Source organism: Bradyrhizobium centrosematis, from assembly GCF_045571495.1.
GTDB classification, from domain to species: Bacteria; Pseudomonadota; Alphaproteobacteria; order Rhizobiales; family Xanthobacteraceae; genus Bradyrhizobium; species Bradyrhizobium centrosematis.
Genome location: NZ_CP120703.1, coordinates 2,011,322 through 2,064,960, shown reverse-complemented (window position 1 = coordinate 2,064,960; position 53,639 = coordinate 2,011,322). Strand labels below are relative to the sequence as shown.

At 64.8% G+C, this 53,639-nt stretch carries 61 protein-coding genes, 1 pseudogene and 1 riboswitch (2 of these 63 running past the window's edge); of the genes and pseudogenes, 39 read left to right on the top strand and 23 right to left on the bottom strand.

Annotation, left to right across the window (positions count from 1 at the left end; genetic code table 11):
• Together P6U31_RS09915 and P6U31_RS09910 are read right to left on the bottom strand one after the other, a co-directional pair.
• Positions 1-924 carry the 5' portion of a DHA2 family efflux MFS transporter permease subunit gene (locus P6U31_RS09915; RefSeq protein WP_407188008.1) on the bottom strand. The gene continues 660 nt to the left of window position 1, outside the view, so 924 of the gene's 1,584 nt are visible here — the first part of the coding sequence; it begins with the start codon at positions 922-924; its stop codon lies beyond the left edge, outside the window.
• A gap of 206 nt (positions 925-1,130) precedes the next feature.
• A complete protein-coding gene (locus P6U31_RS09910; RefSeq protein WP_407188007.1) occupies positions 1,131-2,444 on the bottom strand; it encodes an efflux RND transporter periplasmic adaptor subunit in 1,314 nt (437 codons plus the stop codon).
• 195 nt (positions 2,445-2,639) lie between these two features.
• Here P6U31_RS09910 and P6U31_RS09905 point away from each other — a divergent pair, with 195 nt between their 5' ends.
• Entirely contained in the window at positions 2,640-3,275 is a 636-nt protein-coding gene (locus P6U31_RS09905; RefSeq protein ID WP_407188006.1) for a TetR/AcrR family transcriptional regulator, read from the top strand.
• Positions 3,276-3,318: 43 nt separating this feature from the next.
• Positions 3,319-3,648, top strand: a complete 330-nt coding sequence (locus tag P6U31_RS09900) for a DUF6665 family protein (RefSeq protein ID WP_407188005.1) — start codon at positions 3,319-3,321, stop codon at positions 3,646-3,648.
• Positions 3,649-3,671: 23 nt separating this feature from the next.
• Here the strand turns inward: P6U31_RS09900 and P6U31_RS09895 are convergent, their stop codons facing one another.
• Positions 3,672-4,877, bottom strand: coding sequence for an extensin family protein (locus P6U31_RS09895; RefSeq protein ID WP_407188004.1), 1,206 nt, complete (start codon positions 4,875-4,877; stop codon positions 3,672-3,674).
• An 861-nt stretch (positions 4,878-5,738) separates the two neighbouring features.
• On the opposite strand from P6U31_RS09895, the gene P6U31_RS09890 reads away from it, so the two are divergent.
• Positions 5,739-6,503, top strand: coding sequence for a DUF2147 domain-containing protein (locus tag P6U31_RS09890; RefSeq protein ID WP_407188003.1), 765 nt, complete (start codon positions 5,739-5,741; stop codon positions 6,501-6,503).
• A 277-nt stretch (positions 6,504-6,780) separates the two neighbouring features.
• A complete protein-coding gene (locus P6U31_RS09885; RefSeq protein ID WP_407189808.1) occupies positions 6,781-8,193 on the top strand; it encodes a FecR domain-containing protein in 1,413 nt (470 codons plus the stop codon).
• 98 nt (positions 8,194-8,291) lie between these two features.
• Here the strand turns inward: P6U31_RS09885 and P6U31_RS09880 are convergent, their stop codons facing one another.
• Both P6U31_RS09880 and asd read right to left on the bottom strand, forming a co-directional pair.
• A complete protein-coding gene (locus P6U31_RS09880) occupies positions 8,292-8,867 on the bottom strand; it encodes an NUDIX hydrolase (protein ID WP_407188002.1) in 576 nt (191 codons plus the stop codon).
• A 66-nt stretch (positions 8,868-8,933) separates the two neighbouring features.
• The gene (gene asd / locus P6U31_RS09875; protein ID WP_407188001.1) at positions 8,934-9,797 is read right to left on the bottom strand and encodes an archaetidylserine decarboxylase; all 864 of its coding nucleotides are present in this window, start codon (positions 9,795-9,797) and stop codon (positions 8,934-8,936) included.
• Positions 9,798-9,832: 35 nt separating this feature from the next.
• Between asd and P6U31_RS09870 the strand changes: the two genes are divergently transcribed.
• Positions 9,833-11,497, top strand: a complete 1,665-nt coding sequence (locus P6U31_RS09870) for an aminotransferase class III-fold pyridoxal phosphate-dependent enzyme (RefSeq protein WP_407188000.1) — start codon at positions 9,833-9,835, stop codon at positions 11,495-11,497.
• Positions 11,498-11,694: 197 nt separating this feature from the next.
• Here the strand turns inward: P6U31_RS09870 and P6U31_RS09865 are convergent, their stop codons facing one another.
• From P6U31_RS09865 to P6U31_RS09855, 3 genes are all read right to left on the bottom strand, one after another.
• Positions 11,695-12,354, bottom strand: a complete 660-nt coding sequence (locus P6U31_RS09865; RefSeq protein ID WP_407187999.1) for a hypothetical protein — start codon at positions 12,352-12,354, stop codon at positions 11,695-11,697.
• A 121-nt stretch (positions 12,355-12,475) separates the two neighbouring features.
• Positions 12,476-13,165 carry a methyltransferase domain-containing protein gene (locus tag P6U31_RS09860; protein ID WP_407187998.1) on the bottom strand — a complete coding sequence of 230 codons (690 nt, stop codon included), beginning with the start codon at positions 13,163-13,165 and terminating at the stop codon, positions 12,476-12,478.
• Between the two features lie 33 nt (positions 13,166-13,198).
• On the bottom strand, positions 13,199-14,251 hold the full coding sequence (locus P6U31_RS09855) for a glycosyltransferase family 4 protein (protein ID WP_407187997.1): 1,053 nt from the start codon (positions 14,249-14,251) through the stop codon (positions 13,199-13,201).
• Positions 14,252-14,526: 275 nt separating this feature from the next.
• Here P6U31_RS09855 and P6U31_RS09850 point away from each other — a divergent pair, with 275 nt between their 5' ends.
• The 3 genes from P6U31_RS09850 (at position 14,527) to P6U31_RS09840 (ending at position 16,319) form a co-directional block, all read left to right on the top strand.
• Entirely contained in the window at positions 14,527-15,243 is a 717-nt protein-coding gene (locus tag P6U31_RS09850) for a L,D-transpeptidase (RefSeq protein ID WP_407187996.1), read from the top strand.
• Between the two features lie 114 nt (positions 15,244-15,357).
• Positions 15,358-15,777, top strand: coding sequence for a c-type cytochrome (locus P6U31_RS09845; RefSeq protein WP_407187995.1), 420 nt, complete (start codon positions 15,358-15,360; stop codon positions 15,775-15,777).
• 203 nt (positions 15,778-15,980) lie between these two features.
• Positions 15,981-16,319, top strand: a complete 339-nt coding sequence (locus tag P6U31_RS09840; protein WP_407187994.1) for a GIY-YIG nuclease family protein — start codon at positions 15,981-15,983, stop codon at positions 16,317-16,319.
• A gap of 88 nt (positions 16,320-16,407) precedes the next feature.
• Here the strand turns inward: P6U31_RS09840 and P6U31_RS09835 are convergent, their stop codons facing one another.
• Both P6U31_RS09835 and P6U31_RS09830 read right to left on the bottom strand, forming a co-directional pair.
• Positions 16,408-16,692, bottom strand: coding sequence for a hypothetical protein (locus P6U31_RS09835; protein WP_407187993.1), 285 nt, complete (start codon positions 16,690-16,692; stop codon positions 16,408-16,410).
• Positions 16,685-17,476, bottom strand: coding sequence for a DUF899 domain-containing protein (locus P6U31_RS09830; RefSeq protein WP_407189807.1), 792 nt, complete (start codon positions 17,474-17,476; stop codon positions 16,685-16,687). The genes P6U31_RS09835 and P6U31_RS09830 overlap by 8 nt, the downstream gene beginning before the upstream one ends.
• A 142-nt stretch (positions 17,477-17,618) precedes the next feature.
• On the opposite strand from P6U31_RS09830, the gene P6U31_RS09825 reads away from it, so the two are divergent.
• The 8 genes from P6U31_RS09825 to P6U31_RS09790 all read left to right on the top strand — a co-directional run bounded on the left by P6U31_RS09825 (position 17,619) and on the right by P6U31_RS09790 (position 27,401).
• A complete protein-coding gene (locus tag P6U31_RS09825) occupies positions 17,619-18,839 on the top strand; it encodes a helix-turn-helix domain-containing protein (RefSeq protein WP_407187992.1) in 1,221 nt (406 codons plus the stop codon).
• 27 nt (positions 18,840-18,866) lie between these two features.
• Positions 18,867-19,505, top strand: a complete 639-nt coding sequence (locus tag P6U31_RS09820) for a PQQ-binding-like beta-propeller repeat protein (RefSeq protein ID WP_407187991.1) — start codon at positions 18,867-18,869, stop codon at positions 19,503-19,505.
• A gap of 124 nt (positions 19,506-19,629) precedes the next feature.
• Positions 19,630-21,198: a DUF4403 family protein gene (locus P6U31_RS09815; RefSeq protein WP_407187990.1), complete on the top strand. Its 1,569-nt coding sequence runs from the start codon at positions 19,630-19,632 to the stop codon at positions 21,196-21,198.
• Between the two features lie 322 nt (positions 21,199-21,520).
• Positions 21,521-22,630 carry an ABC transporter ATP-binding protein gene (locus P6U31_RS09810; protein ID WP_407187989.1) on the top strand — a complete coding sequence of 370 codons (1,110 nt, stop codon included), beginning with the start codon at positions 21,521-21,523 and terminating at the stop codon, positions 22,628-22,630.
• A gap of 55 nt (positions 22,631-22,685) precedes the next feature.
• Positions 22,686-23,744, top strand: a complete 1,059-nt coding sequence (locus tag P6U31_RS09805) for an ABC transporter substrate-binding protein (RefSeq protein WP_407187988.1) — start codon at positions 22,686-22,688, stop codon at positions 23,742-23,744.
• 211 nt (positions 23,745-23,955) lie between these two features.
• Positions 23,956-25,218, top strand: a complete 1,263-nt coding sequence (locus P6U31_RS09800; RefSeq protein WP_407187987.1) for an ABC transporter permease — start codon at positions 23,956-23,958, stop codon at positions 25,216-25,218.
• Entirely contained in the window at positions 25,215-26,045 is an 831-nt protein-coding gene (locus tag P6U31_RS09795) for an ABC transporter permease (RefSeq protein WP_407187986.1), read from the top strand. Before P6U31_RS09800 ends, P6U31_RS09795 begins: the two co-directional genes overlap by 4 nt.
• A 144-nt stretch (positions 26,046-26,189) precedes the next feature.
• Positions 26,190-27,401 carry an ABC transporter substrate-binding protein gene (locus P6U31_RS09790; RefSeq protein WP_407187985.1) on the top strand — a complete coding sequence of 404 codons (1,212 nt, stop codon included), beginning with the start codon at positions 26,190-26,192 and terminating at the stop codon, positions 27,399-27,401.
• 164 nt (positions 27,402-27,565) lie between these two features.
• Here the strand turns inward: P6U31_RS09790 and P6U31_RS09785 are convergent, their stop codons facing one another.
• Together P6U31_RS09785 and P6U31_RS09780 are read right to left on the bottom strand one after the other, a co-directional pair.
• Positions 27,566-28,090, bottom strand: coding sequence for a PRC-barrel domain-containing protein (locus P6U31_RS09785; RefSeq protein ID WP_407187984.1), 525 nt, complete (start codon positions 28,088-28,090; stop codon positions 27,566-27,568).
• Between the two features lie 226 nt (positions 28,091-28,316).
• Complete coding sequence (locus tag P6U31_RS09780) at positions 28,317-28,856, bottom strand: hypothetical protein (RefSeq protein WP_407187983.1); 540 nt, start codon at positions 28,854-28,856, stop codon at positions 28,317-28,319.
• A gap of 179 nt (positions 28,857-29,035) precedes the next feature.
• On the opposite strand from P6U31_RS09780, the gene P6U31_RS09775 reads away from it, so the two are divergent.
• Both P6U31_RS09775 and P6U31_RS09770 read left to right on the top strand, forming a co-directional pair.
• On the top strand, positions 29,036-29,776 hold the full coding sequence (locus tag P6U31_RS09775; RefSeq protein WP_407187982.1) for a response regulator: 741 nt from the start codon (positions 29,036-29,038) through the stop codon (positions 29,774-29,776).
• 13 nt (positions 29,777-29,789) lie between these two features.
• On the top strand, positions 29,790-31,118 hold the full coding sequence (locus P6U31_RS09770; protein ID WP_407187981.1) for an ATP-binding protein: 1,329 nt from the start codon (positions 29,790-29,792) through the stop codon (positions 31,116-31,118).
• Positions 31,119-31,138: 20 nt separating this feature from the next.
• Here the strand turns inward: P6U31_RS09770 and P6U31_RS09765 are convergent, their stop codons facing one another.
• Positions 31,139-31,354, bottom strand: coding sequence for a hypothetical protein (locus P6U31_RS09765; RefSeq protein WP_407187980.1), 216 nt, complete (start codon positions 31,352-31,354; stop codon positions 31,139-31,141).
• 231 nt (positions 31,355-31,585) lie between these two features.
• On the opposite strand from P6U31_RS09765, the gene P6U31_RS09760 reads away from it, so the two are divergent.
• The 11 genes and pseudogenes from P6U31_RS09760 to P6U31_RS09710 all read left to right on the top strand — a co-directional run bounded on the left by P6U31_RS09760 (position 31,586) and on the right by P6U31_RS09710 (position 40,592).
• Positions 31,586-32,167 (top strand): transglycosylase SLT domain-containing protein, encoded by a 582-nt coding sequence (locus P6U31_RS09760; RefSeq protein ID WP_407187979.1) that lies wholly within the window; start codon positions 31,586-31,588, stop codon positions 32,165-32,167.
• 101 nt (positions 32,168-32,268) lie between these two features.
• Positions 32,269-32,409, top strand: a riboswitch (TPP riboswitch).
• A complete protein-coding gene (locus tag P6U31_RS09755; RefSeq protein ID WP_407187978.1) occupies positions 32,397-33,407 on the top strand; it encodes an FAD-dependent oxidoreductase in 1,011 nt (336 codons plus the stop codon). It overlaps the preceding riboswitch by 13 nt.
• Positions 33,398-33,595, top strand: a complete 198-nt coding sequence (gene thiS / locus P6U31_RS09750; protein WP_407187977.1) for a sulfur carrier protein ThiS — start codon at positions 33,398-33,400, stop codon at positions 33,593-33,595. Before P6U31_RS09755 ends, thiS begins: the two co-directional genes overlap by 10 nt.
• A gap of 154 nt (positions 33,596-33,749) precedes the next feature.
• Complete coding sequence (locus P6U31_RS09745) at positions 33,750-34,532, top strand: thiazole synthase (protein ID WP_407187976.1); 783 nt, start codon at positions 33,750-33,752, stop codon at positions 34,530-34,532.
• Complete coding sequence (locus P6U31_RS09740; protein ID WP_407187975.1) at positions 34,519-35,127, top strand: thiamine phosphate synthase; 609 nt, start codon at positions 34,519-34,521, stop codon at positions 35,125-35,127. Before P6U31_RS09745 ends, P6U31_RS09740 begins: the two co-directional genes overlap by 14 nt.
• A 275-nt stretch (positions 35,128-35,402) precedes the next feature.
• The gene (gene thiC, locus P6U31_RS09735) at positions 35,403-37,301 is read left to right on the top strand and encodes a phosphomethylpyrimidine synthase ThiC (RefSeq protein ID WP_407187974.1); all 1,899 of its coding nucleotides are present in this window, start codon (positions 35,403-35,405) and stop codon (positions 37,299-37,301) included.
• Positions 37,302-37,530: 229 nt separating this feature from the next.
• The gene (locus tag P6U31_RS09730; protein WP_407187973.1) at positions 37,531-38,508 is read left to right on the top strand and encodes a hypothetical protein; all 978 of its coding nucleotides are present in this window, start codon (positions 37,531-37,533) and stop codon (positions 38,506-38,508) included.
• Between the two features lie 71 nt (positions 38,509-38,579).
• Positions 38,580-38,822: pseudogene (locus tag P6U31_RS09725) on the top strand (mismatch-specific DNA-glycosylase); the annotation flags it as partial.
• 35 nt (positions 38,823-38,857) lie between these two features.
• Entirely contained in the window at positions 38,858-39,109 is a 252-nt protein-coding gene (locus tag P6U31_RS09720) for a hypothetical protein (RefSeq protein ID WP_407187972.1), read from the top strand.
• Positions 39,110-39,184: 75 nt separating this feature from the next.
• Positions 39,185-39,721 (top strand): mismatch-specific DNA-glycosylase, encoded by a 537-nt coding sequence (locus tag P6U31_RS09715; protein ID WP_407187971.1) that lies wholly within the window; start codon positions 39,185-39,187, stop codon positions 39,719-39,721.
• A gap of 220 nt (positions 39,722-39,941) precedes the next feature.
• A complete protein-coding gene (locus P6U31_RS09710) occupies positions 39,942-40,592 on the top strand; it encodes a glutathione S-transferase family protein (RefSeq protein ID WP_407187970.1) in 651 nt (216 codons plus the stop codon).
• 60 nt (positions 40,593-40,652) lie between these two features.
• Here P6U31_RS09710 and P6U31_RS09705 read toward each other — a convergent pair whose 3' ends face one another.
• A complete protein-coding gene (locus P6U31_RS09705; protein WP_407187969.1) occupies positions 40,653-41,087 on the bottom strand; it encodes a hypothetical protein in 435 nt (144 codons plus the stop codon).
• Positions 41,088-41,538: 451 nt separating this feature from the next.
• On the opposite strand from P6U31_RS09705, the gene P6U31_RS09700 reads away from it, so the two are divergent.
• The gene (locus tag P6U31_RS09700) at positions 41,539-41,922 is read left to right on the top strand and encodes a RidA family protein (RefSeq protein WP_407187968.1); all 384 of its coding nucleotides are present in this window, start codon (positions 41,539-41,541) and stop codon (positions 41,920-41,922) included.
• Between the two features lie 147 nt (positions 41,923-42,069).
• Positions 42,070-42,330, top strand: a complete 261-nt coding sequence (locus P6U31_RS09695; RefSeq protein ID WP_407187967.1) for a hypothetical protein — start codon at positions 42,070-42,072, stop codon at positions 42,328-42,330.
• A 214-nt stretch (positions 42,331-42,544) separates the two neighbouring features.
• On the opposite strand, the gene P6U31_RS09690 is transcribed toward P6U31_RS09695, so the two are convergent.
• The gene (locus P6U31_RS09690) at positions 42,545-43,030 is read right to left on the bottom strand and encodes a J domain-containing protein (RefSeq protein WP_407187966.1); all 486 of its coding nucleotides are present in this window, start codon (positions 43,028-43,030) and stop codon (positions 42,545-42,547) included.
• Positions 43,031-43,141: 111 nt separating this feature from the next.
• Between P6U31_RS09690 and P6U31_RS09685 the strand changes: the two genes are divergently transcribed.
• Entirely contained in the window at positions 43,142-43,909 is a 768-nt protein-coding gene (locus tag P6U31_RS09685) for an SDR family NAD(P)-dependent oxidoreductase (RefSeq protein ID WP_407187965.1), read from the top strand.
• 201 nt (positions 43,910-44,110) lie between these two features.
• Positions 44,111-44,359 (top strand): helix-turn-helix domain-containing protein, encoded by a 249-nt coding sequence (locus P6U31_RS09680; RefSeq protein ID WP_407187964.1) that lies wholly within the window; start codon positions 44,111-44,113, stop codon positions 44,357-44,359.
• On the opposite strand, the gene P6U31_RS09675 is transcribed toward P6U31_RS09680, so the two are convergent.
• Positions 44,356-44,598, bottom strand: a complete 243-nt coding sequence (locus tag P6U31_RS09675) for a hypothetical protein (protein WP_407187963.1) — start codon at positions 44,596-44,598, stop codon at positions 44,356-44,358. The two genes, P6U31_RS09680 and P6U31_RS09675, sit on opposite strands and share 4 nt — an antisense overlap.
• A gap of 155 nt (positions 44,599-44,753) precedes the next feature.
• On the opposite strand from P6U31_RS09675, the gene P6U31_RS09670 reads away from it, so the two are divergent.
• The gene (locus P6U31_RS09670; protein WP_407187962.1) at positions 44,754-45,263 is read left to right on the top strand and encodes a collagen-like protein; all 510 of its coding nucleotides are present in this window, start codon (positions 44,754-44,756) and stop codon (positions 45,261-45,263) included.
• Between the two features lie 23 nt (positions 45,264-45,286).
• Here the strand turns inward: P6U31_RS09670 and P6U31_RS09665 are convergent, their stop codons facing one another.
• Together P6U31_RS09665 and P6U31_RS09660 are read right to left on the bottom strand one after the other, a co-directional pair.
• Entirely contained in the window at positions 45,287-45,505 is a 219-nt protein-coding gene (locus P6U31_RS09665; protein ID WP_407187961.1) for a hypothetical protein, read from the bottom strand.
• A gap of 97 nt (positions 45,506-45,602) precedes the next feature.
• Entirely contained in the window at positions 45,603-45,869 is a 267-nt protein-coding gene (locus P6U31_RS09660) for a DUF2277 domain-containing protein (protein WP_407187960.1), read from the bottom strand.
• 123 nt (positions 45,870-45,992) lie between these two features.
• On the opposite strand from P6U31_RS09660, the gene P6U31_RS09655 reads away from it, so the two are divergent.
• The 3 genes from P6U31_RS09655 (at position 45,993) to P6U31_RS09645 (ending at position 48,221) form a co-directional block, all read left to right on the top strand.
• Positions 45,993-47,048 (top strand): alpha/beta fold hydrolase, encoded by a 1,056-nt coding sequence (locus P6U31_RS09655; protein WP_407187959.1) that lies wholly within the window; start codon positions 45,993-45,995, stop codon positions 47,046-47,048.
• A 139-nt stretch (positions 47,049-47,187) separates the two neighbouring features.
• Positions 47,188-47,541 carry a hypothetical protein gene (locus P6U31_RS09650; protein ID WP_407187958.1) on the top strand — a complete coding sequence of 118 codons (354 nt, stop codon included), beginning with the start codon at positions 47,188-47,190 and terminating at the stop codon, positions 47,539-47,541.
• 77 nt (positions 47,542-47,618) lie between these two features.
• Positions 47,619-48,221, top strand: a complete 603-nt coding sequence (locus P6U31_RS09645) for an MSMEG_1061 family FMN-dependent PPOX-type flavoprotein (RefSeq protein WP_407187957.1) — start codon at positions 47,619-47,621, stop codon at positions 48,219-48,221.
• A gap of 190 nt (positions 48,222-48,411) precedes the next feature.
• On the opposite strand, the gene bfr is transcribed toward P6U31_RS09645, so the two are convergent.
• The 3 genes from bfr to P6U31_RS09630 all read right to left on the bottom strand — a co-directional run bounded on the left by bfr (position 48,412) and on the right by P6U31_RS09630 (position 49,757).
• Positions 48,412-48,900 (bottom strand): bacterioferritin, encoded by a 489-nt coding sequence (gene bfr / locus P6U31_RS09640; RefSeq protein ID WP_200453179.1) that lies wholly within the window; start codon positions 48,898-48,900, stop codon positions 48,412-48,414.
• Positions 48,901-49,032: 132 nt separating this feature from the next.
• A complete protein-coding gene (locus tag P6U31_RS09635) occupies positions 49,033-49,305 on the bottom strand; it encodes a bacterioferritin-associated ferredoxin (RefSeq protein WP_211416235.1) in 273 nt (90 codons plus the stop codon).
• A 161-nt stretch (positions 49,306-49,466) separates the two neighbouring features.
• A complete protein-coding gene (locus P6U31_RS09630) occupies positions 49,467-49,757 on the bottom strand; it encodes a hypothetical protein (RefSeq protein ID WP_407187956.1) in 291 nt (96 codons plus the stop codon).
• A 135-nt stretch (positions 49,758-49,892) separates the two neighbouring features.
• Between P6U31_RS09630 and P6U31_RS09625 the strand changes: the two genes are divergently transcribed.
• Together P6U31_RS09625 and P6U31_RS09620 are read left to right on the top strand one after the other, a co-directional pair.
• Complete coding sequence (locus tag P6U31_RS09625; protein ID WP_407189806.1) at positions 49,893-50,219, top strand: hypothetical protein; 327 nt, start codon at positions 49,893-49,895, stop codon at positions 50,217-50,219.
• A 239-nt stretch (positions 50,220-50,458) separates the two neighbouring features.
• Positions 50,459-50,740, top strand: coding sequence for a hypothetical protein (locus P6U31_RS09620; RefSeq protein ID WP_128927381.1), 282 nt, complete (start codon positions 50,459-50,461; stop codon positions 50,738-50,740).
• Positions 50,741-50,820: 80 nt separating this feature from the next.
• On the opposite strand, the gene P6U31_RS09615 is transcribed toward P6U31_RS09620, so the two are convergent.
• Positions 50,821-52,047 (bottom strand): lytic murein transglycosylase, encoded by a 1,227-nt coding sequence (locus tag P6U31_RS09615; RefSeq protein ID WP_407187955.1) that lies wholly within the window; start codon positions 52,045-52,047, stop codon positions 50,821-50,823.
• Between the two features lie 7 nt (positions 52,048-52,054).
• Positions 52,055-53,639, bottom strand: the 3' portion of a protein-coding gene (ettA, locus tag P6U31_RS09610) for an energy-dependent translational throttle protein EttA (protein ID WP_407187954.1). It continues 65 nt past the right edge of the window; only the last 1,585 of its 1,650 coding nucleotides appear in the window; its start codon lies off the right edge, out of view; its stop codon occupies positions 52,055-52,057.

The window sequence follows — 53,639 nt, the reverse complement described above, 5'->3', positions numbered from 1 at the left end:
GAGGTAGCGCGGATAGATGTAGGTCAGGCCATAGAGGCCGATGCCGATGCAGAACTGCAGCAGGCAGCCGATCGCGAAATTGCGGTTGGAGAAGGTGCGCAAATTGACGATCGGCTCGGCCGCCGTGAACACGCGCCAGAAGAAGGCGATCGCCGAGATGGCGCAGATCCACGCGCAGATCGCGACCGAGGTGTCCTGCAGCCATTCATATTGCGGGCCCTCCTCCAGCACATATTCCAGCGTGCCGAGGAAACCTGCCATGAAGAGGAGGCCCCACCAGTCGAAGCGGTCGAGCAGTTCGAAATGCGGCTCGTCGAAATCGACCAGCGCCATCACGCCGATTGTAATGCCGATGCCGGGCACGACGTTGATGAAGAACAGCCAGTTCCAGGACATCAGGTCGGTGATGTAGCCGCCGACCGTCGGTCCGATCGTGGGTGCGAGGGTCGCGACAAGCCCGATGATCGGGCCGACGATGTGGAATTTCGTGCGCGGGAAGACGGTATAAGCGGAAGCGAACACCGTCGGGATCATGCCGGCGCCGAGGAATCCCTGCAGCGCCCGCCAGAGGATCATCTCCTCGATGGTGGTGGCAAAGCCGCAGAGCAGGCTCGAGGCGGTGAAGCCGGCCGCCGAGATCGCGAACAACAGCCGCGTGCCGAGGGCGCGCGACAGGAATCCCGACAGCGGAATGGCGATGACCTCCGCGATCAGATAGGCGGTCTGAACCCAGGAGACCTCGCTGGAGCTTGCCGACAGCCCGGCCTGGATCTCGCTCAACGATGCCGAGACGATCTGGATGTCCAGGATTGACATGAACATCCCGAACACCATGATGATGAAGGCGAACAGCCGCTTCGGCGCGATGCGCTCCGAAGCGGGGTTCGCCATCATGGCAGGTGAGGCCGTGGTCGCGTTGGCCATTGTTTCACTCGGCTCGCGCGCGAGGGCACGGTCCACCTCTCCCCATCGGGGAGAGGTCGATTTGCGCAGCAAATCGGGTGAGGGGCCGCAGCTTCCACGAGAGAGCGTACCCCCTCACCCGGATCGCATCTTCCGATGCGATCCGACCTCTCCCTTCGGGAGAGGTGAAAGACGAAGCGGCGCTCGTCTCGAACATCATAGCGTCCCTACTGCGGGTGGATCGCGGTGGGATCGTCGAGATCGACCTCGCTGTCGGCGTCGGCGGCACCCTTGTTGGTGTCGACGGTCGCATAGACCGACATGCCGGCCCGGAGCAGGTTCTGCTTCGCCACCGATTTCGGCACGCGGATCCGCACCGGCACGCGCTGCACGATCTTGGTGAAGTTGCCGGTGGCATTGTCGGGCGGCAGCAGCGTGAACACCGAGCCCGCGCCCGCCGCGATGCTGTCGACGACGCCGGAGAACTTGCGCATGCCGTAGGCGTCGACCTTGATCGTCACCGGCTGCCCGGGACGGATGCGCTTGAGCTGCGTTTCCTTGAAATTGGCGTCGATATAGACGTCGTCCAGCGGCACGATGTTGCCGAGGCGCTGGCCGACCGCGACGAAGTCGCCGGCATTGACCAGGCGGTTGGAGAACGTGCCGTTGACAGGCGCGCGCACCGCGGTGAAGCCGAGGTCGCGCTCGGCCTTGGCGAGCGTGGTCTTGAGCTCGGCGAGCTGTGCCTGCGCCTCGGCCTGCTGGGCCTTGGCGACGTCGACATTGCTGACGGCAACATCATAGGCGGCCTGCGCGGCCTTGACCGCGGCGGCGCCCTGGTCGCGTCCCGCTTCCGAGCTTTCGAACACCGCGCGCGAGGCGAAGCCCTTGTTGCTCAGCGCCTGCTGGCGCTCATAGTCGAGATCGGCGCGCTTGAGGCCCGCCTCGGCCGAGACGAGCTGTGCCTTCGCCTGCGCGACCTGGCTGTCGAGCGCCGCGACCTGGCGGCCGATGCGATCGATGGTGGCCTGCTGGGTCGCGATTCTGGTGGCGGCGGCATCGACGGCGATCTTGTAATCGCCCTCGTCGATGCGGAAGAGAACGTCGCCGGCACGCACCGTCGTGTTGTCGCCGGCGAGAACCGAGGAGATGTGACCGGAAACGCGCGCACCCAGCATGGTGTTGTTGGCGCGCACATAGGCGTCATCGGTGGAGACGTAGAAGCGGCCGACCAGCGTGTAGTAGCCGGCATAGCTCGCGGCGGCGAGCGCCAGCACGAGACCGACGCCCATCAGGACGAATCTGCGCTTGCCGGATTTAGGGGCGCCGGCGCCAGGCGCGTCGGGCGCGGCTGCGGCCGGCTTGTCGGCCGCGGGCTTCTCCGGCGTCTCGCCAATGCGGCGCTTGGCTTCCTCGGCCACATGAGAACGCAGCTGCTCGCTAAGGGCGGTGGATGCCTCGGACGCAGCATCACCACCCGCCTGTTCCTCCACCGCTTCCGGGCGAAGGACGCGCGCAGCCTGGTCTCTCGATACGGCCATAACGGCCTCCTCAAAATAAGTGCGATCAAGGGCGGCCATCCGTGCGGACGGCCCCCCTCGCTGATCCCAAATTACCATTGACCGAACGGTTCGGTCAATATACCTAATATTCCAGCCGGATCCTACTGGCCCGAATCCTTTATTTGCGTTTCAAGGTTGGCACCTCGTCCAGAAACCTTCCGAGACCCTGAACCAATGGTTTTAGCTGCCGGCGAACATCTGCACGTCGTCCAGGAGGAGGACAGCTCCAAGCGCCGCCAGATCCTCGACGGCGCCCGCAAGGTGTTCATGGATCTCGGGTTTGACGGCGCCAGCATGGGCGAGATCGCGCGCGCGGCGCAGGTCTCCAAAGGCACGCTCTACGTCTATTTCGCCGACAAATGCGCGCTGTTCGAAGCCATCCTCGAGCAGGAGGCGCTCCAGCACGGCCAGGTCGTGTTCAACTTCGATCCCGCACGCGATGCCGAGACCACGCTGAAGGAGTTCGGCCTCGCCTACCTTCACCTGGTCTGCCGGCCCGGTGGCGGATCAGCGATCCGCACCGTGATGGCGATCGCCGAACGCATGCCGGATGTCGGCCGCCGCTACTATGCGCGCGTGCTCGACAAAAGCATCAACCGCCTCTCCGCCTATCTCCAAGCCCGCGTTGGTTCCGGCAATCTCGAGATCGATGATTGCGACCTTGCCGCCTCGCAGTTCATGGAGTTGTGCAAGGCATCGCTCTTCCTGCCCTTTGTCTTCCAGGCCGCGCCCGCGCCGTCGGAAGAGCGCATGACAGAGGTGGTCGACAGCGCAACGCGGATGTTCCTGGCGGCGTACCGGGCGAAGTAGCCGCGCGTTGCGCCGGCGGGTCGGGCGGCACTATATTGCGGTCATGCCCCGTGATCTTCGCCCGCCTGTCGATATCCTTCATTACGAGATCGTCCAGGAACAGGCTTCCGCACTTGGACGAATGGGCCGCACGCTCGAACAGAGCCTGGCACGGTTGCGCGAGTTCGACGCCGCCCATGCGGAAGTGCCGGCATCAAAGCAGTCGGCCAGGCGCAAGCTCGTGCTGGAAGCCGGCCAGGCGCTCTGGATGTTCGTGGTGCAACGCGAGGCGTCGGGCTTGCGCGACAGCCGCCATATCATGCGCACCTACAACGTCCCGGGCGAAGTGCAGCGCTGCATGGGGCTGGTCCCCGCCCCGTCGAAGCCGGCATAGATCGTAGCCGGCATGAGGCGGCACTACTCGTCGGCGTACTCGTCTTCCTCGCGCTTGCGCGCCATGCTCTTGCGTGAACCGAGCGAGCCGGTCACCGACGGATCACGCGCGCTGGCATAGGGGCTGCGCGACTGCGCACGCGCGGCGACCTCCTCGCCGGAGACGGCGGCCGGCTGGCAGATCAGGCGGCGGCTGGCGCGGCGCATCAGATCGACGTGGATGTGATCGTAATGATAGACGTTCGATCCCGGCGCGAGGACGGTCGTGAAATGCGCGCAGGCGCCCGACTGCACGTCGCGCAGGAATCCCTGCTCCTCCGGCATGCCGCGCCAGCCGTCCTTCACGGTGACGCGGCGGCCGTCGGCGAGCACGAAGGCGGCGATGTCGAGCGCATTGCCGAAGGCGTGTTCGGAGATGTGCGAGTGCGGATTGCCGTTCATGCCGCGGCAGGAATAGGCGGAGATCTGCTTGATCTCGGCGACGCGGACGCCGAACCAGCGCATCGCCGAGGGCTGCACGGTGTCGGCGAGCCAGCGGTCCAGCTCGGATACGATCGGACAGGCCAGCGTCGCGGTCGGCTTGATCGCGACCGGACCGACGGCCGTGACGGGGTTGCCCTGTGCTGGGCCGAGGCGCGGCAGCGGCTGCTGCGCAGGGGACTGCGAGTACGGCGCCGGCCGCGCGGGGTAGCTCGGCGCATTCATGTAGCGCGCCGCACCGGCGGCGTCCGTGCCGTCGGGCGGCAGGTCGATCTCGTCCTCCTGCGTCGCCACGCCGGGCGCGTTCAGCGACATCGGCCCGGACGATGCACCATAGCCGGCGGGCTGGCGCGCCGGGCTTTCGGGATAGTTCGACGGTTGCGGATAGGACGAAGCCGAATAATTCTGGCTCTGCGGATAATTCGATCGCGGCTGCGTTACAGGCCAGCGCGGCTGGCCGCCGATGCTGCCCGGCGGGCGCAGTTCCTCGTCGGCAAAGCCATAAGTGCCGGACGCCTCGCCGATCGCGGCGACCTTGAGTGGAAATTCTGCGCCGCACTGGCCGGGGCCGGAAATCGGGTCGATGCGGACGATGTCCGCACTCTCCTTGACCGCCCCCGATTTCAGGCATGCGGCTTCCGCCTCGGCCCGCCATGGCTCACGTTCGGCCTGGAAGAAGCCGCGTCCGCAACCCGCTAGCGAAACAAGGACGATGGAGCCGACGAGATACAAACGAACTCCGCGCGTCATGCACGCACGCTCGGTGAATTTACTTAAAGACTCTTCAACACGTTGATTTCACCGATCTTTAACCATGCCGGCGCGCGCCCGCCGAAAACCCGGCAGGAGCGAGTGACAGCAAGGCTGACTTTTTCGCAACGAGACTCTCTGTTAACCATGATGCCTGCGCGAAACGAACGCGCATGGAGGGACCCTCATGACGTTCGCCGGGAGACTGAGCGTTGTCACCGCGTACCTCGCCATGGCCTTTGTTGGCGCCATCGTGCTCGGCATGATCTAGAAGGCAGTAGTCGACCACACGGCCGTTCACTCAACCCTCCCTCTCCGGGGCAGGGCCATTGCATAGGCATTCTGCGAAAGCTGAACGCGCGCCTCGTCCTTCGAGACGACCGCTTCGCGGTTTCCTCAGGATGAGGCTAAGCGGCATCAAAGCCCTTTGAAACTAGCGCAACGCACTCGGTCTTCATCCTGAGGGCCCGCCGACGGCGGGCGTCTCGAAGGATGGCCACAAGCGATATCACTCCCATATGCGATGGCCCTGCCCTCAGAGGAGCGTTAAGCGAAATGCTACGAGCGCGCGCTCCACTGCCGCGATGTCGTGATCAGCTGCGCGCGCGGCGTCGCGGGCGCGACCACCATCAATGCGATCAATGGGCCTAGCCACGTTGCAAGCCGTTGCATCGCCGTCTCCTCAGCCTCGCGACGACTTTGCGCAGAGGAACTGCGGCCGGTGCGCTGCCGCACTCAAGGCCGTGCGCGATCGTTGTGAGGTTCATCACAGAACGCCCGGTCCGCCCGGCATAGGGTCGAACCAGGTTTCATCCACCAGCGACTTCAGTCCATCGGGACCAGGCCATTTCGGAGGCTGTCATGAACAAGCTCACCATCGCCGCCACCGCGCTCTTCCTGGCGTCAACCGCCGCAGCGCACGCCGGCGGCAATACGATCTCGTTTCAGATCGAGGGCCAGCACATCCGCATCGAGACGCCGCGCAACTGCGCCTCGCTCAACTGCGTGACCATCATCGCCCCTGGCCTGTCGGACAAGCCGATCAGGCTGAACAACATCAACCTCAAGGGCCTCGGCGGCTTCAACGACGACGACGTCGACACCACGCCGGGTCCGGCCGCGCCCGCACCGGCTCCGGTGCAGCAGCAGCCCGTGCAGCAGGTGCCGATCCAGGCAACCGCACCGGCGGCGCCCGTTGTTGCCCCCGCCGCGCCCGCGCCGACCGTTGCCGCCGCGCCGCCCGTCGACACGACGGCACAGCCCGCACCCGTTGCGGCTCCCGCTCCGGTCGCCGCGCCCGTCGCCGTTGCTCCTGCGCCCGCCCCGGCTGCGGTGGCCGCCCCGAACTCGCCGATCGGCGTGTGGGCGACCGAAGAGAACAAGGGCAATGTCCGCGTCGAGCAGTGCGGCGCCAATCTCTGCGGTTACGCCGAGAAGACCAACGAGCGCATCCTGATCAACATGAAGCCCGACGGCACCAAGTGGAGCGGCCGCATCCACGACCCCGACTCCGGCCGCAATTACGAATCGACCATCGCAATGAAGGGTCCGAATGCGATGCGCGTGCAGGGCTGCGCCTTCGGCGGCATGTTCTGCGGCGGCCAGACCTGGAAGCGCGTGAGCTGACAGCGAAGGTGTCATTGCCTACACACTCACAAATCTTCGTCATGCCCGGGCTTGCCCCGGGCATCCACGTTCTTAATGCAGCCAAGCAAGATGTGGATGGCCGGGACAAGCCCGGCCATGACGGTGTTGAGAGAGCGAGCCCCTCGTCAGCATCCGGCTCCATCTGAACGCCGGTTGCCCGACCCCTGCCACACACGTTCATCCACCATTCAGCCTCATACGGCTGATATCAACCAATCTCGCCTTACGTTCTCACCGGGACTCCCTCGTGGCATCAATGCTGGCTTGGCGCCGCTTCGTGTTCGCGCTTGCGCTGCTGGCCTTGCCGCTGGCGGGCGCGAGCACCGCATCTGCCTCCAACACAATCGAGCTTGCGCAGGCGCCGCCACAAGCCGGGCCGACGCCGGACCCCTCACCGACGCCCTCGGCCTCGCCGGCACCGGCCGCAGAGGCACAATCTGCCGCGGTCGAGCCGATCGGCAATGTCGCGATCGTCACGGGGATCGCGACCGTGATCCGCGACAAGAACTCCTATCCGCTGCGGGTGCGCGACGACATCTATCTCAATGACGTCGTGCAGACCTCGTCGAACTCCTCGCTCGGCATCACCTTCAACGACGCGACCACGTTCAATCTGTCCGCCAGCGCCAAGATCACCATCGACAATTACGTCTATGAGGACGGCGGCAAGCAGAACTCCGCGATCTTCGACGTCGGCAAGGGCACCGTCGCCTTCGTCGCGGCCGCGGTGGCAAAGACCGGCAACATGAAGATCACGACGCCGACGGCGACGCTCGGCATCCGCGGCACCACCGGCGTCGTCGACGTGCCTGAAGGCGCGGCAGCGAACGGCGCGCGCAACGTCAACATCAAGCTCTATCCCGACGCCGACGGCCGCGTCGGTCACATCGAGGTCGATGACCGCACCAGCGGCACGCGGCTCGGCGCGCTGACGCAAGCCGCCAGCGGCTTTGCCATTCGTCCAGGCGCGGCCGGCGGCGGCATGCGCTTTGCGGCCGTGCCGATCACGATCACCGCGCAGCAGATCGCCCGCGATCGCGGCTTCGTCAGCCAGGTGCATCTGGCCCAGACCACGGGCCGGCAGATCGTGACCGAGCAACGCGACTTCCGCCGCGCCAATCCGGCCGCGATCAGCCGCATTCCGCGACCCGCGCAACCGCCGCAGCAGCAACAATTGCGGCCGACCACGGCGCCGAGCCAACAGCCGCAGCGTCCGAACGATCAGCCCCGCCAGAACAACCGTCCGGGCCAGCAGCAGCCGGGCACGCCGGGCCGGCAAGGCGCGCAACCGCCGCAGCGGCAGGGACAACAAGGCGGCACCACGGTGCAGCCGGGTGGCCAGCGTGCGGGTCAGGGTCAGCAGCAGCAAGGACAACAGCAAGGCACGGGTCGTCCGACTGGCGCGCCGCGCACCGGGCAAGCCCCTCCACGGGGCACTCAGCCGGGCGGCGCGGCGCAATCGCAGCCGCCGCGCAGCGGACAAAATCCGGCGCAGCCCGGAGGCGCCGTTCCGCCGCAAACCCCGCGCACCGGATTGCAGCCGGGCCAACCGCCCGCGGCTCAACAGCCCGGTATGCAGCGCCACGGCGGATTCCAGCAGCGCCTCCCCGCCGCGCAGCGCCCTGCAGCGCCGCGCAAGCCGGCGCCAAAGGAGAAGGAGCGGAGGTGACTCTTCTCTCCTTCCGTCAATGACGATCTGGGGAGACGTTACGCGACCAGCCACGCTGGCTCGCTGATACTTCATCACCCGCAAGCGGGCACAACAATTCACGCCTCGCCGCGCAGCCAGGCCTTCACCTTCTGCAGCAGGCCGTGACGCAACTCGTCGACGGACTCGGCTTCCGCCGGTGTCAGCGTCTGCAAGGCGGCATCGATATCGTCGTTTGCCAATGCCGGCTCCGGCACGGGCGTCGGCGCAGCCGCAGGCACCAGCCTCGCCGCCGCAAGCGCGATCGGGCCAACCTGGTTGAGGAACGCGCGCTCATATTCGCGCGAGAGGCGGCTGAGCGCATCGTCCAGCGTGAGCCAGTCCACGGCTTTGATGTCGTTCATCAGCTTGCGGACGGGCCCGCCGTCGGCCTCCATCCGCCAGAAATGCACGACCTTGGAACGCCCGCCGGACTGATAGGCGAGCGTGCCCAGAAATTCGTGCACGGCGACGTCGTGGCCGGTCTCCTCCAGCACCTCGCGGTGCGCCGCCTCCTTCGGCGTCTCGCCGTCGTCGAGCTTGCCCTTGGGCAAGACCCATTCATTGCGCTTGCGCTGGCGCACGACGGCGATCAGCGGCTCAGATCCTCGCCGCAACACAATCCCACCCGCCGCCATGACCGGCGCCCGCGCCATCGCCACATCCGTGTCGTCAAATCGTCCCCGACGAACATATAGGCGGCGGGGGTGGCCGATTGAAGGCTACTTTCGCCTGAGCAGCGCTTCACCTGCGCGAACGCGCGTGCCCTCGGCAATGCCGTCGCAGAAGGCGAAATCGCTGGGCGCGAGGATGATGATGGTCGAGCCATGCTCGAACCAGCCGAGCTCCTCGCCTTTGCTCACCTTCACGTCGCAGGGGAAGTTGACCGGGCCGCGGGTCTGCGCATTCAGGACCATGTCGAGGAAGTGCAGGCGGATGCTGGCGACCAGGATCGCGGCGACCGGCACCAGTGTCACGGCCTCGCCGGTCGACAAATGCGTGCGGATCACCGCGCGCTCATTCTTGCAGAACAGCCGCTCGACCCGCTTCAAGGCGATCGGGTTGACGTTCCAGACGTCGCCATGGATCAGCGTCACCCGCTCGATATGCGCGTCGTATGGCGCATGAAAGCGGTGATACATGCTCGAGGTCAGCCGCAGCGTGACGAAGGAGCCGTTGCGGTGCTGCTCGACCAGCGCGGAATCGCCGACGAGATCGAGCAGCGAATAGGGCGCGCCCTTGACCTGAAACAGCTCCGTGTCGGCAATCCGCCCATGCGCACCGACGATGCCGTCCGAGGGACTGGCGAGGATGGATGGGTCCGGATCGAATGGCCGCAGGCCCGGCTTCAGCTCCCGGGTGAAGCAGTCGTGCAGGCTCTTGAAATGGGTCTTCTTCGCCTCGGACAGATCGAGGTCGGAGAACAGCTTCCACAGCGCGATCGAGAAGTCCCGCACCAGCGGATTCTCGATCTTGGAGAGCCAGCCCATGAAGCGGGTCAGCGCGGCGCGGGGGATGCGGTTGGTCAACAGGAAGTTGAGGTCTTCCTGCTGGGTGAAAGAGGCGATGAGGGCTTTGACTGTCATGAATCTGTCAGCTCACAGTATTAGCGCTTGTTGTCATGGAAACGACACTCCCGATTCTCTCGATGTCCGTGGCCGCCGCAGCGTCCGCTGCCGCCGTCCTCCCGAAGCTCAAGGCACGGGTCGAACTGTCCCGCGCCAAGCACCGTTCGCTCGCCGGGCACTCCAAGATGTCGCGGCGAGTGGCAAGGCTGCTGCCGTTCTACGAGTTCGAAGGCGACAGATATTTCGGCTGCGACGGCGCGCCTGCGAACGTTGTGAAGCAGCGCAAGGACGCCTTCTTCCGCCTCGCCAGGCTTTACGCCGAGCGCTACCCCAAGGGCCGCGCGATGACGAAGGAAGCGGCGGAAAAGATCTCCGACCTGAACTTCACCGAAAGCTACCGCGTTCCGTTCCAGTTCTCGCGTCTCGTCCGCGAGCATCTGGGCACCTCGACCTTCATGGAATCCTCGCGCGGCGTCACCGTCACGGATGTCGACGGCAACACCTCCTACGACCTCACCGGGTCCTACGGCGTCAACATCTTCGGCAACGACTTCTACAAGGAGTGCATCGAGGGCGCCGAGAAGCGCGCGCAGGCGCTCGGCCCGGTGCTCGGCCCCTACCACCCCGTGATCCTCGAGAACGTGAGCCGGCTCTGCCAGATCTCCGGCCTCGACGAGGTCTCCTTCCACATGTCCGGCACGGAAGCCGTGATGCAGGCGGTGCGGCTTGCTCGCTATCACACCAAGCGCACGCATCTGGTTCGTTTCGCCGGCGCCTATCACGGCTGGTGGGGCGACGTGCAGCCCGGCGTCGGCAATCCCATTCCCGCGCACGAGACCTACACGCTTGCCGAGATGTCGGAGAAGACGCTGCACGTGCTGAAGACGCGCAAGGACATCGCCTGCGTGCTGGTCAATCCGCTGCAGGGCCTGCATCCCAACGCCAACGCGCCCGGCGATTCCGCGCTGGTCGATTCCTCCCGCGGCGGCAATTTCGATCGCGTGGCCTACACCGAATGGCTCAAGAAGCTGCGCGAGATCTGCACCGAGCGCGGCATCGTCCTGATCTTCGACGAGGTCTTCGTCGGCTTCCGCCTCGCCGCCGGCGGCGCCCAGGAATATTTCGGCGTCAAGGCCGACATGGTAACCTACGGCAAGAGCCTCGCCGGCGGCCTGCCGGTCGGCGTGGTCTGCGGCAGACGCGAGCTGATGCGCCGCTTCCGCGACGACCGTCCGGCCGACATCTGCTTCGCCCGCGGCACCTTCAACTCGCATCCCTACGTCATGACGGCGATGGACGAGTTCTTGAGCCGGCTCGCCAGCCCGAATTTTCGCGCGGTCTATGAAGGGCTCGAGGCGACCTGGAATGGCCGCGTCCAGAAGCTCAACCAGATGATGGAGAGCACAGACCTGCCGGTGCGGTTCGCCAACTTCTCCTCGATCTGGACGGTGAAATACACCACGCCGTCCCGCTACAACTGGATGCTGCAATATTACCTGCGCGCCGAGGGCCTGGCCTTGAGCTGGGTCGGCACCGGCCGGCTGATCTTCAGCCTCAACTACACCGATGCCGACTTTGCCGAAGTCGCTGACCGCTTCGTCCGCGCCGCGCAAAAGATGAAGGCCGACGGCTTCTGGTGGCACGACGGCACGCTCACCAACAAGCAGATCAAGCGACAGATCTTGAAAGAGATGCTGGCCAAGCGTTTTGGGCGCTGAGGCTGCTCCTGCCACCCCCACCGTCATTCCGGGGTGGTCCGCAGGACCGAACCCGGAATCTCGAGATTCCGGGTTCGATGCTTTGCATCGCCCCGGAATGACGGTGCACATAAAAGCTCCACACACGTGGATGCCCGGCACGAGGCCGGGCATGACGTAACCATCAGACATCGGAGTGTGTTGTGTGCGCAGCGCGCTCAGGCGTGCTGCTCTTCGAGGGTGGGCTCGCCGATGAGGCCAAGCGTGTGCTCGGGGTTGAGGTGCAGGCCGGGGTCCATCAGCTCGCCGCGCATCAGGGCGAGCGGGGCCTTGTGGTAGAGCATCAGATCGTGGAAGGGATCGCTCAGGATCTTGGTCATCCAGACGAGGCCGGTCTCGACGTCGCGGATGAAGAACAGGTGCACGGTGCGGAACAACAGACCGCCGCCGCCGACCACGAGCCAGATCTTGGCGACCTGCCGCATGAAGTCGGTCGCGCCGGCCCAGGGCGTGAACAGGCCGAACAGCGTGGGATCGGCGACCAGCACCAGGGGCGAGAGCGCCCAGATCGCCATCAGCACGACCTTGCGCTGAAGATTGTAGCCGACCTTGATCTCTTCCTTGTGCTCGTGCGTCGCCTGGTTGATGTGATCGTAGGTGTGCGGCTCGAAGAAGAAGTGTCCGGCCTGGCGCGAGGTCATCGAGACCAGCCAGCCGACCAGCGCGGAGACCACGGGATCGATGAACAGCCAGACATAGGCGAAGAGGAAGCTCAGCGCGCTGACGAAGTGCAGGCTCTGATTGATGCGGCTGTGGTGGTAATAGCGATGGTCGTCCCAGCGCTGGATCCGCAGCTGCTCGAGATAATTCTTGATCATGCTCTTCCCCAAAATGCTTTCGGGTACGGGGTTAAAGGGATTCGATGTACGCCGTGTGACAACATCATCTTGTCATGTGGCGACACGCAGCGGCGCGATGACGCAGACACACGCGCCTGATTCACGCCGCTTTCGCGACGTCGACCTTGCGGAAGCGCACCAGCGAGAAGTGACCGAGCGGCGGAATCAGGCGGCGCTCGGCAAGCTCGATGCCGTGGGCACCGGCCAGCCATTTGGCATAACGCGACCAGCCGAACTCGGCGGTACGGAAGCCGAGCGGACGCACCACCGGCTGCAGCTTCTGCTCGATGAACCGGCGTACGCCGGCATCGGCGCTGACGCGGGTCAGGATGATCAGCTCGCCGCCGGGACGCAGCACGCGGGCGAATTCGTCGAGCGCCTTCTCCGGGTTGGGCACCGCGGTGACGACATATTGCGCCATCACCACGTCGAAGGAATTGTCGGAGAATTCGAGCTTCTCGGCGTCCATCACCGCAAGCCCCTCGACGTTCTTCAACTTGCCCTCGGCCACGCGCTGGCGCGCCTTGTCGAGCATGGCTTCCGAAATGTCGGTGCCGAAGATGCGCACATGCGGCGCGTACATCGGCAGCGAGATGCCGGTGCCGACGCCGACCTCGAGCACGCGGCCGCCGATCTTGTTGGTGGCCGCGATCGCCGCCTGCCGGCCCTTGGCGAACACGCCGCCGAACACGAGATCGTAAACGGGCGCCCAGCGGTCATAGGCCTGCTCGACCGTGCCGCGCGTGAGATCGAGCTGCTGGGTGCCGTCAAGGTTCATGATCTTAGCCATCGATGAGGTTCTCGCTGTGGGTCCAATGAAAGGTCAACCGCGCACTGGCCGCCGCGCCATGCGAGGCGAGGCGCGCAGCACGCGGCTGGGCTGAAGTGAGGTGAGATTGCCGACGAACTGACGCGCACTGTTCTCCCAGGAGCGCTCCAGCGCAAAATTGCGGCAGGTCTCGCGCGACATCGTGAGTGCGCGCAGGCACGCGGTGCGCAAATCGTGATCGATCGCGCCGATCGGATGATCGGCGATGACGTCCTTCGGACCCGTGACCGGAAAGGCTGCGACCGGCGTGCCGCAGGCGAGCGCCTCGAGCTGCACCACACCGAACGTGTCGGTCAGGCTCGGAAAGACGAAGACGTCGGCGGCGGCAAGATGCGCGGTGAGATCCGCGCCCTTCTTCTCCCCGAGCAACACGGCATCCGGGTATTTCTTTTCGAGCGCCGCCTTCTGCGGGCCGTCGCCGACGACGACCTTGGTGCCGGGCAGGTCTAGCGAGAGGAACGCTTCCAGATTCTTCTCGACCGCGACCCGGCCCATGGTCATGAAGATCGGACGCGGCAGATCGAGCCTTGCCGGGCTATCGGGATGAAACAGCTCGGTGTTGACGCCGCGCGTCCAGAAGCCGAGCCGCTTGAAGCCGCGCTCGGACAGCTCCTGCCGCAGCGACGGCGTCGCCACCATGGTCATCGCGGCGGCATCGTGGAAGTGGCGCAGCACGGCATAGCCGACGCTCGCGGGGATGCCGGTCCGCACCGAAACATATTCCGGAAAGCGCGTGGTGTAGGAGGTGGTGAAGGCCAGCCGGTTGCGGCGGCAATAGCCGCGTGCGGCCCATCCGATCGGGCCTTCTGTGGCGATATGCAGCGCATCCGGCGCGGCCTTCTCGATCCGTCGCGCGATCTCCTTTCCAGAGGGCAGCGCGAAGCGCAAGCCCGGATAGGTCGGCAGCGGCCAGGACGGAAAGCCCTCCGGGGTCAGGAAGTCGATCTCGACATCGAGCGCCTTGGCGGCGCTTGCCAGCGAGGTCAGCGTCCGGACCACGCCGTTGACCTGCGGATGCCAGGCGTCGGTCGCGATTAATACCCGCATGGGAAAATCCCGAGAGTTTGATGATTCTCGGCTTTCGACCATCAACCATGGATATTTCAGGCGTGTGACGTCACAGAAGTGTCGGCCGGTGGTTTTGTGCGGCGCCCGGCCGGGCCGAGCCACGAAACTGTCATGAAACAATCCTTGCCGCCGTGAAACCTTTTTCGGTTTTCCGCGCAAATGTCCCGAAACGTTTTGCCGCTAGTGATCCAGGCAACAGAGCACCGCAATGGTGCCGCGGTGGCCAAGACCACCGAGCAAACAGGGGCGATCACATGTTCAAGCTGGATACTTTCAAGACGATTTCGCGCGCCGTTGCACTCAGTGCCGTCGCGGTCTCCGCCATTGCATCCGCAGGTGCCGCCAAGGCCGCACCGGTGCAGATATTCCCCTTCTTCCAGCCGTTGCCGCCGATGGCCGCGCCGCAGCCGTTCCAGCCCTATCAACCCTATCAGCCGCCGACCTATCAGACCGAGCCGTCCGAGGATCAGGACGCCGTCGAGATGCCGGCCCGCTTCCGCCGCCAGACCGTTGCTTACGCGACGCGCGAAGCACCGGGCACGATCATCATCGATACGCCCAACACCTATCTCTATTATGTGCTCGGCAACGGCCAGGCCCTGCGCTACGGCATCGGCGTCGGCCGCGACGGTTTCACCTGGTCGGGCGTCCAGTCGGTGTCCCGAAAGGCCGAGTGGCCGGCCTGGACTCCGCCGGCGGAGATGATCGCCCGCCAGCCCTATCTGCCACGCCACATGGCCGGCGGCCCCGGCAACCCGCTAGGGGCGCGCGCCATGTATCTCGGCGGCACCATCTACCGCATCCACGGCACCAACGCTCCCGAGACCATCGGCAAGCGCGTCTCGTCAGGCTGCATCCGCATGACCAATGACGACGTCACCGACCTCTATTCGCGTGTCAACGTCGGCACCAAGGTGATCGTGCTGCCGATGACGGAGCGCCGCGCGGAGCTCGGAGCCACGGCGCGCTGAACCATCTGGACATTGTGACGCAAACGGCCCCGGAACCCCGCCGGGGCCGCTTTCGTTTGCCCTCGACATGCCGGCGCGCGCTCGCCGCCGCGCGAATCCCTGATGGAGGCGCAGATGCGATCACGGCTGCAATCCCCAGCGAGCCCGTGGCGGTATGCGATCGCCGGCGCGCTGATGCTGCTCGTGTCCGCCTCCTCCTCCTCGCTCGCGCAGCAGCCGACGAACGACGAGGCCGGCAGGCAAGCCTTCAACAATTCCTGCCGCACCTGCCACTCGGCAAAGGAAGGCGACAACCGCCTCGGCCCCAATCTCAACAAGATCGTCGGGCGCAAGGCCGGCTCGCTGCCGGACTACAACTACTCGTCGTCGATGAAGGAAGCCGGCTTCGTCTGGGATCAGGACAAGCTGACGCGCTTCATGATCAAGCCGGACGACGTGGTATCGGGCAACAAGATGCAGCCCTATGGCGGCGTCTCGGCGGAGGAAGCCGCGAAGATCGTTGCCTATCTGCAGGCGGCTTCGGGCTCGCAATAGCAGACGCTGCGCAGCATGTTTAGTCTTGCGTCGGAAATCGCGGCGCATCCTTCGAGACGCCCGCCAACGGCGGGCCCTCAGGATGAGGAGTGGAGTTCGTTGTGGCCTTTCCCAACGAAGCGCTTGCGTCAAGGCGAAGATGCCGGTTAGCCTCATCCTGAGGAGACCGCGAAGCGGTCGTCTCGAAGGACGAGGCGTTCACGATGACGGACGGAGCGTACCTCTATATCCTCAGATGCGCCGACGGCAGCTACTACATCGGCACGACGCGCACCGAACTCGAGGTCAGGATCGCCCAGCACAACGCCGGCTCGTTCGAGGGCTACACAAAGTCGCGTCGTCCCGTGACGCTGGTCTTCTCGCAATGGTTCGATCGCATCACCGACGCGATCGAGTGCGAGCGCAAGCTCAAGAAATGGAGCCGCGCGAAGAAAGAAGCCTTCATGCGCGGCGATTTTGCCGAGTTGCATGAGTTGGCAAAGCGCGGATCGCATCATCCTTCGAGACGCCCGCCTGCGGCGGGCCCTCAGGATGAGGTCTGAGTGTGCGGCGACATGTCGCCGCGGGACCGCCGGTAGCTAACCTCATCCTGAGGAGACCGCGAAGCGGTCGTCTCGAAGGACGAGGCGTTCACGCGGACGGACGACCTGACGCGCCCCGCCGCTCCGCAATCAACCTCAGCCACGCGGCCGAGTGAAACGCGCTCATCAAGAGATACATCGGTACCATTCCGCCGAGCAGAGAGCCCTGCCCGGCGGCACACAGCAGGTCTGCCGGCCCACCGGTCATGGCCGTCAGCACCGCCATGATCGCGAAGGTCGGCGTCGCCGCCAAAGCCAGCCATCTGGAGAGATGGCGCGCCGCCGCAACGCCGTCGCGGCCGGCGACGATGGTTGCGCTGGCGGGACTAGTCACGTCCTTCCGCAGCCTCTTTGCGAAAGGCCTTCTCGCCGGCGTCGGAGATCTCGACCCACTTCTTGTCGGGCTCGGCGCCTTCGGCGTAGCTGTCATGCCAGTTCCACCATTTGTAGGTCGGCGTCTGCGGATAGCCCTGCGGCGAATCCTCCCAGACCTCCTGACGGCCGAGCGGCGTGATGTCGAGGTAGTTCCAGGTGCCGCCCATCTGCTCGTCGCCGCGGCTCTTGACGAAATAGGTGCGGAAGACGCGCGTGCCGTCGCGGTAGAACACGTTCGTCCCGTGCCATTCGTCGACGCCGAAATCGGTATCGAAACTGTCGGTGACGGTGACCCACGGCATGGTCCAGCCCATCCGCCGCTTCAGCCTGGCGATATCGGCCTGCGGCGCGCGCGAGGCGAACACGAGCGTCGTATCGCGGGCATTCAGATGCGCGACATGAGCGACCTGGTCGGCCACCATGGAGCAGCCGCGGCAGGCGTGGTCGGGCCAGCCGAACACGCCGGGCTCGAAGAAGGCGCGATAGACGATCAGCTGCCGCCGCCCCTGGAATAGGTCGACGAGACTGAGCTTGCCGCCGGGCCCCTCGAACGCATAGGTTTTGGTCACTTCCATCCACGGCATGCGCCGGCGCTCGGCGGCCAGGGCGTCGCGGGCACGGGTATGCGCCTTTTCCTTCACGAGCAGTTGCTGACGGGCTGCCTCCCAGTCCTGCGGCGACACCACTGGGGGTGTTTGCATGACAGCCTGTCCGTTATTTCGTTCGTTCTGGGCTAGTGTCATCATGACTCTCCAAATCTCTGGCTTTTGCGATCAGCCTTGCGTGTCGCGGAACCGCTCGCCCCTCACCGCACATCGTCGGCCGTCAACGGTTTCTGGCACCGCGCGGTTGCGCAGTGGGAGTAACAAGTGTGGCGGGATTTGAATGGAGTCGCTGATCACGGCCGCCGCACGTGCGCTGGAAGCGGGCGACCCGCTCGGCGCCCTGAACCGAATCGCGCTGCGCAACGATGCGCCGTCGCTGGCGCTGCGCGGCATTGCGATGGCGCAGCTCGGCGATCTCGCCAAGGCCAAGGCGCTGCTGCGCAGCGCCGCGCGCGCATTCGGTCCGCGCGAAGCGGTGGCGCGCGCCAGATGCATGGTCGCCGAAGCCGAGATCGCATTGGTCTCGCGCGACCTGAGCTGGCCCGTGAAAACGCTCGCGGCGGCCCGTGCAACGCTCGAGAAGCACGGCGATCTCGTCAATGCCGCCCATGCGGGCCACATCGAGGCGCGCCGTCTTCTTCTCGTCGGGCGGCTCGACGAGGCCGAGCGCACGTTGGCCGCGCTCGATCACGCCCCGCTTCCGCCGGCATCGCAAGTCGTGCGCGAGCTTGTGGTTGCCGGCATAGCGATCAGGCGCCTGAAAACGAGGGAGGCCCGCGCGGCGCTTGATCGCGCAGGCAGTGCAGCGCGGCAGGCAAGAATCGCGGCGCTGATGGCCGAGGTCGACAGCGCAAACCTCATCCTCGATACGCCGGCAGCACGCCTGATTGCGGGCGGCGAGGAACACCCGTTGCTGCTCGGAGAGATCGAAAGGCTGGCAACCTCGACAGCGCTCGTCGTGGACACCTTCCATCATGTCGTGCGCAGGCGAGGCGTTGCCGTGTCGCTCGGAACGCGGCCGGTGCTGTTCGCGCTCGCCCGCCTTCTGGCGCAGGCGTGGCCCGAAGATGTCTCACGCGAGAGGCTGATATCAGGTGCATTTCAAGCACGACACGTCGATGAGTCGCACCGCGCGCGATTGCGGGTCGAGATCGGGCGGCTCCGCACCCAGCTCGAGCCGCTGGCCGACATCAACGCCACGAAGCAAGGTTTCGTGCTGACACCGCGAAAGACGCGCGATGTCCTCGTGCTGGCGCGGCCCAATGAGGAGAAGCACGCAGCCGTCCTCGCACTTCTTGCCGACGGCGAGCCGTGGTCGAGCTCGGCGCTCGCGCTGGCGCTTGGCACCAGCGCGCGCACGGTGCAGCGAGCGCTCGACGAGCTGGCGCGATCGGGCAAGGTGCAGTCCTTCGGACATGGCCGGGCGCGGCGCTGGATGACGCCGCCGGTCCCGGGTTTCCCGACAGGCTTGTTACTCCCCACGCCGCTCCTGAAGACGTAAATTGACCCCATCACAGGGAGCGAGCAGATGAAGCGTTCAGCCGCCGAGATCATCAGGGAATACGGACCTTTTGCCGGCGTCGACGCCGTGCATGGCGTCACCTATGACGGCAGCCATGTCTGGTTCGCCTCCGGCAACAAATTGAATGCGGTCGATCCCGATAGCGGCAAGGTCGCGCGCTCCCTTGACGTCGCCGCGCATGCCGGAACGGCGTTCGACGGCAGGCATCTGTTCCAGATCGCCGAAGACCGTATCCAGAAGATTGACGCCGCAACTGGCAAGGTGGTCTCCACCATCCCCGCGCCCGGCGGCGGTGGCGATTCCGGACTGGCCTGGGCGGAAGGCTCACTCTGGGTCGGTCAATACCGGGAGCGCAAGATCCATCAGATCGACCCGGCCACAGGGAAGGTGCTCCGCACCATCGAGAGCAAGCGCTTCGTCACCGGCGTGACCTGGGTCGACGGCGAGCTCTGGCACGGCACCTGGGAAGGCGAGGACAGCGACATCAGGCACATCGATCCTGACACCGGCAAGGTGCTGGAGCAGCTCGACCTGCCTGCAGGCACCATGGTCTCGGGCCTGGAATCCGACGGCGGTGACCGCTTCTACTGCGGCGGCGGAGATCGCGGCAATGTGAGAGCGGTCCGCCGCCCCCGGCGCGGCTAGAACGTTTTCGCAGCGACGTGATCGCTGCCGTTAACCCATTCGCCCCAATTCCACCCCATCGGTGCGCTCTAGCGCCCTGCTCGCCTGCCCTGTAGAATCCCGGCCGGGGCGGCTTGGGGGATTGATGCGACTGACGTTGAATCTGAAGACGATCCTGATCGGCCTCGCGGTGCTCGCGGCGTCGTTCTTCATCAGCCTGAAGGCGATGGACCTCCTGTCGCCGCGCGCGACGATTTCGGCGCCGCCGGTCGTGCAATTGCCGCCGCTGCCGCCGGTGTCGAAGAGCTCCATCGTGATCGCCCCGGTCGCCATCGCGATCTCGGCGATCCGCGAGCAGGCCGAGAAGGCCGCGCCGCGCAATTTCGCCGGCAAGGCCGACAACCCGATCTCGCAGATCCTGGAGAACGCCGACATCGGCTGGACCGCGGCGCGCGGGCCGATGGCGGCGAACGGCGACAAGGACGTGCTGACGATCTCGACCCCGCTCACCGGCAAGCTGAACGTGACGGGCTCGCTGTCCGCGAAGGCCACCGGCGCGCTTGGCGACGCGCTCGGCAGCGTGCTCGGCGGTGACGCCGCGAAACGGATCGGCGCGGTCAACATCAAGAATTTGAACGCCAGCGCCGAGATCAAGGGCAACGTGATCGTCACCTCCCGCCCGAAGCTCGCGGCCAACTGGCACCTGGAGCCCAATCTCGGCGCCCAGGTCAATCTCGGCGACACCAATCTCAATATCTCCGGCGCCAAGGTCAACGTGCCGGCGCAGGTGAAGCCGCTGATCGACAAGAATGTCGGCGAGCAGATCAACATCGTCTCCGAGCGCATCCGCAACGATCCTTCGCTGCGCGAGAATGCGAAGCTGCAATGGGCCAAGGCCTGCCGCTCGATCCCGCTGCAGGGCTCCGCTGCCTCGGCGGCACTTCCGCCGCTCTGGCTCGAGATGAAGCCGATCCGCGCCATCGCCGCGCAGCCGCGCGTCGACGCGCAGGCGGTGACTCTGCTGATGGGTCTGGAAGCGGAGACGCGCGTAACCTCGGCGCCGACAAAGCCGGACTGCCCGTTTCCCGACAAGATCTCGATCGTGCCGCCGACCGGCACCGGCGTGAACATTGGCGTGCCGATCGACGTGCCGTTCACCGAGATCAACAAGCTGATCGCCGCGCAGATGGTCGGCCGCACCTATCCCGAGGATGGCTCCGGCCCGGTCGACGTCACCGTGAAGAGCGCCAACGTGATCCCGTCGGGTGACCGGCTGCTAATCTCGCTGCTGGTGAACGCCAAGGAGAAGAAGAGCTGGTTCGGCCTCGGCGCCGAGGCAACCGTGCATATCTGGGGCCGGCCGGTGCTCGACCAGGCGCAACAGACGCTGCGGCTCACCGACATCCAGCTCGCGGTGGAATCCGAGGCGGCATTCGGCCTGTTGGGCGCGGCGGCGCGCGCCGTGGTGCCGCAGATGCAGCAGGCGCTGCTTCAGAAGGCGACGCTCGACCTCAAGCCGATCGCCGCCAATGCCCGCGAGAAGATCGCCGCCGCGATCGCCGATTACCAGAAGAGCGAGGACGGTCTCAAGGTCGACGCCAAGATCGGGAGCCTGACGCTCGCCGACATCGCGTTCGATTCCAAGACGTTGCGCGTGGTCGCGGAAGCCGGCGGCTCGCTGAACGTGCATGTGAGCAAGCTCTCGGGAATGTAGTGCGCGCTCGTTACCGGAAGGGCTATCGCATTCGAGAGCTTTGCCCTGCAGCCATCCTTCGAGACGCCCGCTCGAGGCGGGCTCCTCAGGATGAGGACGGAGTGTGCGGCAGCCGTTTCCACCGGCCCTCACATAGATTAGCCTCATTCTGAGGAGGCGCGTCAGCGCCGTCTCGAAGGACGAGGCGTGCGCGGGCTGCCACCGTGCGTCATATGCCGCTACAGTCACCGGGCACGCGACCACTCTTCATCACTGCGCCGCTGGCATTCTCGCCGCAGGATGCTAGTCTCACACGGCACGTAGGGGACAACGCGAGGACAACATGGAAGCCGGCATGGTCACGCCCGCGCCGGCATTGGTGCGCTTTTCCGGCATTCAGAAGACCTATGATGGCGAGCATCTCGTGGTGAAGAACCTCGATCTCGACATCAGGAAGGGCGAATTCATCACCCTGCTCGGCCCGTCGGGCTCGGGCAAGACCACCACGCTGATGATGCTGGCCGGCTTCGAGGCTCCGACCCATGGCGAGATCTACCTCGGCGAGCGGCCGATCAAGAACATGCCGCCGCACAAGCGCGACATCGGCATGGTGTTCCAGAACTATGCCCTGTTTCCGCACCTGACGATCGCCGAGAACATCGCCTTCCCGCTATCCGTTCGCAAGACCAGCAAGGCGGAAGTGCAGGAGCTCGTCGCGGCGGCGTTGCGCATGATCAAGATGGAAAATCTGGCGCACCGGCGGCCCGGCCAGCTGTCCGGCGGGCAGCAGCAGCGCGTGGCCCTGGCCCGCGCGCTGGTCTTCAATCCGCAGCTCGTGCTGATGGACGAGCCGCTCGGCGCCCTCGACAAGCGCCTGCGCGAGCAGATGCAGCTCGAGATCAAGCAGCTGCACGAGACGATGGGTATCACCATCGTCTACGTCACCCACGATCAGAGCGAAGCGCTCACCATGTCGGACCGCATCGCCGTGTTCAACGACGGCATCGTGCAGCAGATCGACCGGCCCGACGCGCTGTACGAGCATCCGGTGAACAGCTTCGTCGCGCATTTCATCGGCGAGAACAACGTGCTGGCCGGCACCGTCGAGACGGTCGACAAGGACTATTGCCGTGTCGCGCTGGCCGGCGGCGGCACTGTGAGCGCCCGGGCGGTCAACATATCGGGCGCCGGTGCATCGACCTCGCTGTCGGTGCGGCCGGAGCGGATCGCCATCGTCCCGGACGGCAGCTCCCGCGATGGGGCGAACCGCCTGCCTGCGAAGGTGCAGAACACGATCTATCTCGGCGACCATGCGCTGGCCGTGCTCGACGTCGCCGGCAACGGAGAGTTCATGGTCAAGCTTCAGCCGGGCACGCATGACAGCCTGAGCCATGGTGAAAACGTATTTGTCAGCTTTCGCCCAGAGGATTGCTTGGCTCTCGATCCCGTCTAGCCCGGATCTTCATCGATCAACTCAACGCAACTCATATGAAGAAGGAATCAAGATCATGCTGAAGCGCAAGATTGGCAAGATTGCTCTGGGTTTCGCCACGGCACTCGGGGCCAGCGCTGCGCTGGCGACGATGGCGCAGGCGCGAGACCTCACCGTCGTGTCGTGGGGCGGCGCGTACCAGGATGCCCAGAAGAAGGTCTATTTCGAACCGTTCAAGAAGGCATCCGGCATCGCCATGAACGACGAGTCCTGGGACGGCGGCGTCGGCGTGCTGCGGGCCAAGGTGCAGGGCGGCGCGGCCACTTGGGACGTCGTCCAGGTCGAGAGCGACGAGCTCGCGGTCGGCTGCGAGGAAGGCCTGTTCGAGAAGCTGGACTATACCAAGATCGGCGGCGAGGCCGCCTACATACCGCCATCGGTCAATCCATGCGGCGTCGGCGCGATCCTCTATGACTTCGTTCTCGGCTACGACAAGGACAAGCTGAAGGAAGCGCCCAAGGGCTGGGCCGACTTCTTCGACACCAAGAAGATTCCAGGCAAGCGCGCCCTGCGTCAGGGCCCGAAGACCACGCTGGAGATCGCGCTGATGGCGGACGGCGTCGCTCCGAAGGACGTCTACAAGGTGCTTGCGACCGACGAGGGCGTTGATCGCGCGTTCAAGAAGCTCGACACCATCAAGGGCGACATCGTCTGGTGGAAGGCCGGCGCCCAGCCGCCACAATTGCTCGCCTCCGGCGAGGTGGCGATGACGTCGGTGTACAATGGCCGCATCGACACCGCGAACAAGAACGAGAAGAAGAACTTCGGCATGGTGTGGGACGGTGCGCTCTTCACCCTCGACAGCTGGGTCATCCTGAAGGGCAGCCCCAACAAGGACGCGGCCTACAAATTCCTCGACTTCGTCGGCAAGGCCGAGAACCAGTCGAAACTCTCGGAGAACATCGCCTACGGCACCTCCAACAAGGACGCGGCCGGCAAGCTGCAGCCCGCCGTGCTGAAGGACCTGCCGACCGCTCCTGACAACATCAAGAATGCGGTCGAGATCAATGTCGGCTTCTGGCTCGAGAACATCGACCGCCTGACCGAGCGCTTCAACAAATGGGCGGCGAAATAGCGCCGGCTTACGGGAAGGAGGCATGGCGGACAACTCGTCCGCGGCGCATCCTTCGAGACGCCCGCCTACGGCGGGCCCTCAGGATGAGGTCTAAGTCCGTGGCAGCGACTTTACAGGCGACGATGTCGATAAGCCTCGTCCTGAGGAGACCGCGAAGCGGTCGTCTCGAAGGACGAGGCGCTTGCTCAGCCCGTTCCAACAGGCTTTCTCCATGACAGCAGCGCCCGCGATCGGCGGCGGTGCCCAAACCGAGGTGCCGCTCAAACGCCGTTTGCGGCGTGCAGAGCGGACGCGCCAGGTCAAGGCATTGGCGCTGGTTCTGCCGCTTCTCGTCTTCCTGCTCTTCACCTTTGCCGGACCGATCGCCGGCATGCTGTGGCGCGCGGTCGATGACAGGGAGGTGCGTCAGGTCCTGCCGCAAACCATCGCCGCTCTCGCCGGCTGGGACGGCAAGGACCTGCCGGACGAGAAAGCTTATGCGGCGCTGGCAAGCGACATCCAGACGGCACGTGCCGCCGGCACCCTTGCAATTGCGGCCAAGCGGCTGAACTACGCGCTGAACGGCTTTCGCACCATCCTGACCAGCACGGCCCGCAATCTGAAGGTGGCTCCGGAGCCCGGCACCGCCAAGGAGACGCTGGGCAAGATCAACCCGGCCTGGCGCGAACATGCCACCTGGAGCACGATCAAGAATGCCAGCGGCCCAGTGACCGGCTTCTACCTTCTTGCGGCACTCGACCTTGTCAGGAACGCGGACGGCGCGATCGTCGCGGCGCCGCCGGACCAGGCCATTTACCGCGAGGTTTTCGCCCGCACATTCATCATCAGCCTCAGCGTCACCGCACTCTGCCTGATCCTGGGTTTCCCGGTCGCTTACCTCCTGGCGACGCTGCCGCCGGGTAAGTCGAACCTGCTGATGATCTTCGTCCTGCTGCCGTTCTGGACGTCGCTCCTGGTCCGCACTTGCGCCTGGATCGTGCTGTTGCAGAGCAACGGCGTGGTCAATGACAGCCTGCACTGGCTCGGTATCATCGACGAGCCGCTGCGCCTAATCTACAACCGCTTCGGCGTTTGCGTGGCGATGACCCATGTTCTCCTGCCCTTCATGATCCTACCGCTGTACAGCAGCATGAGAGCGATCTCGCCCGCTTACATGCGCGCCGCCGCCTCGCTCGGCGCGCCACCCCTCACCGCCTTCCTGCGGATCTATCTGCCGCAGACCCTGCCCGGCGTCGGCGCGGGCAGTCTGCTCGTCTTCATCCTGGCGCTCGGCTACTACATCACGCCGGCCCTCGTCGGCGGCGCCGCCGATCAGATGATCAGCTATTTCATCGCGCTCTACACCACCGAGACCGCCAATTGGGGCCTTGCCTCGGCGCTTGGTGCAGTGCTGCTGCTCGCCACCATTCTCTTGGCGCTCGTCTACGGCAAGCTGGTGCAGGGCCAGCAGGTCACGGGAGGCATGAAGAATTGAGCGACAATTCCTCCCTGCGCACGCCCAGCCAGCGCATCGCCTGGACCGTGACCATCGTCATCTCGACGCTGGTGTTCGTCTTCCTGATCGCACCGATCCTGGCGATCATGCCGCTGTCCTTCAGCGCGGGCTCCTATTTGACCTATCCGCTGCCCGGCCTGTCGCTGCGCTGGTATGACGACTTCATCAATTCGCCGCGCTGGATGAATTCGCTGCGGAACAGCGTGATCATCGGCGTCGCCTCGACGGCGCTGTCCATGGTGCTCGGCACGCTGGCCGCGCTGGGCCTTGCGCAGTGGAAGAGCCGGTTCAAGCCGCTCGTTCTGGCTTTCGTCCTGTCGCCGGTCGTCGTGCCCGGCGTCATCACTGCGGTCGGCCTGTATTTCTTCTTCGCGCCGATTGGCCTCACCGGCAGCTATCTCGGCCTGATCCTGGCTCACACTGCGCTGGCGACGCCCTTCGTGGTGATCACGGTCGGCGCGACGCTGCAGAGCTTCGACACCAATCTGGCGCGCGCCGCCGCCTCGCTCGGCGCCTCGCCGCTTCAAGCGTTCCGCCGCGTGATCCTGCCGCTGATCCTGCCTGGTATCGCCTCAGGCGCGCTGTTCGCCTTCGCCACCAGCTTCGATGAGGTGGTGATCGTGCTGTTCATGGCAGGTCCCGAGCAGCGCACCTTGCCGCGCGAAATGTTCAGCGGCATCCGCGAGAACATCAGCCCGACCATCACGGCGGCAGCGGTGATCCTGACGACGGTGTCGGTCATCCTCCTCGCCACCATGGAAGGCCTGCGCAGGCGCAACGAGCGGCTCAAGGGCGGCGGGGCCTGAAAGCGGCGGGAGAGTTAGGAACACCGCCCGCCCCTTCTGTTTTTGCATTCTGCTACGGCGCGGATTGCTTAGCTGCAGCCGCCGATAACCGTTAGAACGTCCCGGCAACAAATCCCAAACAACAACGCACAGGGAGCAACAACCATGCAAAAACTCATCGCCGCCGTCGCGGCCGGCCTCGCTTTGGCGGCCACGTCAGGCGCGGCGCAGGCGCAGATCTCCGACGACATCGTCAAGATCGGCGTGCTCACGGACATGTCGAGCCTCTATGCGGACGCGACCGGCAAGGGCTCGCTCGCCGCAGTCGAGATGGCGGTCGCCGATTACGGCGGCAAGGTCGCCGGCAAGCCGGTCGCCGTGGTCGCCGCCGACCACCAGAACAAGCCTGACGTCGGCGTCAACATCGCGCGCAACTGGTACGACAACGACAAGGTCGACGCCATCTTCGACGTGCCGACCTCGTCGGTCGCCCTGCCGGTCTCGGCGCTGACGCGCGAGAAGAACAAGATCAACATCAATTCCGGCGGCGGCTCCTCCGACATCACCGGGGCGCAATGCTCGCCGAACACGGTGCACTGGACCTACGACACCTATGCGCTGTCGAACGTCGCCGGCAAGGCGATGGTGAAGCGCGGCGAGGATACCTGGTTCTTCGTCACCGCCGACTACGCCTTCGGCATGGCGCTGCAGCGCGACGCCGCCAACGTGGTCAAGGAGAGCGGCGGCAAGGTGCTCGGCGAGGTCCGCCATCCGCTCAACTCGTCGGACTTCTCCTCCTTCCTGTTGCAGGCCCAGGCCTCGAAGGCCAAGGTGGTCGCGCTGGCGAATGCCGGCGGCGACACCACCAACGCGCTGAAGCAGGCGGCCGAGTTCGGTCTGACCCAGGGCGGCCAGAAGATGATTGCGCTGCTGCAGGAGATCACCGACACCCACTCGCTCGGCATCAAGGCAACGCAGGGCCTGATCGTCACCGACGCCTTCTACTGGGACATGAACGAGGAGACGCGCGCCTTCTCCAAGCGTTTCAACGAGAAGGTCGGGCACATGCCGACCATGATCCAGGCCGGCCTCTATTCGGCGACCATGCACTATCTGAAGGCGATCGACGCCATCAAGACCGACGAGGCGCCGAAGGTGATGGCGCAGATGCGCGCGACGCCGGTCAACGACTTCTTCGCCAAGAACGGCAAGATCCGCATCGACGGCCGCATGGTCCACGACATGTATCTGTTCGAGGTCAAAAAGCCCGAGGAGTCCAAGGGCGAATGGGACCTCTACAAGCTGATCGCCACCGTGCCCGGCGACGAGGCCTTCCGTCCGCTCGACAAGGGCGGCTGCCCGCTGGTGACGCACTAGTTGCCGCAATTTCCGTCATTGCGAGCGCAGCGAAGCAATCCAGAGTCCCTCCGCGGCGACAGCCTGGATTGCTTCCCCGCAAGGGCTCCTCGCAATCACGAAGACACGACTGCGCGCCCGGTGAAAACCGTGCGCGCTTCGTTTACGCCATCAGTCGAGCCGCATTACTCCGAGTACTTGAACTCCGGCATGTTCTTCAGCTCGTCCTTGCTCGCATTGAACACGGCGTGGTCCGGATACCACTTCGACGAGGACGACGTCGTGGTCGTAGCGGGCTTGTTGTCGGTTCCGGTCGCAGCGCCGGTCGTGGTGGTCGCGGCGGGCCTGGCGCCCGGATTCGTGCCGGTGCCGGTGTAGGCCACTGCCTCATTGACGAACTTCAGCTTCTCGTAGGGCACGGCGACCAGATGCTCGCCCATGCCGAGGAAGCCGCCGACGCCGATCACGGCAATCTTGACGGCGCCGCTCTTGTCCATCAGGAGGTCGTTGATCGAGCCGATGTTCTCGTTGGCGTCGTTGTAGATCTTCAGGCCGGCCATCTTCGAGGCGCGCCATTGACCGGACGCGGTCGTGGTTGTCGCGGTGGCGGCAGCCGGGGCCTTGTCGGTGGTGGCGGTCGGCGATTGTGCGAACGCAACCGTGGTAAGCAGTGCTGTGCCGGCGAGGCCGGCGACGATCGATTTCAGCATTGTCCTCTCCTTCACAAGAAACTCGTGCTGAGAAAACAGCGCTGGTCACACGCAGTTCCGTGCGGGCCGCAATTTCGTCGCGCGATGCGCGAGTGGAAACGCTTCGTAAGGATTGTTCCTGCGTCACTCAGGAACATTTTGCGGCGCACTGTTCCCCGCCGGCGATCATGCGCCCTGGGTGACACATGACCGCGGCGGGGAACGCGCCAACCCGCGTCGCGCGAGGTCAGCTCTTGTAGTCGATCAGGAGCGCGGAGAAATTCGAGCTGCTCGATGAGCTGCCATTGGCGCCGTAGGACGAGCTCGACGATTGCGACTGCTGCAGCGCCTGCAGGAACTGCTGGAGGATCTCGGCCGTGGTCTGGTCGGTCGAGCTGCTGCTCGTCGAGTCCGTCGACGATGCATCCGAAGAGCTGTCGTCCGGCGGCGGGCCGGACGGCGGTCCACCGGCACCACCGGGACCGTTCGCCAAGGCGGACTGAAAGACGCTCTTCAGCTCATCGGCCTGGTCCGAGGTCAGCGTCCCGTTCGACACTTCGCTGGAAATGAGATCGTCGATTTTCGACTGCATGCCCTCTTTGGAGGGACGCGTGCCGCTCGACTGGCTCTGCTGGAGCGCGGTGTCGATATCGGTCAGCGCCGTCGACAGCGCGGACTGGTCGGATGACGAGATCGTGCCGGCGGACACCTCCGATTGCAATTCCTGCTGCAGCCGCTGCAGCGGCGACTGATAATTACCGGCGGACGCCGCCGAAATCGAGGTCATGATGGCTCCGTGGATGTTGCGGGTTTCGTCGCGGACCACGCCACGCTATGGTTAACGGCCTTAACGAGACCTTGCCGGTCCGCGACGGCGCGTTTGCCGCCTGTTGCCGGAAGCCGGATAGAAACAATCCGAAACAAAAATCTTCGCCATTTGGCCCGAATCCTGGACAAACAAAGCGCATGGCCATTCCCAATCCCAACATCCTGGTCGTCGAGGACGACCGCGAAACCCGGACGCTGATTGCGAAATACCTGCGCAACAACGCCTGCAACGTCACCGCCGTGAGCGACGGCCGCGAGATGTCGCGCGCCATGGCCGATCACCGCGTCGACCTCATCATCCTCGATGTCATGCTGCCCGGCGAAGACGGCCTCAGCCTGTGCCGCAAGGTGCGCGCCGAGACGCAGACGCCGATCATCATGTTGACCGCGCGCGGCGAGGACGTCGACCGCATCGTCGGCCTCGAGATGGGCGCGGACGACTATCTGCCGAAACCCTTCAACCCGCGCGAGCTGCTCGCCCGCATCAACGCGGTGCTGCGCCGCCAGGCGGCCGCGCAGGCGGCGAGCGCGATCCAGGGCGCGAGCACGCTCGACTTCGAGGGCTGGCGCATCGATCTGCGCCTGCGCGAATTGCGCAATCCCGAAGGCGCGCGCGTCGCGGTGACGAGCGCCGAGTTCGACCTGCTCAGGACGTTCTGCGAGCGCCCCGGCCGCGTGCTGTCGCGCGACAGCCTGCTCGACCTCACGCAGGGGCGCAACGCCGGCTCGTTCGAGCGCTCCATCGACGTGCTGGTCAGCCGCATCCGCCGCAAGATCGAGCCCAATCCGGCCGATCCCACCATCATCAAGACGGTGCGCTCCGGCGGCTATCTGTTCACGCCGAGAACCGAGGCCGTCGCGGCTCCCTTGAGCAGCTGAGAGAGCGGCCGTCATGACGCCGTTCCGCTTCTTCCACCTCAAAAGCATCGGCGGGCAGATCGCCGCACTGGTGGTGGCCTCGATCGTCGCGCTGCATCTGATCCTCACGGTGAGCTTCCTGGTGGGCCGGCCGGATCGCGCCGATGCGCCGACCGACAACGCGCATCAGCTCGCGGACGCAGCCCTGCTGCTCAATGGCGCGGAGACCAGCGAGCGGCCGCGAATTCTCGTCGACATCGCCCGCGCGTTTCCGAAGGCCGGCATCGAGCTGCTCGCGCCCGGCGCCGTTGCCGCCGGCGAAGACAGCGAGAGCCGGCAGCTGCACAATGTGCGCCGGCATCTCGGCCGTCAGTACAAGGTCTTCGCGCTGCCGCCGCAGGAGGGCTTGAACCGGATCGCCGTCGAGCTGCCCGACGGCAGCGCGGTCGTCGGGCGCGTCGAGCCGCCGCCGCACCCGCCGCGGTTCTGGGGCGGGCCGTGGATGATAACGCTGCTGTTCGTGCTCATCTGCGTCACCACGCTCGGTCTCTGGGCCGCCTACGCGCTGGCGGCGCCGCTGTCGTCCTTCGCCAAGGCCGCTGCGAATTTCAGCCTGGACGGCGGGTCGGCGCCCCTGCCGGAGCGCGGTCCGGAAGAGATCCGCTCAGTGGCGCGCGCGCTCAACCGCATGCAGGAGCGGATCGCGCGGCTGATGTCGGATCGCACGCGGATGCTGGCCGCGATCAGCCACGATCTGCGCACGCCGATCACACGGCTGCGCCTGCGCGCCGAGTTCGTCGAGGACGAAGGCAACCGCAAGCGCATGCTGATGGATCTCGACCAGATGCGCGCGATGCTGGAATCGGTGCTATCGCTCTTGCGCAACGACCGCAAGGTCGAGGCGGTGACGCTGGTCGACATCGCGAGCACGCTGCAGCTCGTAGCCGACCAGTTCGGCGACATGGGCCACGTCGTGCATTACGACGGGCCGCCCTCCGCGACCGCCGCCGCGCGGCCAGACGATCTGCATCGCGGCGTCACCAACCTAGTCGAGAATGCGGTGCGCTTCGGCGCCGAGGTGACGATCCGCCTCGACGTCTCCCGCGACAAGCTCATCATCGACGTCGAGGACGACGGCCCCGGCATCTCGGACGCGCGCAAGCAGGAGATGCTGGAGCCGTTCGTGCGCGGCGACGATGCGCGCACCATGGACGAGTCCACCGGCTTTGGGCTCGGCCTGTCGATCGCGCGCGCCATCGCACTCGCCCATGGCGGCGAGCTGTCGCTGCACGATCGCGCCCCGCATGGCCTGATCGTGCGGATGCAATTGCCGCTCTGGCAGCAGCCGCGGCTGGCGGCCTAGGTTTCTTTTGGCTCGGCGCTTCAGGCCGCGAGCGGCGGATGCTCGATCGCGTGCTCGTCGAAGATGGCCACCGCCTCGAAGCGGTAGTTGCAGGCGTGGCAGGTCCAGAGATAGGAGACGCGCCCCTCGCCCGGCTCGATCCAGTCGGGCTGCGGGATCGGCGTGCCGCATTGGGCGCACGGGTTATCTCTGGGAATGTCGCCGGTGTGTGCAGTGACCAGGCTGGCTTTTGTCATGGCACCTCTCCCGATTTGCAGCGCTTGCATACTCGCTTTCGCGCGCCCGCGCGAATAGACAGGCGTGCTGTCGCGAGCGGAGGTCATCCGCCTCGACAGCCCGATTACGCCAGCTTTGAGTCTTAACGGCGGCACGGCACCGCAAAAACGTTGACGGCGGCGTTTGGCCACATCATCGCCGTGTTCAGCCTGCTTAAGGCGGCTGGGCGCAGGCTACTGACGGGATATCTGATGAAGATTTTACGCATTGCCGCGTTGCTCGCGGCCGGATTGACATTGCCCCAGGCCGCCATGGCCGGCGAAGCCGAATATGCCGAGATGGTTGCCGCTCATGCCCGCGCCAATGGCGTGCCGGAAGCGCTGGTGCACCGCGTGATCATGCGCGAAAGCCGTTACCAGCCGCACCTCGTCGGCCGTGGCGGAACCATCGGGCTGATGCAGATCAAGCTCGCGACCGCCCGCGGGGTCGGCTACACCGGTGATGCCGCGGGATTACGCGATCCCAACACCAACCTCACCTATGCCGTGAAATACCTCGCCGGTGCCTATCGCGCCGCCAATGGCGACCACGCGAAAGCCGTGCGTTATTTCGCGGGCGGCTATTACTACGCCGCAAAGCGCCAGCGGCAGGAGGCCGTGCAGCTCGCCAGCATGGGCGAGACCAATATGGGTCAACCCTGGCTGGAGCCGAACGGCAATCCGCAGCCGATGTTCGGCGCCCCAACGCACAGGAAAATGGCCCAGCGCGTCCGCAATGCACGGGCGCAGGTTCCGCACTTATCGCTGTCATTCCGGGGCAGTCCGCAGGACTGAACCCGGAATCTCGAGATTCCGGGCTCGATGCTTCGCATCGCCCCGGAATGACTGCCCTGTGGCAGACGCGTTGACCATCCCGCCCCACTGGCATACATTGGAGACGTTCCGAGGGGTGCTCCGAGGAGGAGCTGAGATACCGCTAAATGGGCAATGCCGATTGACCGGCTTGCCAGGACCGCGGTGACCCTTTGAACCTGATCCGGGTCATGCCGGCGAAGGGACAGGGATGTTGCACACGACCAAGCGACCGGATTCACCGGTATCCATCATCGGCGCAGGCATTGCGGGCGCCTGGCAGGCCCTCCTATTCGCACAGGCCGGTCACGCCGTGACCTTGCACGAGCGCGGTGACGAGGCGATGACGGACGCCACCAGCCATTGGGCCGGCGGCATGCTCGCGCCCTATTGCGAGGCGGAGGTCGCCGAACCCATCATCAGCCGGCTCGGGCTGCGGTCCCTCGACATCTGGCGGCGTGAGCTGCCCGACACGCCGTTCAACGGCTCGCTCGTCGTCGCCCATCCGCGCGAGCGCAACGATTTCGAGCGCTTTGCCCGCATGACTGAGGACCACCGCCGGCTCGACGCAGCTAGCCTTGCCGCGCTCGAGCCGTCGCTGGAGGGCCGCTTCCGCGATGCGCTGTTCTTCCCGGCCGAGGGCCACGTCGAGCCGCGCCGCGTGCTGCCGCAGTTGCACGAGCGCATCCGCGCCGCCGGCGGCACCATCAAGTTCTGCAGCGACGTCACCGCAAACGATCTCGACGGCATCGTGATCGACTGCCGCGGCATCAGCGCCCGCGACGAGCAGCCCGAGCTTCGCGGCGTCAAGGGCGAGATGATCCTGATCGAAACGGACGAGGTGCAGCTGGCGCGCCCGGTGCGGCTGATGCATCCGCGCTGGCCGCTTTACGTGATCCCGCGCGAGAACAATCTGTTCATGCTGGGCGCGACCTCGATCGAAGCCGAGGACACTGGCGTCAGCGTCCGCTCGGCGCTGGAGCTCCTGGGCGCTGCCTACACGGTGCACCCGGCCTTCGGCGAAGCCCGCATCGTCGAATTCGGGTCGGGGCTTCGTCCCGCTTTTCCCGACAATCTGCCGCGCATCGGCATTCGCGGCCGCAGGATCACCGTCAACGGTCTCTACCGCCACGGCTTCCTGATCGCCCCCGCGCTCGCCGAGCTGACGCTCGCCTATGTCGAACGCGGCCAGATCGACAACGGGGTGATGCAATGCGTCTGATCGTGAACGGCGAGCAGCGCGAGGTGAACGCGGCCAGCGTCGACGCGCTGCTCACCGAGCTCGACTACGAAGGCACCCATTTCGCGATCGCTCTTAACTACGACGTCGTGCCGAAAAGCCGCTGGGCCGAGACGAGCCTGAAGGCCGGCGACGAGATCGAGATCATCACGCCGCGGCAGGGAGGGTGATGGAGATGACGGCGCGCTCTCTTCGCGACGACGGCTCTTTTTGGCTCGTCATTCCGGGGCACGCGAAGCGTGAACCCGGACTTTCGCGCCACAACTTCGAGATTCCGGATCGGACCGCGTACCGCGGCCCGTCCGGAATGACGGGAATCTCCACATGGTGACCTTCTACGGCAAATCCTTCGCCTCGCGCCTTTTGATCGGCAGCGCACTCTATCCTTCGCCGGCGATCATGCAGGACGCGATCCGCGCCTCTGGCTCCGACATCGTCACGGTGTCGCTGCGGCGCGAATCCGCTGGCGGCAAGACCGGGGATGCATTCTGGAAGCTGATCCGCGAGCTCGACGTCACCGTGCTGCCGAACACCGCCGGCTGCCGCACCGTGCGCGAGGCGGTCACCACCGCCAAGCTCGCGCGGGAATTGTTCGGCACGAGCTGGATCAAGCTCGAGGTCATCGCCGACAACGACACGCTGCAGCCCGACGTCGTCGGCCTGGTCGAAGCCGCCGCCATCCTGATCAAGGATGGCTTCGAAGTGTTCCCCTATTGCACCGAGGACCTCTCGGTCGCGAGCCGCCTGGTCGAAGCGGGGTGCAAGGTAGTGATGCCGTGGGCCGCTCCGATCGGCTCGGCCCGGGGCATCACCAATCGCGATGCGCTGAAGCTGCTGCGCGAGCGGCTGCCCGATATCACGCTGGTGGTCGACGCCGGCCTCGGCGCCCCCAGCCACGCGGCGCAGGCGCTCGAGCTCGGATTCGACGCCGTGCTGCTCAACACCGCGATCGCAAAAGCCGCCGACCCCGTCGCGATGGCCAAGGCTTTCCGCCTCGGCTGTGAGGCCGGCCGCACCGCCTATGAAGCCGGTCTGATGAACGCCCGCGACTTCGCCTCCCCCTCCACCCCTGTCGTTGGGACCCCGTTCTGGCATGCCGTATCCTGATCGCTTTTATCCCGTCGTCGACAGCCTCCAATGGGTCGAGCGCCTGACCAAGCTCGGCGTCGGCACCATTCAGCTGCGCGCCAAGGAGCTCAACGACGCCGACGCGCTGCAGATCGTCAGCGACGCACTGGCGATCACCAAGGACACGCAAACCAAGCTGGTCGTGAACGACTATTGGCGCGCCGCGATCGTCGCGGGCGCGAAATACCTGCATCTCGGCCAGGAGGATCTGGCCGAGGCCGACCTCAAGGCGATCCGCGAGGCCGGCCTCCTGCTCGGCATCTCCACCCATGACGACGCCGAGCTTGCAACCGCGCTCGACGCCAAGCCCGACTACGTCGCCCTCGGCCCGATCTTCTTCACCACGCTGAAATCGATGCGCTTCGAGCCGCAGGGCGTTCCGAAGATCACGGAATGGAAGCAGCGCATCGGCGCCATCCCGCTGGTCGCCATCGGTGGCATCAAGTTCGAGCACGCCGCGGAGATCTTTGCCGCGGGCGCGGATTCCATCGCGGTGGTATCCGACGTGACGCAAAACGCCGATCCCGACGCCCGCGTGCGGCAATGGCTCGGCGTGTCAAAGGAGGCAGCGTGATGCCCCCACTCTCTCCCCTCGTCATTGCGAGGAGCCCTTGCGACCAAGCAATCCAGACCGTCTCCGCAGACGCATTTCTGGATCGCTTCGCGGAGCCTGTCATCGGGCCGCGCTTCGCGCGAACCCGATGGCTCGCAATGACGGAAACTTTTCCACCCGGCGTCATTCCGGGGCACGCGAAGCGTGAACCCGGAATCTCGCTCAACAACCTCGAGGTTCCGGATCGGACCGCAATGCGGTCCGTCCGGAACGACGCCCAATAAAGGAGGATCCCCATGAACATCCGCTCCAACCCCGATAAGACCGTTCCCGCCGTCACCACCGGTCCGCTTCCCTCCTCGCGCAAGATCTTCGCGACCCCTGACGCTGCGCCCGATCTGCGCGTGCCCTTGCGCGAGATCATCCTGTCCGAAGGCGCGGGTGAGCCGAATCTGCCGATCTATGACACCTCGGGCCCCTACACCGATCCGTCCGTCACCATCGACGTCAATGCCGGCCTCGCCCGCAACCGCAAGCAATGGGTGCTGGAGCGCGGCGGCGTCGAGGAATATGAGGGCCGGCAGATCAAGCCGGAGGACAATGGCAGCGTCTCCACCGACAAGGCTGCGCGCGCCTTCTCGGCCTATCACAAGCCGCTGCGCGGCCTCGACGGCCACAAGATCACGCAGCTCGAATTCGCCCGCGCCGGCATCATCACCAAGGAGATGATCTACGTCGCCGCCCGCGAAAATCTTGGTCGCAAGCAGCAGCTCGAGCGCGCCGAAGCCGCCCTTGCCGACGGCGAGAGCTTCGGCGCCGCGGTGCCCGCCTTCATCACCCCGGAATTCGTGCGCGACGAGATCGCGCGCGGCCGCGCCATCATCCCCTCCAACATCAATCACTCCGAGCTCGAGCCGATGATCATCGGCCGCAACTTCCTGACCAAGATCAACGCCAATATCGGCAACTCGGCAGTGACCTCGTCGGTCGAGGAAGAGGTCGAGAAGATGGTGTGGGCGATCCGCTGGGGCGCCGACACCGTGATGGACCTCTCGACGGGGCGCAACATCCACACCACCCGTGAGTGGATTTTGCGCAACTCGCCGGTGCCGATCGGCACCGTGCCGATCTACCAGGCGCTGGAGAAGTGCAACGGCGATCCCGTCAAGCTCACCTGGGAGCTCTACAAGGACACGCTGATCGAGCAGTGCGAGCAGGGCGTCGACTACTTCACCATCCACGCCGGCGTGCGCCTGCAATACATCCACCTCACCGCCAACCGCGTCACCGGCATCGTCTCCCGCGGCGGCTCGATCATGGCGAAGTGGTGCCTGGCGCATCACAAGGAAAGCTTCCTCTATACGCATTTCGACGAGATCTGCGACCTCATGCGCAAGTACGACGTCTCTTTCTCGCTCGGCGACGGCCTGCGCCCGGGCTCGATCGCCGACGCCAACGACCGCGCGCAGTTCGCGGAGCTGGAGACCCTCGGCGAGCTGACAAAAATCGCGTGGGACAAGGGCTGCCAGGTCATGATCGAGGGCCCCGGCCACGTGCCGATGCACAAGATCAAGATCAACATGGACAAGCAGCTCAAGGAATGCGGCGAGGCGCCGTTCTACACGTTGGGACCGCTGACCACCGACATCGCCCCGGGCTATGACCACATCACGTCGGGCATCGGCGCGGCCATGATCGGCTGGTTCGGCTGCGCCATGCTCTGCTACGTCACGCCGAAGGAGCATCTCGGCCTGCCCGATCGCAACGACGTCAAGACCGGCGTCATCACCTACAAGATCGCCGCCCACGCCGCCGACCTCGCCAAGGGCCACCCCGCCGCGCAACTGCGCGACGACGCCCTCTCCCGCGCCCGGTTCGAATTCCGCTGGACCGACCAGTTCAACCTCGGCCTCGATCCGGACACCGCCAAAAACTTCCACGACGAGACCCTGCCGAAGGAAGCCCACAAGGTCGCCCATTTCTGCTCGATGTGCGGCCCAAAGTTCTGCTCGATGAAGATCACGCAGGACGTGCGCGACTACGCGGCAACGCTGAACGATCCGAACTCGGTGGGCATGTCGATGAGCGGCACTGCCGAAGACGGCATGGCCAGGATGAGCGCGAAGTTCAAGGAGATGGGGTCGAGCGTCTATCTGGATGCGGAGAAGGTGAAGGAGAGTAATCGGGTGTTGTAAGGGTTCGACCGCCAGCGACTAGAAACTGCAAATCCACTTCTGGAGGAGAAAAGCCGGGCAGCGCCCGGCTTTTTTCATTGTAAGCCCATTTTTGCCAGTGCTACCATAAGTCGATATTTTATCTTGCTGAACGTATCAGAAGCAATCGCTTAGCTCGATTTTTTTGAGGCAAACAGAAATGTCAGATGACATCGAGTATGAAGTTCGGCGCCGTTATCGCCAGCGATTCATGAAACTGATGTCCGATCCCGCTACAATGGGGGCCTTGTTCGGGCTGTATCTCTCGATGGGGCTCATTGTGTTACCTGAGAGATACTTTGAGCGTTTCCTCACACCAACTAGCATTGCAGTGGCTGTCGGGGGACTCTCAGTACTTCTCCTCCTTTCAAGGTATCTCGGAATATTTTCTGAGACCCCGGAGGTTATCGCTTCGTCTCGTCAATCGGCCCCGTCAATCGACCCAGCGCTTCTTAGAGAAATAAGGAATTATTTGGCCCACGCGCCATCACAGGGATCCAACTCAGCGACACAAGTCAATATTGATGACGCCTTCAAGGGGCAGTTGCTGGCAAAACTAACAACAGAGGCCCAAGCGGCACTATCATCGTTCATTGAAAGCGAAATATTCAGAACGACAGCAGAGTCCCGATTTAAGGATACCGAGAGAGCAGCAATAATCGAAGATGTCCATCAGATGGTTTCAACTTACCAAGTGGAGATGTCCTCCTGGAGGAAGAACGCTAACGTCAACTTACTTATCGGGCTCGCCTGCGCAGTCATTGGAATCGGCATCATGTGGCAAACCTTAGTCTCTCTGAACTTTGAGCTGGAGAGCAGTGGTTCTTGGAAAATTACCGACCTCTACCGATTTCTGGCGAGGTTCGGGCTTGTTATCCTAGTTGAGTCGGTCGCCTTCTTTTTCCTAAAGCTCTATCGCGAAGACCGCAGCATGATTCGATATCTACGAAACGAAATTACAAACTTAGAGTCGAAATGCCTTTCCTTGAAGACTGCCATTTCGTTCGGTTCACCGACAGATCTCGCGAAGGTTCTACAATCGCTGTCCGCCACAGAGCGAAACTTTCTCGTAAAAAAGGGGGAGAGAGTAATGTCCGATATCGCCTACGAGAACACTGAAGTCCTATTTGAGAAGCTGGCGATGCGTTACCCCGATCTACTCGGAAAAATCACTAAGACGGGATCGTAGCAAGCTAGCATTATTCGAACAATCGCGGCGAAGTCTGGAGAGTTATCGTTTCGCCTTTCAGTCGCAGATAGATGAGTGACGCGTTCTCCCACCGCCTCCCCGACCTCCTCCGTCCCAACCTCCGCCTCGTCTTCGTCGGCCCCGCCGCCTCGATGCGTTCGGCCGAGCTCGGGCACTATTACGCCCATCCCGGCAACCGCTTCTGGCGCGCGATTCATGAGGCCGGGATCACGCCGCGGCGCTATCAGCCAAGCGAGTTCGCATCGCTGATCGAGCTCGGGATCGGCTTCACCGATCTCTGCAAGTCGGGCGCCTCGACAAAATCCTCCCCTGCCCCTATCTTGATGGCATGAACATCATTCGCCGCACGCTGGACACCGACGAACGCGGGCAGGACGTCGCCGCCATGCTCGCGGAGGCCGTGACGCTGCTCGATTCCGTGGTCGAAATCGCCGGCCCCGATATTGGCGAGGATCGCCGGCGGCTGGATCATTTCCGCAAGAGCGACGCCGCGGTGCCGCTCAACGAGGTGAAGGACTGGGTCGCGAGCTGGGGGTCAGCGGAGGAGCTGCCGCGACCGGTGGCGCGCAGGATCGGATGATTCGTAGCCCGGATGGAGCGAAGCGCAATCCGGGACCTTCTCCGCCGAACTAGCTCCCGCATTGCGCTTCGCTCCATGCGGGCTACGACGCGACGGACGATTGACTTGCTCGAAACGCACCGCCTCCCCGACCAGCTCCGCGCGGGCCTCCGTCTCGTCTTCGTCGGCACCGCCGCCTCGACGCGTTCGGCCGCACTCGGGCACTATTACGCCCATCCCGGCAACCGCTTCTGGCGCGCGATCCATGAGGCCGGGATCACGCCGCGGCGCTATCAGCCGAGCGAGTTCGCTTCGCTGATCGCGCTCGGCATCGGCTTCACCGATCTCTGCAAGACCGGCGCCGGGATGGATCACCAGATCGCGGCGGAGACGATCGACGTGCCGGGCTTCAGGGCGAAGATGGACGAGGTCCGGCCGCGGACGATTGCCTTCACGAGCAAGAAGGCGGCGAGCTTGTTTTACGGCAGGCCGTCAGCGGCGATTGCGCTGGGGCGGCAGCCGCGCGATGAAAGCTGGCCGGAGACATTCGTGCTGCCGTCACCCTCCGGGGCTGCGTCGGGCAGTTGGACGCTGGAGCCCTGGCGCGAGCTTGCGGCGTGGATCGCTGCGTAGGGTGGGTTAGACGTGCGGATGCGCGAAGCGTAGTCGCACGTCGTAACCCACCGCTTCTGGTCGCCACGGACGCACAAGTGGTGGGTTACGCCTTGCGCCGCTCCGTGGTGATGGACTGCCTATTTGGGCGGCTAACCCACCCTACAAGACGAGACGGGATGTCGGAATCCGGCTCCGTCAATCGTCCTCCGGATCAAGCGCGCCCCATATGGAGCCCCAGATGCCTCCCACCATCACCGCCTTCGAAACCTCGCCCGACCGCGGCAAGGGCCACGCGCGCGACATGCGCGTGCGCTGGGCTCTGGAGGAGGTCGGGCTACCTTACGACGTTCGCCTCGTCTCGTTCGCGGCGATGAAAGAGCCGGCGCATCTTGCGCTGCACCCGTTCGGGCAGATCCCGACCTATGAGGATGGCGATCTCTCGCTGTTCGAGTCCGGGGCGACCGTGCTCCACATCGCCGATCGTAATGATGGTTTGCTGCCGAGCGATGCCAACGCCAGGAGCCGCGCGATAGCCTGGATGTTCGCCGCGCTGAGCACAATGGAGCCGCCGATCGTCGAGCTCACCATGGCGATGCTGTTCGAGCGCGACAAGAGCTGGTACGCGGAGCGGCTGCCCATGCTCAGGGATCGCGTCCGGACCAAGCTCGGCGAATTGTCCCGCCGCCTCGGCAAAGCCGACTGGCTCGATGGCCCGTTCAGCGCCGGCGATCTCATGATGGTGACGGTGCTGCGGCGGCTGAACAGCTCGGGCCTGCTCGCCGAATATCCTGATATCGCGGCCTATGTCGCCCGCGGCGAGGCGCGGCCGGCGTTCCGGCGCGCCTTCGAGGCGCAGCTTGCGGTGTTCAACGCGGCGTCGCGTCCTTAGCCCGGATGAGCGCAAGCGAGATCCGGGACCTACCAAGTGAGGCGCTGGGGTTGAGGCGCCCTACCGCATCGTAATCGCAAGCCCCGAGAGATCCGCGTTCGCCATCAGGCCTACCTGCGTGCCCGTCAGCTCCAGCACCGCGCCCTTCTGGTTGGTCAGCACGATGGCGCGGGCGCCGGCGCCGACGGCGAGGCCCGCACCTGCGGCGCCATAGACCCCGGCGACGTCGGAGGGACGGTTGATGTTGCTGACGCGGCCGCGCAGCACGGTCTTGGAGCCGCCGAACACGAGGCCATAGTCGAGGCCGCCGGTGGAGAGCCCGTAAGTGCGGCCGCGGAAGTTGAGCACGCCGCTTCCGCCGGAGCCGCCGATGATCCAGCCCGCCTTGTAGATCGTCAGCGTCACGAAGCCGCTGTCGGCCTGCGCCGCGGTCGAGAGTCCGGCCAGAGCGGCGATGGCGACCATCGCGGCGCGGAAGGTGGATGCGAGCTTCATGGGGATCTCCGAAGGGCTATTTTTCAAAGGTGGAATCGAATCAGGCGCTGCGAATCTACCTGATCGATCGGGGCGGCAACATGATGGGGCGCACGAGGGACGCGGTCTGCGGCCACGCACTCAACTGTCATCGCCCGGTTCAACCGGGTTGATCCAGTACGCCGAGACGTTTGTGATTGAGCCGCGAAGCCACGGTGTACTGGATGCCCCGGGCAAGCCGGGCATGACAGCGGGGTTTGGGCAGCAGGACCGACCAACTTCCATCATGCCATTCTGCCCCTGATTTGCCCGACGGCGCAAACCCTCATTTCGCCCTTCCCGAACTTCAGGAAAGCCCAACGATTTCCGCCTGATGCCTACGGTGCATGGGGTTGTTTTCGCATTTTTTGTTTTGAGCGGGCCGCGCCGGCCGCTACGCTTCTGCGTCAGCCACCGCCTTCGAGGTGATCCCATGCCGATCCAGCACTTCGCGCCCCCGCCGCACGTCAAGGCGCCGCCGCTGTCCTTCGCGACCCGCGTCGGTGATCTCCTGTTCGTCTCCGGCATTCCCGGCTTCGATGCCGATGGCGCGCTGCCCGACGGCTTCGAGGCGCAGTTCGCCAATGTTGTCGTCAACATCAAGCGCGTGCTGGGCGAGGCCGGCGCCGGCATCGGTGACCTCGCCAAGATCAACGTGCTGCTGACCCGCGCCTCGGACGTTGCCGCCATGAACGCGCTCTATGCCGGCGCCTTCGGCCCGCCGCCCTACCCGGCGCGCACCACCTGCGTGGTGCAGGCCCTGCCCGATCCGAAGATGCTGATCGAGATAGAGGCGGTGGCGTCGCTGGCGAGGTAAGCCCGCCTGTGGCTTGTCGGGCACGCGGCCAAACCAAATGCGTCGGGAACAGCTGACATGTCCGTGAAAAGCGGCTCTCCGGCTTGCCAAGAACCTGCTTTTCCAGCACGAATTTTTCCGTTCCTTCGTCCCATCAGGAGATATGACATGCGCCGCGTTCTCGCGCTTTGTGCCGTTGCCGGCATCGCCACCTCCGTCTTCGCCGTGCCGGCCTCGGCCAAGGCCGGCTACTACGTGATCCGCTGGGACAACACCGGCATCTGCCAGGTCTGGAACGAGGACCTGCAGGTCAAGCCGCTCCAGATCGGGGTGTCGACCTACAAGGTGGTCAGCAAGCCGCTCCCGACCTTCCAGCAGGCGTCCGACCTGCAGATCAAGATGCGCGCCGAGCGCCGCTGCACGCTGTAGGCTTTTCGCGACAGACGCGGATTTTGCGGGCGGATCGCGCGAGCGGTCCGCCTTTCTCTTTTTTCGGACCCCGCCTTTTCCGGCCGATATCCGGCATTGCCCGCACTCGCGATGAAGAACGGTCACTGCAGCTGGTAGGATTTCGATCGGCGGACGAACAACCGGGCAAGGATCTCGCATCCTTGCCCGATTGCTTTTCAGGAGCCAGAAGCTCTCACGCGTCCTTGTGCGCGCCGGGATGGATCAGGACGTCGCGCGCGGCGGCGAGGTCGATGAAGGCTTGCGCGCTGCCGCCCTGGTCGGGATGCATGCCCTTGGCCGCGCGGCGATAGGCCTGGTTGATGTCCTCGCAGGTGAGCTGCACCGCAAGCGGCAGGCCGAGCATCTTGCGGGCGCGATCCTCGCTGGACAGCTGTTTCGGCATGGCGTTGCGGCGACCGAAGCGCGGCGCGGTCAGATCGTGGATCACGTCGAGCACCACGCCGAGACGGCGCTGCGCCGCCAGCGTGACACCGCGATCGTCATTGTCGACCGCCTGGCGCAGTACGGGCAAAGCCTGCTCGGCGGCCTGGCGCAGCGTGACATCCGTGCTCATCCGCGCGATCTCGGCCACGAGCCGGCCTGCCTCGGCCCAGTCGGTCGATTGCGCCGACCGCAGGCGTTCAAGGGCTGGTTTCCAGGAGTCGAGCCGTTCCATCATGCGCGTAACGTTTAGCAATCAAGATCAGTATGCCAAGGCTGCCGTTTCCGACCCCTTAATTTCGAGTTAGCGTTTCGTGAAACTTCGAAAAGAAATCGGGAGGAAAATGTCATGGCATTGCTTGCAAACCACATCGCCGTCGTCACCGGGGCTGGTTCGGGCATCGGCCGCGCGATCGCCGCCGGCTATGCACGGGAAGGGGCCCAGGTCGTGCTGCTCGACGTCAACGCCGAGACCGTCGCGGAGGCCGCCCGCGAAATCCGGGCAGCTGGCGGCAAGGCCGAGAGCTTTGCGCTCGACGTAACCCGGCGCGAGGATTGCTTCACGCTCGCAAAGCAGGTCGAAGACAAGGTCGGACAGGTCTCGATCCTCGTCAACAATGCCGGCATCACCCGCCGCAACGCCTTCACCGCGGAGACCGAGACGGTGGCGAAGGATTGGAACGACATCATCTCGCTCAACCTCAACGGCGTCTTCAACATGACGCAGGCCTTCCTCGCTCCGTTGCGCGCGAGCAAGGGCCGCATCGTCAATATCGGCTCGATCCAGTCCTTCGTGCATCTGCGCACACCGAGTTCGGCGGCCTATACGACGTCGAAGCACGGCGTGCTCGGTTTCACCAAGGCGCTCGCGGTCGAGCTCGGCAAGGAAGGTGTGCGCGTCAATGCGATCGGGCCGGGCTTCATCGAGACCAACATCAACGCCAATGTACGCGCGACCAATCCGGCGCTGGTGCAGGCCTTCATCGACCACACGCCGCTGGCGCGCACTGGCAAGCCCGAGGACATCGTCGGGCCCGCGATCTTCCTCGCCTCGGATCTATCGGCCTATGTCACCGGAACGATCGTGATGGTGGACGGCGGCTATCGGACGGTGTGAGGGCGCGAGATAGTCCCGCATCACGATGCATCTCGCGCCAAACGCGGCGGCTTCGCGGCATTCCTGAGGTCATCTGGTGCGGCGTCCCGCAATTAACCCTTCATTAACCAAACCCGCCCACCGTAGATCTACGGCTTGGGGGTCGTTTGTTCTCGATCCGCTTCCAACGATGGAAGCGGGCGTTGATCGGGGAGTGTGTTGATGACCACTGTTCATGTCGCCGCGTCCGAGCCGGGCGCACAATTTCTTGCCCCTCACCAGATCGTTCCGCTTCTGATCGGTGCCACTGTGGACGAGGTCGAGCGCGAGCTCGTGCTCCAGACGCTCGCGCGCTGCGACGGCAACCGCACCCGCGCCTCGCGCGTGCTTGGCCTGTCCGTGCGCACGCTGCGCAACAAGATCAAGCTCTACGCCGCCTCCGGCATCGACGTGCCCGCCTATCAGGATTAGCGCGCCAGCACGCGCCGCCGGATCAGTCCGCCGGCGATGACTGCAAGCGCGATCATCGCGACCGAGCCGGCGATCAATTCGATCGCACGGAGGAAGAAGGCCGTCATGACAGCCCATGACGGTTGTGGCTCCTCGGCGAATGCGACCGGCACGATGTGCGGCACCAGCAGGTGAGCAAGGCCGATTGCTGCCAGCAGGACGGCGGTGAACAGGCAGAAGACTTTCCACGCTGCGCGCATCGGTCGCTCCTCGCAAGGGGTGCCGCGTGCGATCGATGACACGGCGCCTCGCACCGCGGATTGATGTTGATCAAGCCTGGCACGATGGGCGGGCGGAATTGCTGCTGTCGTCAAACGCCGCTAAGTAGCTTGCTTCGGGTCAAGGGAGCGGCGGCGTGGCAGACGATCAGGGACGACGGCAGGGACCTCAAGGACCGCGCGGACGGCAGGGTGAGCCCGGGAGACCGGGACCGCAGGGGCACCCGGGCCGCCGCGGCCCCGATGGCGCGCGCGGCAAGCCGGGCCCGCAGGGCAAGCCAGGGCCGATCGGAAAGGCGGGACCTCAAGGCAAGCCCGGTCCGCAAGGCAAACAGGGCGAGGCCGGCCCACGCGGGCCAGCCGGCGCGCAGGGTCCTGCCGGACCGCAGGGGCCCGCGGGGCCACAAGGCCCGCGCGGCGAGCCGGGACCCGCCGGCCAGTTGCCCTCGATCGAGCAGGTGCTGCCGTGGCTCGAGCAGCTGTTCGACGCCTGGGACGAGCGTCGCCGCCAACGCGAGCGCGAAGCCGCCGAGCGCGAAGCGCTGGAGGCCGCCGTGCAGGAGCCCGATCAGGCCGATGTCGACGACGACAGCGACGCCGGCGAAGGCGACGAGCACAGGAAAAAGAAGAAAAAGAAGAAGCGCTGACGCGCCCTGTCCGGGACGCCCCATCAAGACGAGCCGGAAACATCATCCTTCCGCGGCAGCATGCCCATCCGCTCGAACTGCCAGCGCATGGCGCGATACCAGAGATAGCCGACCACCGCGCCGCACAGGGCCAGGATGATCACGTTCGCGCTCGAGAACGAGCCGCTCCACCCCATCATCCACGCAGTCCATAGCAGCGTGAAGACGGCGGCGCCTGCTTTCAGAGGAAGAAGGTGGTTCATGATCGTGCTCCGGGCGTGAAACCCCCGACAGACATCATTGCAAGGTGAGCCGCCTGATACCGTGAGCCAAATCACGGAACGAGCTGCCGGAGCCCGCTTAACCGAAGCGCAGGCGCGAGCGCTCCCTGGCCCTTTCCGCCTCGACTTTGCGATCGCGGGCCGGCGCATGGGTGTGCAGCGAGGTCAGGAGTTTTCGGGCAGCGTCCGAGACTTCCGCGACCGCGCGATCGAAGGCGGCCTCATTGGCCTGCGACGGCTTGTTGAAGCCGGACAGCTTGCGCACGAACTGGAGAGCGCTGGCGTGAATCTCATCCTCTGTCGCCGGCGGCTCGAAGTTGAACAGCGTCTTGATGTTACGGCACATGCAATCTCTCCCGAGTTTCCATAAAGACGATCGGCCGAGGCGAAATCCTACAACCTTCCCCTTACTTCTGCTAAGTTCCGCCCCAACGCGGCCGCTGACGACGAGCCGCATGGGGAGGCAAACATGAAGCTGCTTTGCACGGCGCTGTCGGCCGTTCTGCTGTCGTTTTCGGTATCGGCGATGGCTGCCGACTACCCCACCCCCAAGCAAGGCGACTGGATCGCCAAAGACTTCAAGTTCCATACCGGCGAAACCATGCCGGAATTGAAATTGCATTACACCACACTCGGCGAGCCCTCAGGCCAACCGGTGCTTGTGCTGCATGGAACGGGCGGCTCGGGCGCCAGCATGCTGGTGCCGTCCTTTGCCGGCGAACTGTTCGGCGCGGGGCAGCCGCTCGATGCCTCCAAATATTACATCATCCTTCCCGACGGAATCGGTCATGGCAAATCGTCGAAGCCGTCCGACGGAATGAAGACAAGCTTCCCGAAATACAATTACGACGACATGGTCGAGGCGCAGTATCGCCTGGTGACGGAAGGCCTCGGTGTCAAGCATCTGCGCCTCGTCATCGGCAACTCGATGGGCGGCATGCATACCTGGCTGTGGGGCGAGAAATATCCGAAGGCGATGGACCTGCTGATCCCGATGGCCTCACAGCCGACCGAGATGGCCTCTCGCAACTGGATGATGCGGCGGATCATGCTCGACACCATCCGCAACGACCCAGACTACAACGGCGGCAACTACACCAGCCAGCCGCGCATGATGAAATACGCCGTCACGGCCTACGGCATCGCCAGCATCGGCGGAACGCTGGCCTATCAATCGCAGGCGCCGACCGCCGCCAAGGCCGACAAGATCGTCGACGACCGGCTGGCGACGCCGATCACGGCGGATGCCAACGACTTCGTCTATCAATGGGAGTCCTCGCACGACTACAATGCCGGCGACAGGCTGGAGGCAATCGAGGCGCCCTTGCTGCTGATCAATTCTGCCGACGACGAGCGCAACCCGCCCGAGACCGGCATCACGGACGCCGCGATGAAGCGGGTCAAGAACGGCAGGCTGTATTTGATCCCCGCGAGCACCGAGACGCGCGGCCACGGCACCACGGGCAACGCGAAGTTCTACAGCGAGCAAGTGCGGCAGTTGCTGGAGAGCATGCCCAGTCAATGATTGAATCGGCACGCCGCTGATTTTGCAATGCATCATATGCGGCGCCTCTCGCGTCGCATATTATTTGAGCATGCAATGCGCTGACAGCTCGGGCTTAATCGCATCAACGATACGAATCGAAAATGCGATGGAGGATCGCATGCGCAGGCTCGCACTATGCGTTTGGCTGTTCGCGATGACGATGCTGACGAGCGCCGCATTCGCGTTCGACAACGGGCAATATGATCACGTGCCGCCCGATATCCGCGCCTGGTTCAAGAGCGTGATCGCGCCGAACGGCGTACCCTGCTGCGATATCTCCGATGGCCATCGCACCGACTACGACGTGCGCGCGGGCGCCTATTGGGTGCCGATCGAAGGGCAATGGATGGAGGTGCCCGAGCGCGCCATCATCCGTGATCGCGGCAATCCGGTCGGCCAGGCCGTTGTGTGGTACGTCCATCACCGCGGCGCCATCATCATCAGCTGCTTCGTGCCGGCGGACGCCGTCTAGCGCGTCTTTACCGATTCCATTGGCTGGCGGCGGCCCGATCGGATAGGTTGCCGCAAATACGATGTGGAGGCACGCCGTTGACCGATCTTTGCGCCGAAGACCTCGCCACCATCTATGCCAAGCCGAGCCCGCGCGTGATCGCGAAAGCGCGTCCCGCAATCGATGCGCATGCGAGGAAGTTCATCGAGATGTCGCCGTTCTGCGTCCTCGCGACATCGGGCGCGGACGGCAGCGTCGACGCTTCGCCGCGCGGCGGCGGCATCGGCTTCGTCCGTGTCGCCGGTCCCAACCAGCTATTGATGCCCGACCGCTCCGGCAACAACCGGATCGACAGTTTCCGCAACGTCGTCGAAGGCTCCGGCTTCGTACATCTGCTGTTCTTCGTCCCCGGCATCGACGAGACGCTGCGCGTCGGCGGACGCGGCACGCTGTCGGCGGATCCGGATCTGCTCGCATCCATGGTGGAATTCGGCAAGCCGCCGCGCGCGGTGCTGAACGTCGCCGTCAGCGAAGTCTATTTTCACTGCGGCAAGGCGCTGATGCGATCGAAGCTGTGGTCGTCGGAGAAGGTGCAGCGCTCGGTGATGCCGAGCATCGTCACGGTCATCCACGACCAGACCGGCATCGGCGAGCCGGCCAGCCAGGAGAGCGTGGAAGCGCTCTACAAGACGCAATTGTAGGTCGTTCCGCAATCACAGTGTCGTCCCGGACAAGCGCAGCGCAGATCCGGGATCCACAACCACTGGAAGAAGTTTGTCGCACGCTCCTAGCCACGTCGTGCCCATGGATAGATTCCGGGGTATGGGTCCCTGCCGTGCGCAATTGCGCACTAGGCAGGGACGACAACGGATGTGTGGCTAACGCCGGAGCTTAGTGGCCCTCGCCCTCGAGCCCGCCGACATGTTTCTGGGTGTAGAGCTCGAGGCCGATGCGGCCGATCAGGTCGAGCTGGGTTTCGAGGAAGTCGATGTGGTGCTCCTCGTCGCTCATCAGCTTCTCGAACAGGTCACGCGTGACGTAGTCCTTGACGCCGTGGCAGTAGGTGGCCGCTTCCTGATAGAGCGCCCGCGCGCTCATCTCGGCAGCGAGGTCGCATTCGATGATTTCCTTGACGTTCTGGCCGATGCGCAGGGGATCGAGCACCTGCATGTTCGGAAAACCGTCGAGGAACAGGATGCGTGCGGTGAGCTTGTCGGCATGCTCCATCTCCTCGATGGACTCCTTGCGCCAGACCTTGGCCATGTCGAGGAGACCCCAATTGTCGAGGAAGCGGTAGTGCAGCCAGTATTGGTTGATCGCAGTCAGCTCGTGACGCAGTGCCTTGTTCAGATAATCGATGACTTTTGCGTCGCCCTGCATGATTCACTCCAGCTCTTGCAGTCCAAATCGGCCTCAACCGAATTTAGAATCTTTCTAAGTCAGTTTACGAATGGGGGCAACTGGCTGCGGAGACGCAGCCAGGGAAAAGCTCAGGCGATTCAGCGGAAGATTTCAGCAGGCTGCGAGCGCAAACTGGGCGGGCTCGGCCGTCTCGTCATTGGCGGCGACGGTGTGGCTGTGCGGGCAGCCGGCACAGCAGGACTGGGCGCAGGGGCCGAGGGCTTCGTCGATGATGGTCTTGATCGTCCGCGCGCAGCGGCCGCATTCGGCGCTACAGCCGAGGCACCCATAGACTTGCTTGGCATGGCGCACGGCGTCGTCGGACTCGGCGACGGCGGCGCGGATATCGTCATCGCTCAGCACATTACAGGAACAAACGATCATGGAAGCGGCAGGCCCTTCGGTGATGCGCCATCATCGATATTTAAGGGGCCCGCCGGATGCAAAAGGAAAAACCGGTATTTGAAGCTATTCCAAACTGGCCCCTGTACAGCCTAGGACGGCTTCGAAACCCAGCGTTGCGCTGGATCAAGATGAGAGCGGGTCTAATCGCCGCCGCCTCCACCACCCCCACAATCTCCGCCACCGCCGCCGCCGCTATCGCTGCTGGAACAGCTGCCGCCGTCAGTCGGGTTCCCGGAACTGTCGCCGGAAAACCAGCTCCCCAGTAAGAAAACGTCATTTGAGCCGGTGTAGACGTCGCCGCCGTTTCCGCCGTCGCCAACGGCCCTGGCGCGTGCGCGTCGGCCGCGGTTCTGGAGGTGGGCGAACCAGCCATAGCCGATCGCAGAAACGATCCCGGCAGCGATCAATGCACTGATCATCGCGTTGCCCATTTCACCTCCCTGGCAGAGCCGCGGTCCATATGAATTGGTCGCCCCCGGCCAAGGTGCCGTTCATTGATCATTCAAGCGAAGTGTGGAACTCTATCCCCAAAGAGTTCCCGCGTGTTGGTACGAAAGGTCAAGCCGATGAAGAAGTTGCTCTTGGCGGTCACCGCCGTCGCCGCCCTGGCCGTCGCGGCCGGAACGCCGGCCCATGCGCAGCGCGGCGTCGCGGCAGGGGTGGCAGCAGGGATCATCGGCGGAGCCATCGTTGGCGGCGCGCTGGCCTCTCCGTATTATTACGGACCTGGCCCGGGCTATTATTACGAGCCCGGCTATTATCCGCCCCGCTACTACGCGCCCGCTCCCGGCTATGTCGCTGACGGCTATTACGGCGGCGGCTGCGTCTGGCAGAGGCAGCGCTTCTGGGATGGCTATGCCTGGCGCGTCCGCCGCGTCCGAGTTTGCGGTTGAGGCGCCGCGAACCGGCTAGCTGCGACGGCTTGAGCCAGACCGGTTCACTACGGATGCGCTGTTCATCTCGGGGCCTGAAAAACACCGCTTTTTCTCGTCACAGCTCCGTGCGCGTTTACCCTGGATTGACCATTTGCGAGCTTGCTAGCCCAACGGCCAATTCCATCAGAGTGTGCGTGAACCTTTGAAACCCGGGCGCCTCTAATCAGAGGAACCCATCTCCCAGGAGAGCCCTGAGCATGAAGAAGACTTTAGTTGCTGCCCTCACGGTTGCGACGGTCGCCGGTTCGCTGGTGACCGCCACTCCGTCCGCGAAGGCCCATGATGGCGTCGGCGCCGGCATCGCGGCCGGCCTGATCGGCGGCGCCATCGTCGGCGGCGCCATCGCGTCGAGCCGTCCCGCCTATGGCGGCCCCGTCTACGTCGCCGAGCCCCCGCCGCCCGCGCCCTGCTATTGGCGCCGTGAGCGCTATTGGGACGGCTACGGCTGGGTCAGCCGCCCGGTTCGCGTCTGCTACTGATCTGATCGCATCGCGCTCGCAAGCGCCGTGATCGAAGCCCGGCCCGAGACAATCGGCCGGGCTTTTTCGTTGCTCCTGCGCTATCGCGTCGCCTGGATCGAGCGCAGCACCTCTTCGCTCGGCCAGCAATCAACCTTGAGGCCGGCCGATTTCTGATAGGCGCCGAGCGCGGCGCGCGTCTGCATGCCGGCCTTGCCGTCGATCTTGTCCTTGTAGAGTCCCATGCGCGTGAGCCCGCGCTGCATGGCCTCGACGTCTTTGGTGCGCAACTGCTTGGAGGCCGACCATGGCGTTGCGAACGGCAGCGAGCTGGTCATGCGGTCGCTGAGATGGCCGACGAACAGCACGTAGAGATCGGAGAAATTGTATTCCTTGATGACGAAGTAGTTCTTCGTGGTCAGGAACGACGGGCCATAGATGCCCTCGGGCTGGAGCAGCGAAGCCGGCTGCGCCTGCTCCGCGGCACTCAGGCGCTGGCCACGCACCGGCACAAAGCCTTCGCGCAGCCATTGGCCGATCGGCTTCGTTACCTCGGGCACGCCGGTGGTACAATCGACCTTGGCCGGTGCCTGGACCTCGTAAGCCCAGCGCAGGCCACTCTGCCAGCCCTTGTTGACGAGCTGTTGCGCGGCCGAGGCCAGCGCATCGGGCACGGAATGCCAGATGTCGATGCGACCGTCGCCGTCGAAATCGACGCCATGCTTGTAATATTCGGACGGGAGGAATTGCGTGAGCCCGGTGGCACCCGCCCAGGACGAACGCATGTCCTTGCGCGTCACCACGCCCTCGCCGAGGATCTTCAGCGCGAGGATGAACTCGGTCCGGTATTGATCCTTGCGGCGCCCGACATAGGCCTGCGTCGCCAGCACGCGCACGAGATCGTAAGGCAGCGCGTAGCGACCGTAATCGGTCTCCCGGCCCCAGATCGCAAGCATCACGGTCGCAGGCACGCCCGACTTCTTTTCGATCTCGCTCAGCGAGGCGCGATATTTCTGCAGCAGCCGCTGTCCTTCGCCCGCAAGCCGCGCGATCGAGGCTTCCTTGACGTAGTCCGCCGGCACCTGGACGAACTCGGCCTGCGACGGCGCGCCGGTCGCGGGCCGTCCCGGCAGGATCAGGTCGGGCAGCTTGTAATCGGGCTCGAGCCCGCGCGTCTGCTCGTCGAACGTCGCGCGCGAGACGCCTTCGGCCTGCGCTTCCGGCCAGAGCGAGGCGATGAACTGCGTGAAGGCCGCGTCGGCGGCGCGGGCGGACGACCAGCCGCAGGTGACTACGATCACCGCAGCGATGAGCGCCCGCCGCATCATGCCGCCATCACCGCGTCAGCTTCTTGTACTTCACCCGGTGCGGAATGATGCTGTCCTGGCCGAGCCGGCGCATCTTGTCCTTCTCGTAGTCCTGGAAGTTGCCTTCGAACCATTCGACGTGGCTGTCGCCTTCGAAGGCCAGGATGTGGGTCGCGATACGGTCGAGGAACCAGCGATCGTGGCTGATGATGACGGCGCAGCCGGCAAAGTCCTCCAGCGCCTCTTCGAGCGCGCGCAGCGTGTCGACGTCGAGATCGTTGGTCGGCTCGTCGAGCAGCAGCACGTTGGCGCCCGACTTCAGCATCTTGGCGAGATGCACGCGATTGCGCTCGCCGCCCGAGAGCGCGCCGACCTTCTTCTGCTGGTCTGCGCCCTTGAAGTTGAACGCCGAGCAATAGCCGCGCGAATTGACTTCCTTCTTGCCGAGCAGGATCAATTCGTTGCCGCCGGAGATCTCCTCCCACACGGTCTTCTTGCCGTCGAGCGCGTCGCGCGACTGGTCGACATAGCCGAGATGCACGGTCTCGCCGACCGTGATCGTGCCAGAGTCCGGCTTCTCCTGGCCCGTGATCATCCTGAACAACGTCGTCTTGCCGGCGCCGTTGGGGCCGATCACGCCGACGATGCCGCCGGGCGGCAGCTTGAAGGTGAGATTCTCGATCAAGAGGCGATCGCCAAAGCCTTTGCTGAGGCCGTCGAAATCGACGACGTTGGCGCCGAGCCGCTCGGCAACGGGAATGATGATCTGGGCGGTCTGAGTCTGCTTCTCGCTCGCTTTCTTGAGCAGCTCCTCATAGCGCTGGTAGCGCGCTTTCGACTTGGCCTGGCGCGCCTTCGGCGAGGACGCGACCCATTCCTGCTCGCGGGCGAGCGTCTTCTGGTGCGCCGCATCCTCGCGCCCCTCCTGCTCCAGGCGCTTCTGCTTCTGCACCAGCCAGGACGAATAATTGCCCTCGTAGGGGATACCGCGGCCGCGATCGAGCTCGAGGATCCAGCCCGTGACGTTGTCGAGGAAGTAGCGGTCGTGGGTGACGATCAGGATCGCGCCGGGATAGTTGCGCAGGTGCCCTTCCAGCCACGACACGGATTCGGCGTCGAGATGGTTGGTCGGCTCGTCCAGCAGCAGCAGCTCGGGCTGGTCCAGCAGCAGCCGGCACAGCGCGACGCGGCGGCGCTCACCGCCGGAGAGCTTGGTCACGTCGGCATCATCGGGCGGACAGCGCAGCGCGTCCATGGCCTGATCGACCTTGCTGTCGAGATCCCAGAGGCCCTGGGCCTCGATCTCGTCCTGCAGCTTGGTCATTTCGTCGGCGGTCTCGTCCGAGTAATTGACCGCGAGCTCGTTGTAGCGGTCGAGGATCGCCTTCTGCTTGGCCACGCCCTGCATCACGTTCTCGCGTACCGAGAGCTTTGGATCGAGCTGCGGCTCCTGCTCGAGATAGCCGACGCGGGCACCCTCGGCGACCCAGGCCTCGCCGGTATATTCCTTGTCGAGGCCGGCCATGATCTTGAGCAGCGTCGACTTGCCCGAGCCGTTGACGCCGAGCACGCCGATCTTGGCGTCCGGATAGAACGACAGATGGATGTTATCG

What these genes read in the sequence shown, in the direction of transcription:
- P6U31_RS09910 (WP_407188007.1), bottom strand. Translation starts at nt 2,444, where the DNA reads ATGGCCGTATCGAGAGACCAGGCTGCGCGCGTCCTTCGCCCGGAAGCG.
- P6U31_RS09905 (WP_407188006.1), top strand. Translation starts at nt 2,640, where the DNA reads ATGGTTTTAGCTGCCGGCGAACATCTGCACGTCGTCCAGGAGGAGGAC.
- P6U31_RS09900 (WP_407188005.1), top strand. Translation starts at nt 3,319, where the DNA reads ATGCCCCGTGATCTTCGCCCGCCTGTCGATATCCTTCATTACGAGATC.
- P6U31_RS09895 (WP_407188004.1), bottom strand. Translation starts at nt 4,877, where the DNA reads ATGACGCGCGGAGTTCGTTTGTATCTCGTCGGCTCCATCGTCCTTGTT.
- P6U31_RS09890 (WP_407188003.1), top strand. Translation starts at nt 5,739, where the DNA reads ATGAACAAGCTCACCATCGCCGCCACCGCGCTCTTCCTGGCGTCAACC.
- P6U31_RS09885 (WP_407189808.1), top strand. Translation starts at nt 6,781, where the DNA reads ATGCTGGCTTGGCGCCGCTTCGTGTTCGCGCTTGCGCTGCTGGCCTTG.
- P6U31_RS09880 (WP_407188002.1), bottom strand. Translation starts at nt 8,867, where the DNA reads ATGGCGCGGGCGCCGGTCATGGCGGCGGGTGGGATTGTGTTGCGGCGA.
- asd (WP_407188001.1), bottom strand. Translation starts at nt 9,797, where the DNA reads ATGACAGTCAAAGCCCTCATCGCCTCTTTCACCCAGCAGGAAGACCTC.
- P6U31_RS09870 (WP_407188000.1), top strand. Translation starts at nt 9,833, where the DNA reads ATGGAAACGACACTCCCGATTCTCTCGATGTCCGTGGCCGCCGCAGCG.
- P6U31_RS09865 (WP_407187999.1), bottom strand. Translation starts at nt 12,354, where the DNA reads ATGATCAAGAATTATCTCGAGCAGCTGCGGATCCAGCGCTGGGACGAC.
- P6U31_RS09860 (WP_407187998.1), bottom strand. Translation starts at nt 13,165, where the DNA reads ATGGCTAAGATCATGAACCTTGACGGCACCCAGCAGCTCGATCTCACG.
- P6U31_RS09855 (WP_407187997.1), bottom strand. Translation starts at nt 14,251, where the DNA reads ATGCGGGTATTAATCGCGACCGACGCCTGGCATCCGCAGGTCAACGGC.
- P6U31_RS09850 (WP_407187996.1), top strand. Translation starts at nt 14,527, where the DNA reads ATGTTCAAGCTGGATACTTTCAAGACGATTTCGCGCGCCGTTGCACTC.
- P6U31_RS09845 (WP_407187995.1), top strand. Translation starts at nt 15,358, where the DNA reads ATGCGATCACGGCTGCAATCCCCAGCGAGCCCGTGGCGGTATGCGATC.
- P6U31_RS09840 (WP_407187994.1), top strand. Translation starts at nt 15,981, where the DNA reads ATGACGGACGGAGCGTACCTCTATATCCTCAGATGCGCCGACGGCAGC.
- P6U31_RS09830 (WP_407189807.1), bottom strand. Translation starts at nt 17,476, where the DNA reads ATGACACTAGCCCAGAACGAACGAAATAACGGACAGGCTGTCATGCAA.
- P6U31_RS09825 (WP_407187992.1), top strand. Translation starts at nt 17,619, where the DNA reads ATGGAGTCGCTGATCACGGCCGCCGCACGTGCGCTGGAAGCGGGCGAC.
- P6U31_RS09820 (WP_407187991.1), top strand. Translation starts at nt 18,867, where the DNA reads ATGAAGCGTTCAGCCGCCGAGATCATCAGGGAATACGGACCTTTTGCC.
- P6U31_RS09815 (WP_407187990.1), top strand. Translation starts at nt 19,630, where the DNA reads ATGCGACTGACGTTGAATCTGAAGACGATCCTGATCGGCCTCGCGGTG.
- P6U31_RS09810 (WP_407187989.1), top strand. Translation starts at nt 21,521, where the DNA reads ATGGAAGCCGGCATGGTCACGCCCGCGCCGGCATTGGTGCGCTTTTCC.
- P6U31_RS09805 (WP_407187988.1), top strand. Translation starts at nt 22,686, where the DNA reads ATGCTGAAGCGCAAGATTGGCAAGATTGCTCTGGGTTTCGCCACGGCA.
- P6U31_RS09800 (WP_407187987.1), top strand. Translation starts at nt 23,956, where the DNA reads ATGACAGCAGCGCCCGCGATCGGCGGCGGTGCCCAAACCGAGGTGCCG.
- P6U31_RS09790 (WP_407187985.1), top strand. Translation starts at nt 26,190, where the DNA reads ATGCAAAAACTCATCGCCGCCGTCGCGGCCGGCCTCGCTTTGGCGGCC.
- P6U31_RS09785 (WP_407187984.1), bottom strand. Translation starts at nt 28,090, where the DNA reads ATGCTGAAATCGATCGTCGCCGGCCTCGCCGGCACAGCACTGCTTACC.
- P6U31_RS09780 (WP_407187983.1), bottom strand. Translation starts at nt 28,856, where the DNA reads ATGACCTCGATTTCGGCGGCGTCCGCCGGTAATTATCAGTCGCCGCTG.
- P6U31_RS09775 (WP_407187982.1), top strand. Translation starts at nt 29,036, where the DNA reads ATGGCCATTCCCAATCCCAACATCCTGGTCGTCGAGGACGACCGCGAA.
- P6U31_RS09770 (WP_407187981.1), top strand. Translation starts at nt 29,790, where the DNA reads ATGACGCCGTTCCGCTTCTTCCACCTCAAAAGCATCGGCGGGCAGATC.
- P6U31_RS09765 (WP_407187980.1), bottom strand. Translation starts at nt 31,354, where the DNA reads ATGACAAAAGCCAGCCTGGTCACTGCACACACCGGCGACATTCCCAGA.
- P6U31_RS09760 (WP_407187979.1), top strand. Translation starts at nt 31,586, where the DNA reads ATGAAGATTTTACGCATTGCCGCGTTGCTCGCGGCCGGATTGACATTG.
- P6U31_RS09755 (WP_407187978.1), top strand. Translation starts at nt 32,397, where the DNA reads ATGTTGCACACGACCAAGCGACCGGATTCACCGGTATCCATCATCGGC.
- thiS (WP_407187977.1), top strand. Translation starts at nt 33,398, where the DNA reads ATGCGTCTGATCGTGAACGGCGAGCAGCGCGAGGTGAACGCGGCCAGC.
- P6U31_RS09745 (WP_407187976.1), top strand. Translation starts at nt 33,750, where the DNA reads ATGGTGACCTTCTACGGCAAATCCTTCGCCTCGCGCCTTTTGATCGGC.
- P6U31_RS09740 (WP_407187975.1), top strand. Translation starts at nt 34,519, where the DNA reads ATGCCGTATCCTGATCGCTTTTATCCCGTCGTCGACAGCCTCCAATGG.
- thiC (WP_407187974.1), top strand. Translation starts at nt 35,403, where the DNA reads ATGAACATCCGCTCCAACCCCGATAAGACCGTTCCCGCCGTCACCACC.
- P6U31_RS09730 (WP_407187973.1), top strand. Translation starts at nt 37,531, where the DNA reads ATGAAACTGATGTCCGATCCCGCTACAATGGGGGCCTTGTTCGGGCTG.
- P6U31_RS09720 (WP_407187972.1), top strand. Translation starts at nt 38,858, where the DNA reads ATGAACATCATTCGCCGCACGCTGGACACCGACGAACGCGGGCAGGAC.
- P6U31_RS09715 (WP_407187971.1), top strand. Translation starts at nt 39,185, where the DNA reads ATGCGGGCTACGACGCGACGGACGATTGACTTGCTCGAAACGCACCGC.
- P6U31_RS09710 (WP_407187970.1), top strand. Translation starts at nt 39,942, where the DNA reads ATGCCTCCCACCATCACCGCCTTCGAAACCTCGCCCGACCGCGGCAAG.
- P6U31_RS09705 (WP_407187969.1), bottom strand. Translation starts at nt 41,087, where the DNA reads ATGAAGCTCGCATCCACCTTCCGCGCCGCGATGGTCGCCATCGCCGCT.
- P6U31_RS09700 (WP_407187968.1), top strand. Translation starts at nt 41,539, where the DNA reads ATGCCGATCCAGCACTTCGCGCCCCCGCCGCACGTCAAGGCGCCGCCG.
- P6U31_RS09695 (WP_407187967.1), top strand. Translation starts at nt 42,070, where the DNA reads ATGCGCCGCGTTCTCGCGCTTTGTGCCGTTGCCGGCATCGCCACCTCC.
- P6U31_RS09690 (WP_407187966.1), bottom strand. Translation starts at nt 43,030, where the DNA reads ATGATGGAACGGCTCGACTCCTGGAAACCAGCCCTTGAACGCCTGCGG.
- P6U31_RS09685 (WP_407187965.1), top strand. Translation starts at nt 43,142, where the DNA reads ATGGCATTGCTTGCAAACCACATCGCCGTCGTCACCGGGGCTGGTTCG.
- P6U31_RS09680 (WP_407187964.1), top strand. Translation starts at nt 44,111, where the DNA reads ATGACCACTGTTCATGTCGCCGCGTCCGAGCCGGGCGCACAATTTCTT.
- P6U31_RS09675 (WP_407187963.1), bottom strand. Translation starts at nt 44,598, where the DNA reads ATGCGCGCAGCGTGGAAAGTCTTCTGCCTGTTCACCGCCGTCCTGCTG.
- P6U31_RS09665 (WP_407187961.1), bottom strand. Translation starts at nt 45,505, where the DNA reads ATGAACCACCTTCTTCCTCTGAAAGCAGGCGCCGCCGTCTTCACGCTG.
- P6U31_RS09660 (WP_407187960.1), bottom strand. Translation starts at nt 45,869, where the DNA reads ATGTGCCGTAACATCAAGACGCTGTTCAACTTCGAGCCGCCGGCGACA.
- P6U31_RS09655 (WP_407187959.1), top strand. Translation starts at nt 45,993, where the DNA reads ATGAAGCTGCTTTGCACGGCGCTGTCGGCCGTTCTGCTGTCGTTTTCG.
- P6U31_RS09650 (WP_407187958.1), top strand. Translation starts at nt 47,188, where the DNA reads ATGCGCAGGCTCGCACTATGCGTTTGGCTGTTCGCGATGACGATGCTG.
- bfr (WP_200453179.1), bottom strand. Translation starts at nt 48,900, where the DNA reads ATGCAGGGCGACGCAAAAGTCATCGATTATCTGAACAAGGCACTGCGT.
- P6U31_RS09635 (WP_211416235.1), bottom strand. Translation starts at nt 49,305, where the DNA reads ATGATCGTTTGTTCCTGTAATGTGCTGAGCGATGACGATATCCGCGCC.
- P6U31_RS09630 (WP_407187956.1), bottom strand. Translation starts at nt 49,757, where the DNA reads ATGGGCAACGCGATGATCAGTGCATTGATCGCTGCCGGGATCGTTTCT.
- P6U31_RS09625 (WP_407189806.1), top strand. Translation starts at nt 49,893, where the DNA reads ATGAAGAAGTTGCTCTTGGCGGTCACCGCCGTCGCCGCCCTGGCCGTC.
- P6U31_RS09620 (WP_128927381.1), top strand. Translation starts at nt 50,459, where the DNA reads ATGAAGAAGACTTTAGTTGCTGCCCTCACGGTTGCGACGGTCGCCGGT.
- P6U31_RS09615 (WP_407187955.1), bottom strand. Translation starts at nt 52,047, where the DNA reads ATGATGCGGCGGGCGCTCATCGCTGCGGTGATCGTAGTCACCTGCGGC.